The sequence below is a fragment of the Streptomyces sp. WM6372 genome (assembly GCF_001279655.1).
Taxonomy (GTDB): domain Bacteria; phylum Actinomycetota; class Actinomycetes; order Streptomycetales; family Streptomycetaceae; genus Streptomyces.
In genome coordinates this window covers 1-56,859 of record NZ_LGDB01000171.1, presented here as the reverse complement: position 1 = coordinate 56,859, position 56,859 = coordinate 1, and the positions used below count along the sequence as shown (strand labels likewise).

50 protein-coding genes (1 of these 50 only partly in view) are annotated in these 56,859 nt (G+C 72.5%); 25 read left to right on the top strand and 25 right to left on the bottom strand.

The genetic code is table 11. The annotated features are described in order from the left end of the window. Positions 1 to 315 carry the 5' portion of a hypothetical protein gene (locus tag ADK52_RS13785; protein WP_159045930.1) on the bottom strand. Its footprint begins 117 nt before the window's first position, so only the first 315 of its 432 coding nucleotides appear in the window; the start codon lies at positions 313 to 315; its stop codon lies beyond the left edge, outside the window. A gap of 143 nt (positions 316 to 458) precedes the next feature. On the opposite strand from ADK52_RS13785, the gene ADK52_RS13780 reads away from it, so the two are divergent. The 4 genes from ADK52_RS13780 to ADK52_RS13765 are packed head-to-tail and all read left to right on the top strand — an operon-like array spanning position 459 to position 4,995. Next, a complete protein-coding gene (locus tag ADK52_RS13780) occupies positions 459 to 1,538 on the top strand; it encodes a substrate-binding domain-containing protein (RefSeq protein WP_053690071.1) in 1,080 nt (359 codons plus the stop codon). 13 nt (positions 1,539 to 1,551) lie between these two features. Further along, on the top strand, positions 1,552 to 2,739 hold the full coding sequence (locus tag ADK52_RS13775; RefSeq protein WP_053690070.1) for a toxic anion resistance protein: 1,188 nt from the start codon (positions 1,552 to 1,554) through the stop codon (positions 2,737 to 2,739). After that, the gene (locus tag ADK52_RS13770) at positions 2,736 to 4,370 is read left to right on the top strand and encodes a substrate-binding and vWA domain-containing protein (protein ID WP_053690069.1); all 1,635 of its coding nucleotides are present in this window, start codon (positions 2,736 to 2,738) and stop codon (positions 4,368 to 4,370) included. The genes ADK52_RS13775 and ADK52_RS13770 overlap by 4 nt, the downstream gene beginning before the upstream one ends. Further along, a complete protein-coding gene (locus ADK52_RS13765; RefSeq protein ID WP_234343731.1) occupies positions 4,357 to 4,995 on the top strand; it encodes a hypothetical protein in 639 nt (212 codons plus the stop codon). The genes ADK52_RS13770 and ADK52_RS13765 overlap by 14 nt, the downstream gene beginning before the upstream one ends. An 87-nt stretch (positions 4,996 to 5,082) precedes the next feature. Here the strand turns inward: ADK52_RS13765 and ADK52_RS13760 are convergent, their stop codons facing one another. Next, positions 5,083 to 6,918 (bottom strand): phosphoenolpyruvate carboxykinase (GTP), encoded by a 1,836-nt coding sequence (locus ADK52_RS13760; protein WP_053690067.1) that lies wholly within the window; start codon positions 6,916 to 6,918, stop codon positions 5,083 to 5,085. A gap of 210 nt (positions 6,919 to 7,128) precedes the next feature. Here ADK52_RS13760 and trhA point away from each other — a divergent pair, with 210 nt between their 5' ends. Continuing rightward, a complete protein-coding gene (gene trhA, locus ADK52_RS13755; protein WP_420714859.1) occupies positions 7,129 to 7,839 on the top strand; it encodes a PAQR family membrane homeostasis protein TrhA in 711 nt (236 codons plus the stop codon). A 78-nt stretch (positions 7,840 to 7,917) separates the two neighbouring features. On the opposite strand, the gene ADK52_RS13750 is transcribed toward trhA, so the two are convergent. The 5 genes from ADK52_RS13750 to ADK52_RS13730 all read right to left on the bottom strand — a co-directional run bounded on the left by ADK52_RS13750 (position 7,918) and on the right by ADK52_RS13730 (position 16,944). Next, on the bottom strand, positions 7,918 to 10,341 hold the full coding sequence (locus ADK52_RS13750; protein WP_234343730.1) for a galactose oxidase-like domain-containing protein: 2,424 nt from the start codon (positions 10,339 to 10,341) through the stop codon (positions 7,918 to 7,920). 54 nt (positions 10,342 to 10,395) lie between these two features. After that, positions 10,396 to 11,601, bottom strand: coding sequence for a glycosyltransferase (locus ADK52_RS13745; RefSeq protein WP_078988299.1), 1,206 nt, complete (start codon positions 11,599 to 11,601; stop codon positions 10,396 to 10,398). Between the two features lie 6 nt (positions 11,602 to 11,607). Continuing rightward, the gene (locus tag ADK52_RS13740; RefSeq protein WP_053690066.1) at positions 11,608 to 13,314 is read right to left on the bottom strand and encodes a phospholipid carrier-dependent glycosyltransferase; all 1,707 of its coding nucleotides are present in this window, start codon (positions 13,312 to 13,314) and stop codon (positions 11,608 to 11,610) included. Continuing rightward, positions 13,311 to 14,594: a glycosyltransferase gene (locus ADK52_RS13735; protein WP_420714858.1), complete on the bottom strand. Its 1,284-nt coding sequence runs from the start codon at positions 14,592 to 14,594 to the stop codon at positions 13,311 to 13,313. Before ADK52_RS13735 ends, ADK52_RS13740 begins: the two co-directional genes overlap by 4 nt. 286 nt (positions 14,595 to 14,880) lie before the next feature. Continuing rightward, complete coding sequence (locus ADK52_RS13730; protein ID WP_053690064.1) at positions 14,881 to 16,944, bottom strand: thioredoxin domain-containing protein; 2,064 nt, start codon at positions 16,942 to 16,944, stop codon at positions 14,881 to 14,883. Positions 16,945 to 17,231: 287 nt separating this feature from the next. Between ADK52_RS13730 and ADK52_RS13725 the strand changes: the two genes are divergently transcribed. After that, the gene (locus ADK52_RS13725; RefSeq protein WP_199828496.1) at positions 17,232 to 20,471 is read left to right on the top strand and encodes a tetratricopeptide repeat protein; all 3,240 of its coding nucleotides are present in this window, start codon (positions 17,232 to 17,234) and stop codon (positions 20,469 to 20,471) included. Positions 20,472 to 20,684: 213 nt separating this feature from the next. On the opposite strand, the gene ADK52_RS13720 is transcribed toward ADK52_RS13725, so the two are convergent. Together ADK52_RS13720 and mca are read right to left on the bottom strand one after the other, a co-directional pair. Next, complete coding sequence (locus ADK52_RS13720) at positions 20,685 to 20,915, bottom strand: hypothetical protein (protein WP_053690062.1); 231 nt, start codon at positions 20,913 to 20,915, stop codon at positions 20,685 to 20,687. Between the two features lie 2 nt (positions 20,916 to 20,917). Then, positions 20,918 to 21,799 (bottom strand): mycothiol conjugate amidase Mca, encoded by an 882-nt coding sequence (gene mca / locus ADK52_RS13715; RefSeq protein ID WP_053690061.1) that lies wholly within the window; start codon positions 21,797 to 21,799, stop codon positions 20,918 to 20,920. Between the two features lie 133 nt (positions 21,800 to 21,932). Here mca and ADK52_RS13710 point away from each other — a divergent pair, with 133 nt between their 5' ends. Continuing rightward, positions 21,933 to 22,361, top strand: coding sequence for a DUF4307 domain-containing protein (locus ADK52_RS13710; RefSeq protein WP_053690060.1), 429 nt, complete (start codon positions 21,933 to 21,935; stop codon positions 22,359 to 22,361). A gap of 136 nt (positions 22,362 to 22,497) precedes the next feature. Then, positions 22,498 to 22,995 (top strand): transcription elongation factor GreA, encoded by a 498-nt coding sequence (gene greA, locus ADK52_RS13705; protein ID WP_053690059.1) that lies wholly within the window; start codon positions 22,498 to 22,500, stop codon positions 22,993 to 22,995. Positions 22,996 to 23,099: 104 nt separating this feature from the next. Here the strand turns inward: greA and ADK52_RS13700 are convergent, their stop codons facing one another. From ADK52_RS13700 to ilvA, 4 genes are all read right to left on the bottom strand, one after another. After that, a complete protein-coding gene (locus tag ADK52_RS13700) occupies positions 23,100 to 23,957 on the bottom strand; it encodes an ABC transporter permease (RefSeq protein ID WP_053690058.1) in 858 nt (285 codons plus the stop codon). Continuing rightward, entirely contained in the window at positions 23,954 to 24,919 is a 966-nt protein-coding gene (locus ADK52_RS13695) for an ATP-binding cassette domain-containing protein (RefSeq protein WP_053690057.1), read from the bottom strand. The genes ADK52_RS13700 and ADK52_RS13695 overlap by 4 nt, the downstream gene beginning before the upstream one ends. Positions 24,920 to 25,032: 113 nt before the next feature. Then, complete coding sequence (locus tag ADK52_RS13690) at positions 25,033 to 25,539, bottom strand: hypothetical protein (RefSeq protein ID WP_053690056.1); 507 nt, start codon at positions 25,537 to 25,539, stop codon at positions 25,033 to 25,035. A gap of 92 nt (positions 25,540 to 25,631) precedes the next feature. Beyond that, entirely contained in the window at positions 25,632 to 26,867 is a 1,236-nt protein-coding gene (gene ilvA, locus ADK52_RS13685) for a threonine ammonia-lyase (protein WP_053690055.1), read from the bottom strand. A 369-nt stretch (positions 26,868 to 27,236) separates the two neighbouring features. On the opposite strand from ilvA, the gene ADK52_RS13680 reads away from it, so the two are divergent. From ADK52_RS13680 to ADK52_RS41425, 3 genes are all read left to right on the top strand, one after another. Then, on the top strand, positions 27,237 to 27,758 hold the full coding sequence (locus ADK52_RS13680; protein ID WP_053690054.1) for a MarR family winged helix-turn-helix transcriptional regulator: 522 nt from the start codon (positions 27,237 to 27,239) through the stop codon (positions 27,756 to 27,758). A 70-nt stretch (positions 27,759 to 27,828) separates the two neighbouring features. Further along, on the top strand, positions 27,829 to 28,257 hold the full coding sequence (locus tag ADK52_RS41430) for a sigma factor-like helix-turn-helix DNA-binding protein (RefSeq protein WP_324615912.1): 429 nt from the start codon (positions 27,829 to 27,831) through the stop codon (positions 28,255 to 28,257). Next, on the top strand, positions 28,254 to 28,505 hold the full coding sequence (locus ADK52_RS41425; RefSeq protein WP_053690052.1) for a hypothetical protein: 252 nt from the start codon (positions 28,254 to 28,256) through the stop codon (positions 28,503 to 28,505). The genes ADK52_RS41430 and ADK52_RS41425 overlap by 4 nt, the downstream gene beginning before the upstream one ends. A 67-nt stretch (positions 28,506 to 28,572) precedes the next feature. Here the strand turns inward: ADK52_RS41425 and ADK52_RS13665 are convergent, their stop codons facing one another. Beyond that, positions 28,573 to 29,730: a cystathionine gamma-synthase gene (locus ADK52_RS13665; protein ID WP_053690051.1), complete on the bottom strand. Its 1,158-nt coding sequence runs from the start codon at positions 29,728 to 29,730 to the stop codon at positions 28,573 to 28,575. 82 nt (positions 29,731 to 29,812) lie between these two features. Here ADK52_RS13665 and ADK52_RS13660 point away from each other — a divergent pair, with 82 nt between their 5' ends. The 4 genes from ADK52_RS13660 to msrA all read left to right on the top strand — a co-directional run bounded on the left by ADK52_RS13660 (position 29,813) and on the right by msrA (position 34,551). Beyond that, complete coding sequence (locus tag ADK52_RS13660) at positions 29,813 to 30,919, top strand: hypothetical protein (RefSeq protein WP_053690050.1); 1,107 nt, start codon at positions 29,813 to 29,815, stop codon at positions 30,917 to 30,919. 191 nt (positions 30,920 to 31,110) lie between these two features. Then, complete coding sequence (locus ADK52_RS13655) at positions 31,111 to 32,706, top strand: M48 family metalloprotease (RefSeq protein ID WP_053690049.1); 1,596 nt, start codon at positions 31,111 to 31,113, stop codon at positions 32,704 to 32,706. Continuing rightward, positions 32,706 to 33,797 (top strand): hypothetical protein, encoded by a 1,092-nt coding sequence (locus ADK52_RS13650; RefSeq protein ID WP_053690048.1) that lies wholly within the window; start codon positions 32,706 to 32,708, stop codon positions 33,795 to 33,797. The genes ADK52_RS13655 and ADK52_RS13650 overlap by 1 nt, the downstream gene beginning before the upstream one ends. 88 nt (positions 33,798 to 33,885) lie before the next feature. Further along, positions 33,886 to 34,551, top strand: a complete 666-nt coding sequence (msrA, locus tag ADK52_RS13645) for a peptide-methionine (S)-S-oxide reductase MsrA (RefSeq protein ID WP_053690047.1) — start codon at positions 33,886 to 33,888, stop codon at positions 34,549 to 34,551. 84 nt (positions 34,552 to 34,635) lie between these two features. Here msrA and ADK52_RS13640 read toward each other — a convergent pair whose 3' ends face one another. Continuing rightward, complete coding sequence (locus ADK52_RS13640) at positions 34,636 to 35,691, bottom strand: NAD(P)-dependent alcohol dehydrogenase (RefSeq protein ID WP_053690046.1); 1,056 nt, start codon at positions 35,689 to 35,691, stop codon at positions 34,636 to 34,638. A 166-nt stretch (positions 35,692 to 35,857) separates the two neighbouring features. Here ADK52_RS13640 and ADK52_RS13635 point away from each other — a divergent pair, with 166 nt between their 5' ends. Beyond that, positions 35,858 to 36,802 carry a helix-turn-helix transcriptional regulator gene (locus ADK52_RS13635; RefSeq protein ID WP_053690045.1) on the top strand — a complete coding sequence of 315 codons (945 nt, stop codon included), beginning with the start codon at positions 35,858 to 35,860 and terminating at the stop codon, positions 36,800 to 36,802. Between the two features lie 75 nt (positions 36,803 to 36,877). Here the strand turns inward: ADK52_RS13635 and ADK52_RS13630 are convergent, their stop codons facing one another. Both ADK52_RS13630 and ADK52_RS43620 read right to left on the bottom strand, forming a co-directional pair. Beyond that, on the bottom strand, positions 36,878 to 38,152 hold the full coding sequence (locus ADK52_RS13630) for a L,D-transpeptidase (RefSeq protein WP_053690044.1): 1,275 nt from the start codon (positions 38,150 to 38,152) through the stop codon (positions 36,878 to 36,880). A 146-nt stretch (positions 38,153 to 38,298) separates the two neighbouring features. Beyond that, positions 38,299 to 38,595: a hypothetical protein gene (locus tag ADK52_RS43620; protein WP_234343729.1), complete on the bottom strand. Its 297-nt coding sequence runs from the start codon at positions 38,593 to 38,595 to the stop codon at positions 38,299 to 38,301. Between the two features lie 155 nt (positions 38,596 to 38,750). Here ADK52_RS43620 and ADK52_RS13620 point away from each other — a divergent pair, with 155 nt between their 5' ends. Further along, positions 38,751 to 39,125 (top strand): hypothetical protein, encoded by a 375-nt coding sequence (locus ADK52_RS13620; protein WP_053690042.1) that lies wholly within the window; start codon positions 38,751 to 38,753, stop codon positions 39,123 to 39,125. A 95-nt stretch (positions 39,126 to 39,220) separates the two neighbouring features. Here ADK52_RS13620 and hutH read toward each other — a convergent pair whose 3' ends face one another. The 5 genes from hutH to ADK52_RS13595 form a co-directional block, all read right to left on the bottom strand. Continuing rightward, positions 39,221 to 40,762, bottom strand: coding sequence for a histidine ammonia-lyase (gene hutH / locus ADK52_RS13615; protein WP_053690041.1), 1,542 nt, complete (start codon positions 40,760 to 40,762; stop codon positions 39,221 to 39,223). A gap of 138 nt (positions 40,763 to 40,900) precedes the next feature. Next, positions 40,901 to 42,016: a GGDEF domain-containing protein gene (locus ADK52_RS13610; protein WP_053690040.1), complete on the bottom strand. Its 1,116-nt coding sequence runs from the start codon at positions 42,014 to 42,016 to the stop codon at positions 40,901 to 40,903. 146 nt (positions 42,017 to 42,162) lie between these two features. Continuing rightward, positions 42,163 to 42,945 (bottom strand): enoyl-CoA hydratase/isomerase family protein, encoded by a 783-nt coding sequence (locus ADK52_RS13605; protein WP_420714856.1) that lies wholly within the window; start codon positions 42,943 to 42,945, stop codon positions 42,163 to 42,165. A 33-nt stretch (positions 42,946 to 42,978) separates the two neighbouring features. Then, positions 42,979 to 44,163, bottom strand: coding sequence for an adenylate/guanylate cyclase domain-containing protein (locus tag ADK52_RS13600; protein ID WP_053690038.1), 1,185 nt, complete (start codon positions 44,161 to 44,163; stop codon positions 42,979 to 42,981). A gap of 142 nt (positions 44,164 to 44,305) precedes the next feature. After that, positions 44,306 to 45,172, bottom strand: coding sequence for a biotin--[acetyl-CoA-carboxylase] ligase (locus ADK52_RS13595; protein ID WP_053690037.1), 867 nt, complete (start codon positions 45,170 to 45,172; stop codon positions 44,306 to 44,308). 131 nt (positions 45,173 to 45,303) lie between these two features. On the opposite strand from ADK52_RS13595, the gene ADK52_RS13590 reads away from it, so the two are divergent. The 4 genes from ADK52_RS13590 (at position 45,304) to ADK52_RS13580 (ending at position 48,045) form a co-directional block, all read left to right on the top strand. After that, a complete protein-coding gene (locus ADK52_RS13590; protein ID WP_053690036.1) occupies positions 45,304 to 46,899 on the top strand; it encodes an acyl-CoA carboxylase subunit beta in 1,596 nt (531 codons plus the stop codon). Between the two features lie 27 nt (positions 46,900 to 46,926). Beyond that, positions 46,927 to 47,136, top strand: a complete 210-nt coding sequence (locus tag ADK52_RS13585) for an acyl-CoA carboxylase epsilon subunit (protein WP_053690035.1) — start codon at positions 46,927 to 46,929, stop codon at positions 47,134 to 47,136. A 110-nt stretch (positions 47,137 to 47,246) separates the two neighbouring features. Continuing rightward, positions 47,247 to 47,378: a morphogenic membrane protein MmpB gene (mmpB, locus tag ADK52_RS44455; protein ID WP_099889787.1), complete on the top strand. Its 132-nt coding sequence runs from the start codon at positions 47,247 to 47,249 to the stop codon at positions 47,376 to 47,378. A gap of 49 nt (positions 47,379 to 47,427) precedes the next feature. Then, positions 47,428 to 48,045, top strand: coding sequence for a nucleoside triphosphate pyrophosphatase (locus tag ADK52_RS13580; protein WP_053690034.1), 618 nt, complete (start codon positions 47,428 to 47,430; stop codon positions 48,043 to 48,045). On the opposite strand, the gene ADK52_RS13575 is transcribed toward ADK52_RS13580, so the two are convergent. After that, entirely contained in the window at positions 48,026 to 48,514 is a 489-nt protein-coding gene (locus tag ADK52_RS13575; RefSeq protein WP_053690033.1) for a hypothetical protein, read from the bottom strand. The genes ADK52_RS13580 and ADK52_RS13575 overlap by 20 nt on opposite strands. Positions 48,515 to 48,895: 381 nt before the next feature. Between ADK52_RS13575 and ADK52_RS13570 the strand changes: the two genes are divergently transcribed. Then, positions 48,896 to 50,650 carry an acetyl/propionyl/methylcrotonyl-CoA carboxylase subunit alpha gene (locus ADK52_RS13570; RefSeq protein WP_053690032.1) on the top strand — a complete coding sequence of 585 codons (1,755 nt, stop codon included), beginning with the start codon at positions 48,896 to 48,898 and terminating at the stop codon, positions 50,648 to 50,650. 86 nt (positions 50,651 to 50,736) lie between these two features. Here ADK52_RS13570 and ADK52_RS13565 read toward each other — a convergent pair whose 3' ends face one another. Then, positions 50,737 to 51,693: a DeoR/GlpR family DNA-binding transcription regulator gene (locus ADK52_RS13565; RefSeq protein ID WP_078988298.1), complete on the bottom strand. Its 957-nt coding sequence runs from the start codon at positions 51,691 to 51,693 to the stop codon at positions 50,737 to 50,739. 174 nt (positions 51,694 to 51,867) lie between these two features. Beyond that, positions 51,868 to 53,307: an NAD(P)H-quinone dehydrogenase gene (locus ADK52_RS13560; RefSeq protein WP_053690030.1), complete on the bottom strand. Its 1,440-nt coding sequence runs from the start codon at positions 53,305 to 53,307 to the stop codon at positions 51,868 to 51,870. A 186-nt stretch (positions 53,308 to 53,493) separates the two neighbouring features. Here ADK52_RS13560 and ADK52_RS13555 point away from each other — a divergent pair, with 186 nt between their 5' ends. From ADK52_RS13555 to ADK52_RS13545, 3 genes are all read left to right on the top strand, one after another. Continuing rightward, positions 53,494 to 53,931, top strand: a complete 438-nt coding sequence (locus ADK52_RS13555; protein ID WP_030865395.1) for a gamma-glutamylcyclotransferase — start codon at positions 53,494 to 53,496, stop codon at positions 53,929 to 53,931. Positions 53,932 to 54,083: 152 nt separating this feature from the next. Continuing rightward, positions 54,084 to 54,890, top strand: a complete 807-nt coding sequence (locus tag ADK52_RS13550) for a purine-nucleoside phosphorylase (protein WP_030154976.1) — start codon at positions 54,084 to 54,086, stop codon at positions 54,888 to 54,890. A gap of 41 nt (positions 54,891 to 54,931) precedes the next feature. Then, a complete protein-coding gene (locus tag ADK52_RS13545) occupies positions 54,932 to 56,590 on the top strand; it encodes a phospho-sugar mutase (protein ID WP_053690029.1) in 1,659 nt (552 codons plus the stop codon). Positions 56,591 to 56,859: the final 269 nt, after the last annotated feature.

Genomic DNA, 56,859 nt, shown 5'->3' with positions numbered 1-56,859 from the left:
CACGCCGGGGAGTTTCACCAGGGCCTGGGCCGGTCGGTCCTGCGGGTCCGGGGTCGCGCTCTCGCGGAACTCGACCGTCACCACGTACGCGCCCGCGCCCTCGGGGCGGCCCGCGACCTCCACCGCCGCCACCACGCGGCGGCTGCCGGGGTCGATCCGGCAGCCGGTGACCCGTACGTCCTCCACCGCCGGCCGCGGCGGCGCCGCGCCCGGCTCGCCGCTGGCCCACACGTACAGGCCCAGCGGGGCGAACACCAGCAGGCCGGCCAGGACCGTCAGGCCGACCGCCCAGCCCTGCCACTTCAACGCGCTCACGCCCATGGGACGATCCTCCCGGCCTGCCGCCCCGCCTGCCAGCACCGGCCGATCCACACAGCATTTCGAAGTGGGACCGCCTGGACACCTGACGTTCATTCGACTTCACGCGGAATGTGGGTTTCCGCGAGCACGCTGCACCCGTGAGACGCATCCTAGGAATCGCCCTGGCGATCCTCCTCCTCGGCGGCGTGGCCGCCGTCGCGATCCTCGGAGGAGGGGATCCCCCGCCCACGGCACCGAAGACCGTGGTGAAAGGCGTCATCGGATCCGAGAAGTCCGAATACTTCCGCGACCCCGACGTCGTCAAAGCCCTGGCCGACAAGGGCTACACCGTGCGGACCGAAACGTCCGGCTCCTGGGCGATGGACCAACTTGCCCTCAAGGACTTCGACTTCGCCTTCCCCGGCAGCAGTGAGCCCGCCCCGGAGATCGAGGCCGCGGCCGGCGTCAAGGGCGCCCAGACCACCAAGCCCTTCTTCTCGCCGCTCGTGGTCATCGCCCGTGCCAACGCCGCCAAGGTGCTCGCCGACAACGGCCTCGCCAAGATGACCGGCAAGAACTCGGGGACCCTCCTCATGGGCCCCTACCTCAAGGCCGCCGCCGAGGACCGCAACTGGCAGGACCTGTCCGGCTCCGCCGCCTTCGCCGAGCTGACCGGCAGGGTGTACATCAAGACCACGGACCCGGCGACGTCCAACTCCGGGGCGCTCTTCCTGGCCGCCACCTCGAACGTCGCCAACGACAAGACGGTGGTCTCCGACCAGGCCGGGGTCGACCGCACCGCGCCCCTGATGCAGAAGCTGATCCGCGTCCAGGGCGCTCTGGAGCCGAGCACCGACGACCCGTTCCGGGCCTTCATCTCCGGCAGCGGCGAGCCGCTCATCCTGGCGTACGAGTCCCAGGTGGCCTCCTTGCTCCAGCAGAAGCAGGCTCCGGGTGACATGGTCGTGCTCTACCCGGACACCACCGTCAACTCCCCGCACACCTTCGTGCCGATCAGCGAGAAGGCCAAGGAGCTCGGCTCCCTCCTCGCCGATGACCCGAAGCTGCGCGAGCTGGCCGTCCGGCACGGGTTCCGGCCGCAGAACGGCGTGCCCGAGTTCACCGCGGCGACCGCCGCGCACGCCGCGTACCTCAACCCGGAGCTGACCGGCATCCGCCAGGTCAGCGCACCGACCGTCAAGATCCTCATGGCGCTTGCCGCGCGCGCCAAGGGCTAGGGGGAGCACGTACATGACGCTGACACCACCGCAGGACGGCCCGCTCGTCCTCACCGCCCCCGAGCCCGTCGCCCCCGTACGGCGGGAGCAGGCCTCGGGCCTGGTCCCGCTCCAGGACGGGGTGCGCGAGGAGATGGCCCGCCGGGCCGGGGAGTACGTCGGCTCGCTCGCCGGGATCGACACCCGCTCCCCCGAGTTCGCCGGCCGCATCGGGGAGATATCCGGGCTCGGCGCGGGCGAGATCCGCAGCGCCGCCCAGCAGTCCAACCGGATGCTGGAGCGGGCCGTACGGTCGCTGGGCTCCGACGGGGGCGGCGACGCCCAGGCCCGCGTCGCGGGCTCCCTCGTCGAACTGCGCCGCACCGTCGAGGACCTCGATCCGCGGGACACGCCCGCCAAGGGGGCCCGCAGGCTGCTCGCGAAGCTGCCCGGCGGCAACAGGTTCCGCGACCACGTGGCCAAGTACGCCTCCTCGCAGACCACGCTCAACGGCATCGTGGGCGCGCTGCGCAGCGGCCAGGACGAGCTGCGCCGCGACAACGCGGCCCTGCACACCGAACGGGCCCGCCTGTGGGAGACCATGGGCAAGCTCCAGGAGTACGCCGTCCTCACCGAGGCCCTCGACGCGGCCGTGGAGCAGCGGATCGCCGAGACCGGGCACACGGACCCGGCGTCGGCCGACGTGATGCGCGCCGACCTGCTCTTCCCGGTCCGGCAGAAGCACCAGGACCTGCTGACCCAGCTGGCGGTGTGCGCGCAGGGCTACCTGGCGATGGACGTGGTCCGGCGCAACAACGACGAGTTGATCAAGGGCGTCGACCGGGCCGCCACCACCACCGTGTCCGCGCTGCGGACCGCCGTGATGCTGGCCTCGGCCCTCGACAGCCAGCGCGCGGTGATCGAGCAGGTCAACGCCCTGAAGGGCACCACCGAGGAGCTGATCCGGGGCAACGCGGACATGCTGTCCACGCAGAGCGGCGAGATCCAGCGGATCGCGGCCGACCCGGCGGTGGGCGCGGAGACGCTGCGTTCGGCCTTCGCGCAGATCTACAAGACGCTGGACGCGATCGACACGTTCAAGGCGCAGGCCACGGAGAACATGGCCGCCACCGTCGAGTCCCTGACCGGGGAACTCCGGACCGCCTCGGCGTACCTGGCCCGTACGCGGACCTCCGGTGTCCTGGAAGGCGGTGCCCGATGAGCGACCGTGGCATCCGCAGAGTGCGCACCGCGTCGGTGCGCCGACGGCTCGCGGCGGCGGTCGCGCTCGCCGCGTCCCTGCTCGGGGCCTCGGCCTGCACCTCCGGTGGTCCGGATCCGGCGAAGCCGACCCAGTCGAAGTACCAGGAGGGCAAGCTGCGCGTGCTGGCCTCCAGCGAACTGGCCGACATGGAACCGGTGCTGAAGGCGGCGAAGGCGGCCACCGGGGTCAGTGTCGAGCTCACCTGGTCCGGCACCCTGGACGCGGCCGAACAGGTCGCCTCCGGGAAGGCCGACGGCACGTACGACGCCATCTGGCTGTCCTCCAACGACTATCTGCGGCTGCGCCCCGAGGCCGCCGGGAAGCTCAGCAGCGAGACGCCGGTGATGTCCTCGCCGGTCGCGCTGGGCGTACGGGCGGACGCGCTGGCCCGGCTCGGCTGGAAGCCGGAGGAGGTGACCTGGTCGGCGGTGCACGAGGCGGTCGCCGCCGGGAAGCTGACGTACGGGATGACCGATCCGGTGCGCTCCAACTCCGGCTTCTCAGCGCTGGTCTCGGTGGCCTCCGGGCTGTCGGGCGCGCAGGCGGCGCTGACCGACGCGGACGTGAAGACGGCGCAGCCCAAGCTGAAGGAGTTCTTCGCCGGGCAGAAGCTGACCTCGGGCTCCTCCGGGTGGCTGGCCACCGCGTACGCCAAGCGCGGGGACGTGGACGCGCTGGTGAACTACGAGTCCGTGCTGCTGTCCATGAACCGGGACGCGAAGACGGGCCTGACCGTGATCCGGCCGCGCGACGGGGTGGTCACCGCCCACTACCCGCTGACCCTGCTGACCTCGGCCCCGGCCGGGGCCCGCGAGTCGGGTCGGGCCCTGACCGACTATCTGAGCGGCGCCGAGGCGCAGAAGGAGATCACCGAGAAGACCTTCCGCCGGCCGGTCGCGGCCGGGGTGCAGCCCGCGGCCGGGCTGAACGCGGACAAGCGGCGCGAGCTGCCGTTCCCGGGCACCCGGTCGGTCGCGGACGGGCTGCTGGCCTCGTACGAGAACGAGCTGCGCCGGCCCTCGCGGACGGTGTACGTGCTGGACACCTCGGGCTCGATGGAGGAGGAGGACCGCATCGGGCGGCTGCGGTCGGCGCTCACCGAGCTGACGGGGACGGGTGCCTCGGGGACGGGGCAGCGGTTCCGGGACCGCGAGGAGGTGACGCTCCTGCCGTTCGGCGACAAGGTGAAGAAGGTGTTGACGCACGTCGTCGAGCCGGGCAATCCCGGGCCCGCGCTGGACGCGATCCGGGGCGATGTGAAGTCGCTCCGGCCGGAGGGGGGTACGGCGGTGTACGGCAGTCTGAAGGCCGCGTACGAGCACCTGGGCCAGGGCAACGCGGACGCGTTCACCTCGATCGTGCTGATGACGGACGGGCAGAGCGGCGACAAGGCGAAGGACTTCGACTCCTTCTACGCCGGGCTGCCGGAGGCGCAGAAGCACACGCCGGTCTTCGCGGTGCTGTTCGGTGACTCGGACCGCAAGGAGCTCGCCCACATCACCGAACTGACCGGCGGACGGCTCTTCGACGCCACCGGCGGCAACGGTTCGCTGGACGGAGCCTTCGAGGAGATCCGTGGCTACCAGTAGGTCCGCCGCCGGGAGGTTGCTCCGCACGCGTCTTCTCAACTACCTGGAGTCGAGGAAGAACCTGGCGGGCAGCGCCTGCGGGGTGGCCGGGCTGGGCCTGACCGTCACCGGTGCTGCGGGCACGTACTGGCCGGTGGTCGTGGCCGGGCTGTACGGCGCGGGCGCGCTGATCGCCCCGCCGGAGCGGCCGGCGCCGCCCGAGCCCCGGGGGCCCTCGCAGCAGCTGGACGACGTACGGGAGCGGTTCGGCCGGCTGCGGGAGTACGTGGCCGAGGTGGACCTGCCGGATCCGGCCGAGGGCCGGCTCGCGGAGCTGCTGGAGCGGTACGGGGCGCTGCTGGAGCCGGGCTGGGTGGCCGATGTCCTGGCCGCCGACCCGGAGTCGGTGCACGCGCTGTCGCGGGCGATCGAGCTGGACGTGCCGGAGTGCGTGGACACGTACAACCGGACGCGCTGGTGGACCCGGCTCACGCCCGGCGGGGAGTCGCCGGAGCGGCACCTGGAGCGGCAGCTGTCGCTGCTGTACGAGGAGGCGGAACGCCTGACGGCGGACCTCCGCGAAGCAGAGGTCCGCCGTCAGCAGACGCACACGACCTACCTGGAGGAGCGCGGACAACGCTCCTGACAGGGATTTCGGCCGGTGCTGCGGTGGGAACCGCTTGGTCGGGGGCTCCCACACTCAGGTGCCCGGAGTCTTTGCCGGGCAGGTCTTTCAGCCCAGGCGCTCGACGAGCGCGTGGTACTGGTCCCACAGCTCCTTGGGAGTGTGGTCGCCGTAGGTGTTCAGGTGCTCGGGGACCAGGGAGGCCTCGTCGCGCCAGACCTCCTTGTCGACGGTGAGCAGGAAGTCCAGGTCCGCCTCGGGGAGGTCCAGGCCGTCCAGGTCGAGGGAGTCCTTGGTCGGCAGGATGCCGATGGGGGTGTCGACGCCGGCGGCGTTGCCGTCGAGGCGCTCGACGATCCACTTCAGGACGCGGCTGTTCTCGCCGAAGCCGGGCCACACGAACTTGCCCGCGTCGTTCTTGCGGAACCAGTTCACGTAGTAGATCTTCGGGAGCTTGGACTGGTCCTTGCCCTTGGCCACGTCGACCCAGTGGCCCATGTAGTCGCCCATGTTGTAGCCGCAGAACGGCAGCATGGCGAACGGGTCGCGGCGCAGCTCGCCGACCTTGCCCTCGGCGGCGGCGGTCTTCTCGGAGGCGATGTTCGAGCCGATGAAGACGCCGTGGTTCCAGTCGAAGGACTCGGTGACCAGCGGGACGGCGGAGGCGCGGCGGCCGCCGAAGAGGATCGCGGAGATCGGGACGCCCTTGGGGTCCTCCCACTCGGGGGCGATCGTCGGGCACTGGGAGGCCGGGACGGCGAAGCGGGCGTTGGGGTGGGCCGCCGGGGTCTCGGACTCCGGGGTCCAGGCGTTGCCCTTCCAGTCGATGAGGTGCGCGGGCGCCTCTTCGGTCATGCCCTCCCACCAGACGTCGGAGCCGTCCGGGGTGAGCGCGACGTTGGTGAAGACGGTGTTCGCGTACATCGTCTTCATGGCGTTGGCGTTGGTGTGCGCGCCGGTGCCGGGGGCGACGCCGAAGAAGCCGGCCTCGGGGTTGATCGCGTACAGGCGACCGTCCTCGCCGAAGCGCATCCAGGCGATGTCGTCGCCGACCGTCTCGACCGTCCAGCCGGGGATCGTGGGCTCCAGCATGGCGAGGTTGGTCTTGCCGCAGGCGCTCGGGAACGCGGCGGCGATGTACTTCGCCTCACCCTGCGGCGGGGTGAGCTTGAGGATCAGCATGTGCTCCGCGAGCCAGCCCTCGTCGCGGGCCATGACGGACGCGATGCGCAGGGCGTAGCACTTCTTGCCGAGGAGGGCGTTGCCGCCGTAGCCGGATCCGTACGACCAGATCTCGCGGGTCTCCGGGAAGTGCGAGATGTACTTGGTGGTGTTGCAGGGCCACGGCACGTCGGCCTGGCCCTCGGCGAGCGGAGCGCCGAGGGTGTGGACGGCCTTGACGAAGAACCCGTCGGTGCCGAGCTCGTCGAGGACGGCCTTGCCCATGCGGGTCATGGTGCGCATGGCGACGGCGACGTAGGCGGAGTCGGTGATCTCGACGCCGATCGCGGAGAGCTCGGAGCCGAGGGGGCCCATGCAGAACGGGACGACGTACATCGTCCGGCCCTTCATGGAGCCGCGGAAGACGCCCTTGTCGCCGGTGAAGATGTCCTTCATCTCGGCCGGGGCCTTCCAGTGGTTGGTCGGGCCCGCGTCCTCCTCCTTCTCGGAGCAGATGAAGGTCCGGTCCTCGACGCGCGCGACGTCGGACGGGTCGGAGGCGGCGTAGTACGAGTTGGGTCGCTTGCCCTCGTCCAGCTTCTTGAACGTGCCCTTGGCGACGAGCTCCGCGCACAGGCGCTCGTACTCGGCCTCGGAGCCGTCGCACCACACGACCCGGTCGGGCTCGGTGATCGCTGCGATCTCGTCCACCCAGGAGATCAGCCCTGCGTGCTCGGTGGGGAATGTCGAACCAGAAACGGGAGCCGCGTTCTCGCGCGCCACGATTGCTCCTTGAAGAGGGGTTGTTTGGTGTTTGCCCCGTGGGGGCTGCGACCCGGATGCTTCGCGCTCCGCTCATCCGGTGCCGACCGCACTCATCTGATCATCCGGTGCGTGTGCGCATATGTCCAGGGGGCCTCTCACGTGAGCATCGCCACTCCCGTCAATCTTCCGTAAAGCGCACTAACGGAAACCTACGCACCCGTAGGTAGCATGGCGGCCATGACTTCTGACGCCGCCGCCGTGCCGGTCGACGCCGAGCCCGTCGCACCCGACGCCTCCGAGGCACCGGAAGCCAAGCCGCTGATGCGCGGCTGGCTGCACACCGGGATGTTCCCCGCCGTGGTCGTCGCGGGCCTGGTGCTGATGGCCTTCACCGAGTCGACGCGGGCGCGGGTGGCGTGCGGGGTGTACATCCTCACGGCCTGCCTGCTGTTCGGCGTCAGCGCGGTGTACCACCGCGGCACCTGGGGTCCGCGGGGTGAGGCCATCCTGCGGCGTCTGGACCACGCCAACATTTTTCTGATCATCGCAGGGACCTATACCCCGCTGACGGTGCTCCTGCTCCCGCCCTCCACCGGACGGACGCTCCTGTGGGCGGTGTGGATCGCCGCCGCGGCCGGCATCGCCTTCCGCGTCTTCTGGGTCGGCGCCCCGCGCTGGCTGTACACCCCCTGCTACATAGCGATGGGGTGGGCGGCGGTCTTCTTCCTGCCCGACTTCCTGCGCACCGGCGGCATCGCCGTCCTGGTCCTGGTCATCGTCGGCGGGCTCCTCTACAGCGCGGGCGGCGTGATCTACGGGATCAAGCGCCCGAACCCCTCCCCCCGCTTCTTCGGCTTCCACGAGGTCTTCCACTCCCTGACCCTGGCCGCCTTCGTGGCCCACTACGTCGGCATCTCGCTCGCCGCCTACCAGCACTAGCTCCAGCGCCAGCAGTACGAGCGGAGCCCCGTCGCGGTGTGCGGCGGGGCTCCGCTCTGCCGGTGCGGCCAAGTGCGGCTACGTGCAGGCGTAGCCGTCGCCGTCGGGGTCCAGGCGCAGCGGGTCACCGCCGTTGACCTTCATGCGCTTCGGGTACCGGTGGGAGGCCAGCCAGTCGCAGCGGGCCTTCGTGGTCTCCTTCACCTCCGCCGGGAACTTCGTCGGCACGCACAGGCCGGCCGTGCCGTAGTGCCGGTCGCAGCCGGCCACGCTCGGGGCAACCGGCACCGAGTCCCGCTTCCCGGGGTTCTGCTTGGGGGCCGCCTGCGGCGCGTCCGCGAAGTCGTGGACGTGCGGGGACGGGGCCTCCTCGGTGGCCGCGAGCGCCGACGCGCCGCCCAGGTGCACCCAGGTCGCCACCGACGGGATGCCGTTCGCGTCGACCCCGAAGAGCATGTACCAGCCGGGCGGCGCCAGGTTCGGGTTGCTGGTGACGTTGAGGTCGACGGTCGTGTTGTTCACCACCGACAACGGCAGGTCCACGTACCGCTGGTTCGGGTCCGAGGAGTGCGTGACCGCCGCCGGGCGGATCAGCTCCGCCTTGGCGATCGGACGGTCGACGGTGATCCGCTGCGTGTCCCCGTACACCCACTGCGTGTCGATCACCGAGGTGAGCTTCGGGCGCGCGCCCTTGAAGAGGTACGGCGGGGTGTAGATCGACACGTTGTTGTTGTAGGTGCCGTTGCCCGGGTTGTCGCCGACCGTCATGACCCGCCCGTCGGGCAGCAGGAAGGCGCCCGAGTGGTACGTCCGCGGGATCGGGTCGGCCGGCAGTCCGGCCTTGTAGGTGTTGGTCACCGGGTCGAAGAACGAGGCCTCGTAGACGGGATCGGCCCGGTCGTGCAGCCCGCCGCCCGTCTCCAGCACCTTGCCGTCCGGCAGCAGTACGGCCGACACGTACATCTTGCCCTCGGCCCCGGTCTGCGCCCTCTTGACCCCGCCCACGTCGACCAGGCCCTGCGGCAGGTCCGGTCCGGCGGTGTACGCGGGGCTCGCCGCCTTGAGGTCGATCAGCTCGGTGAGCCGGTTCGCCGCCGGGTTGGACTCGTTGTTGCCGCCGCCGATCGTCAGGACCCGCTGGTCCTGGGCGGGCGGCAGCAGCACGCTCGCCGACTCGTCGCGCTCGTCCTTCTTGCGCAGGCCGGGCACGTCCGTGATCGTGTTCGCGTTGTAGTCGTAGATCGACGCGCCGCTGCCCTGCGTGCCGTTGCCGAAGGTGTGGCTGCCGGAGTAGAAGAGCCGCCCGTCCTGCATCAGGATCATCGACGGGTACAGGCCCCAGTACGACCAGGTCTGGTTGACCTCGTTCATCGGGAGCCACTTGCCCTGCGCCGCCGAGAACCTCTCCGCGGTGACGTTGCCCGTCGAGTCCTCCTTCAGACCGCCGAAGGTGATCACGTCGCCGTTGCCGAGGACCGTCGCCGACGGGTACCAGTGCCCGCCGTTCAGGTCGTTGGTCTTCGTGTACGCCTCGGTCGCCGGGTCGAAGACGTAACTGTCCTTCAGCCCCTGGTAGCCGACCTTGCCGTCGGCGGACGGGTACCCCTTGTTGCCGCTCATGACCAGCACCCGGCCGTCCGACAGCTGCACGTGCCCCGAGCAGAACATGTCCACCGGTGTGGGGATCGTCTTGAAGGACCCGTTCGCCGGGTCGTACACGGCCGAGGTGAACGTGCCCGCGTTGAACTGGGCGATGTCGTTGCCCGAGCCCGCGATCAGCAGCACCTTCCCGTTCTTCAGCACCACCGCGTGCATCGAGCGCACCGGGTTCTTGGCGGGGATCACCTCCCACTTGCCCTTGGCGCACTCGTCGGGCGTGCCCGTGCAGGTGGGCTGCGGCGGGGCCGCGCCCACCTCCTCCAGTGCGTAGTCGTCGGTGGTGAGCGTGCCCACCCCGTAGACCGAGAGCCCCCACGTGATCTTGTCGGTACCGGGCGGGACGGTGGGCGTACGGACCTGCGTGCGCGCCCATCCGGCGCTGACCGGCGGATTCTGCAGGTCGGTCCAGTACTGCCAGCCCGCGGTGGTGTCGTGGCGGAAGACGGTCACCGACACGTCCGGGGTGTTCGACTTGTACCAGGCGGACAGGTCGTACTGCTTGCCCGGTACGACGGTGGGCGCGCAGGTGGTGTTCTCGGTGACGAGCGCCTTGCGGTCGCCGCTGAGGCGGCGGGTGAGCGAGACCTTCATGGCCTTGCTGCCGCTGTGCGCGTCGGCGACGGTGGCGTAGGTGAAGTCGTTGTCGCCCCAGCCGGACTTCTCCCAGCAGGACGGCATGTCCTCGCCGGGTGCGCCGGCGGTCTCGAAACCGGAATTGGTGAGCAGATTGGGCGGTCCGGCCGTGGCCTGCTGCGGTGCGGTGAGCAGCAGGCCCGCGGTCATCGCCCCGACGGCGGCCAGGGCGGCGCGCCGCCCGGCCTTCCGCCGGATGTTCGCTGGCATGGACGAGTTCCCTTCTGTTCTGTGCGGCGGCTCTGTACGGCGGCTCTGTTCGGCTCAACTCCTGGTGGTGCGTGCGGTACGGGCCTTGCGCGGCAGGTAGACGAGGGCCTCGGTGGCCGCGAACCGCAGGACGAAGGTGGTGACCAGGGCCAGGGCCGTGGCGGGCAGCACCTCCATGGCGAACCTGCCGACGAACAGGGCGATCAGCGGGATGCGCAGCAGCAGGTCGGCGTTGGCCAGCAGGGCGAAGCGGCCGATCCGGTCCGCCCAGTGGCGGTGGCGGCGCCGGTCGCGGAAGAGCAGGGTCTCGATGAGGACGAAGTTCCAGAGCACCCCGGCCTGGTTGGCGGCGATCTCGGCCGGCAGGTAGTGCACCCCGGCGTGCGTGAGCAGCCACAGCGCGAACAGGTTGGGGACGAAGCCGGAGAGCCCGATCAGCCCGAAGCCGATCATCCGGGCCAGCGGGGTCGCGGAGCGCAGCGCGGCGAGGTGGGCGAGGAAGCGCAGCCCCTCGCGGGCGCCGGACTTGGACTCCCCCGAGTAGCGGTCCTGGAAGACGAAGGGCACCTCGGCGACCTTGGCGGGCCGGCTGCGGACCGCCAGCTCCAGCAGGATCTTGTAGCCGAGGGGTTTGAGGGCGTCCGTGGTGACCAACGGGCGGCGCATGGCGAAGAAGCCGCTCATCGGATCGCTGATCCCGCGCAGGGCGCGCGGGAAGAGCCCCTTGGTGAGCCAGGTCGCGCCGCGCGAGACGGCGACGCGGTAGTTCCCGGCGAGTCCGGCCCGGCTGCCGCCGGGGATGTAGCGGGAGGCGACGACGAGGTCGGCGCCGGTGCGCTCGCCCTCGCCGACGAGTTCGGGCACGAGGTGGGGCGGGTGCTGGAGGTCGGCGTCCATGACGACGATCCAGTCGGTGTCCGCCCGCTTCAGGCCTTCGACGACGGCGCCGCCGAGGCCGCCGACCGCCCGTTCGCGGTGCAGGACGGACACCGGGAAGGGCAGGTCGAGGGCTGCCTTCTCGATGACGGCCGGGGTGTCGTCCGTGGAGTCGTCCACGAACAGCACCTGGCAGGGCAGTCGGGCGGGGAGCGAGCCGGCGAGCCGGCTCAGCAACTCGCCGATGTTCCCCGCCTCGTTGAAGGTCGGGACGATGAGGGTGACGCTGCCCGCCGCCACGCCGCCCGCCGCCGGCTCCCCCTCCTGCGGAATGGAGACTTCCGGATCGATCGGGGCATGCGGGGTCCACAGGTCCTCGCTCATGGCGGATCAGCTCCCGTCGGCTCGGTCGGTCCTGCGGATCTCGATGCGGTCCTCGCCGGAGCCGAAGACGGCGACCGCCGTCGAATGCTCCAGCGCGGCCTTCACGTTGGGCAGGTCCACCGCGTCCCGGCGGACGGTGGGCGAGGAGACGACGTAGTCGATGTCGCGCCAGCCGCGCGGCAGGGTCTTGGTGACGGCGGGGTCGAGGTCCGCCTTGTAGAACCAGATGGCGCCGGGCCCGGGTTCGAAGCCGTGGTGCACGGCGTCCAGCCACAGCGCGTCGTCGACCAGGACCCGGGTGCGCCCGGGGTCGGGGACCTCCCGGCCGAGCCAGGCGGCGGCCTGCCGGTAGGGGGCGTTCGCGTCGGCGGTGAGCGCGGTGCGGTCGCCCTCGTACCAGCGCGGCAGGACGTACACCGCGGCGGCCGCGGCGAGCACGCCGATCAGCACCCGGCGCCCGTACGTCAGCGCCCGGCGCTCCCCCGGAGCGCGGCGGCGGCGCAGCACGGCGTGCGTGACGCTGGCCGCGCCCCCGGCGAGGACCAGCGCGAGGAACGGCAGCGCCTGGATCACGTACATCGCCGGCAGGTAGCCGGAGGGCCGCATCGCGACGGCCGCGAGGAGGACCGCGGCGAGCGCCGGGCCGGCGAGCGCGCGGGCGGTGACCGACCACCGCAGGGTGGCGAGCAGCAGGAGCGCGCCGGCCAGCCCGCCGAGCGGCAGGACGGTGTCGTAGTACAGCCAGGACCGGAACACGCCGTTCGAACCGGAGCCGGGGGCGAGGATGAAGCCCGAGCCCGGCCGGCTCATCTGGTACGTGATGCCGTCGATCAGCGAGACGTGTCCGGCGCCGGGCAGCAGCTCGCTGTTGAGCAGCGCGTACAAGGGGTACGAGAGCCCGATGAGCGCGCAGGCGGTGACGGCCCCGGTGACGGCGAACTTGCGGGTGTCGCGGTGGCTGTGGCGCCACATGGTCACCAGCAGCGCCGGGAGCACCACCAGCATCGTCTCCTTGGTCAGGACGGCAGTGGCGGCCGCGAGTCCCGACCCGAAGTGGTGCCACAGGTGGCGGCTGGGGGACGCGGCCAGGCAGAAGGCCAGCAGCATCCACATCACGGCGAGGTTGTCGAGGAAGATCTCCCGCTGGAGCACGACGGAGAGCGGGGAGAGCCCGAAGAGGGCCATCGCGAGTCCGGCCGCCCAGCGCGGCAGCCAGAGCCGGCGGGCGAGGACGTAGAGCAGCACGGAGCTTGCGGCGGAGACCGCGAGCATCGAGAAGCGCATCGGCGCGACGGTCATCCAGTCGGGCACGAGCAGGGAGGGCAGGTAGGTCAGGCCCGCTATCTGTATCCAGCCGAGCGGCGGATGGTCGTACCAGTACGTGTAGTGGGCGAGGCCGTCGCCCTGCTGGACGGCCCACGCCTGGGCGAGGTACGTGCCCTCGTCGTCGCTCAGGGTCGGGAAGTGCGTGATGTTCCAGCCCTGGACGAGGACGATCGCGAGCAGGACCGCCCCGCAGAGCAGCAGGTCGGGGCGGGAGGAGCGGAAGCGGACGAGGGGGTGGGCCGGGGCGGGCGGCCGGACCCCGAGGCCGCCGCGGCTGCCGGGGCCGCCGGGGCCGCTCGGGCCGCGCTGGGCGGGGACGCGCGGTTCGACGAGGGCCGTGGCGGCGCCGGGCTGGGGATCAGTGGCCGTGGGCAGGGTGGCGGTCACCGGTGGCTGTCCTCTCGGATCGCGGTGGACGCACCGGCGGTGGACACGCCGGCGGTGGCGCTGATCGGAGCGAGGTGGGCGCCGGTGTGGCTGGTGAGCTCCCACTCGTTGCGGCCGCGCTGCTCGCGCCAGACCGCCCGGATCGCGGCGCCCGCCAGCATCACCTGGTAGAACGGGCCGCCGACGACGAGCTTGAGGTAGTGCACGAAGCGGACGCGCAGGCCGTATTGGCGGCCGAAGTCGTGCAGGCCGACGATCTCGAAGACGAACGTCACCATCGCCGTGATCATGGGGAGGAAGGTGATGATCGCGATGCCGACGGGCACGTCGAGCAGGACCGCGACGGCGAAGTTGAGCGGGATGATCACCCCGGAGGCGGCCTGCATGAACGGGGTCATCAGCGTGTAGCGGGCCAGCCAGCGCTGGCCGCGGCCGGGCAGCTGCTGCCAGTCCTTCTTCCGGTAGACCTGGAGGAAGCCCTGGTTCCAGCGGGTGCGCTGCTTGAGCAGGCTCATCAGCGATCCGGGCGTCTCCTCGCGGGTGACCATGTCGCTGTCGTAGGCGACGACCACCTTCTTGCCGACCGAGGAGAGGCGTACGCCCAGGTCGCAGTCCTCGGCGAGGCAGTTCTGGTCCCAGCCACCGGCCTCGCGGAGCACCTCGGTGCGCACGAAGACGGTGTTGCCGCCGAGCGGGATGAACCCCTTCTCCGCGTGCAGGTGCAGCCGGGAGCGGAACCAGAAGAAGTACTCCAGGCAGTTGCGCAGGCTGTACCAGGAGGAGTGGAAGTTGATGAGCTGGACCCCGCCCTGGACCACGTCGGCGGCGGTGGAGCGGAAGGCGTGGTCGACGTGCGCGAGCAGCTCGGGGTGGACCTGGTCCTCGGCGTCGAAGACCCCGACGATGTCACCCCGGCAGTGCGGGAGGGCGGTGTTGAGGGCCTTCGGCTTGTTCTTGGCCTCGTGGTGGTCGACGACGACCCGTACCCGGTCGGGCGCCCGCGCGGCGGCGGCCTCGGCGACGGCGGCGGTCTCCGGGTCGTCGTGCCCGACGATGACGATGATCTCGTAGTCGCCGTGGCTCGATTCGAGCAGCCGCTCGATCGTGTGGCGCAGGACCGCCTGCTCGTGCCGGGCCGGCAGGAGCAGCGAGAACGCCAGCCGGCCCTCGCCGTCGGGGCGGTCGAACCGGGTGGAGGCGAGCGTCTCGGGCGTGCGCCACGCGTGCATCTGCCACCACAGCGTGAAGGCGGCCATCCAGAAGAGCGCAAACGAAATCATGGATATGACGACAGAGGTGTACAAAACGTCCCCCACAGACATGCCGCGACGCCAGGCGGCGATCGGCAAACCCCCCAGGGGATCAAGGCGGGCCCCCCGGCCCCCCCGCCCCTGCTTCCCCCAGCTCCCCCTCGGACGCACCCCCCAGTGCGCCTGCTCCGCGGCTCCAGTGACGTCCGCAGACACGAGAGTAGGCAGCGAATATGAAACTCAGGAGCCGCGAGGATAAAAACCAGGTTTCCGAACTGTCGGACAGGCAACCGGAATTGACGGTACTCCGGCGGATTCAGGGATGAAGCACACCCAACTGATCAGCCAGCTCGACCGGGTCCGTCGTAGGCCGCGCGCAGACGAAATGTCGACACACATACGCCGTCGGAAGGTCGCGTACGAGAGTGCGCTCGGCCAGGAGGGGGAACTCGCCCCCGCTGCCGTCGGCCGCCCGCGGCAGCCCGACCGCCACCACGGCCCCGGGAGCCGTCCCCAGCAACGCCGTCCGGTGCAGCCCCGCCAGCGCCGGATCCTCCGGATGACCCACCACGGCCACCTCGCGCGGACCGTCGAGCAGCGCCTCGGCGACCGCGAGCCCGTGCCCGATGAAGCGCGGGACGCGCGGACCCAGCGCGTGCACCACGCCGAGGGCCCGCTCGGCCGCCGTGCGGTGCGCCTCGGAACCGGTGTGCGCGGCGTACGACAGGAGCGCGCCGGCCGCGGCCGTCCAGCCGGAGGGGGCCGCGGTGTCGGTCGGGTCCTGGGGGCGGCGGATGAGCTGCTCGGCGTCGTGCGCGGTGTCGTAGAGGGAGCCGTCCTCGGCGGTGAACAGGTCCAGGACCAGGTCGACGAGGAACCCGGCGAACTCCAGCCAGACGCCCTCGCCGGTCACGGCCGCCAGCGCGAGGAAGCCCTCGGCGACGTCGGCGTAGTCCTCCAGGACCCCGGCGTTGGCGCCGACGCGGCCGTCCTTGCTGGTCCGGGCCAGCCGGGCGCGGCCGGCCGCCGCGTCGAAGTGGACCCGCACCAGGAGGTCCGCGGCCTCCGTCGCCCGCTCGACCAGGTCCGGCCGGTCGAAGTACGCCCCGCACTCGGCCAGCGCGGCGATGGCCAGGCCGTTCCAGGCGGCGACGATCTTGTCGTCCCGGCCGGGCGCGGGCCGCTCGGCGCGCGCCGCGAGCAGCCGCTGCCGGATCCCGGCGACCGCCCCGGCGTCCACGACCGGCCCGTCCTGCGGCAGCTGGAGTACGGACGCACCGTGCTCGAAGGTGCCCTCGTCCGTCACCCCGAAGTACGCGGCGGCCAGCGCCGCGTCGTCCGCGCCGAGCACCTCGGCGAGCTGGGCGGGGGTCCAGGCGTAGTACGCGCCCTCCACGTGCTCGCCGGTCCGCGGGTCCTCGCTGTCGGCGTCGAGCGCGGAGGCGAAACCGCCCTCGGCGGTGCGCAGCTCGCGCACCATGAAGTCGGCGGTCTCCAGGGCGACGCGGCGCGCGAGGTCCGACCCGGTGGCCCGCCAGAGGTGCGCGTACACGCGGCACAGCAGCGCGTTGTCGTACAACATCTTCTCGAAGTGCGGAACGACCCATTCCCGGTCGACGGAGTACCGGGCGAACCCGCCGCCCAGCTGGTCGTAGATCCCGCCGCGGGCCATCGCCTCGCAGGTGTCGGCGGCCATCTGCAGGGCCCCCTCCGCCCCGGTGCGCGCGTGGTGGCGCAGCAGGAACTCCAGCACCATGGACGGCGGGAACTTCGGCGCCCCGCCGAAGCCGCCGCGGGCGGCGTCGTACTCCCGCGTCAGCCCGAGCAGCGCCTGGGCCAGCTCCTCGGGGCCGGGCGTACCGGCCTTCCCGTAGTCCAACTGCCGTCCGGCGAGGTCCCGTACGATCCGCTGCGCGACCTCGGCGACCTCCTCGGGCCGCCCCACCCAGGCGGTCCGCACGCCTTCGAGGACCTCCATGAAGGAAGGCATCCCGTGCCGGGGCTCGGGCGGGAAGTACGTCCCGAAGTAGAAGGGCTCGGCGTCGGGGGTCATGAACACGGTCATGGGCCAGCCGCCCTGCCCGGTGGCGGCCTGCACGGCCTCCATGTAGACGGCGTCGACATCGGGCCGCTCCTCGCGGTCCACCTTGATGTTGACGAAGTGCTCGTTCATGTAGGCGGCGGCCGACTCGTCCTCGAAGGACTCGTGCGCCATGACATGGCACCAGTGGCAGCTGCTGTACCCGACGCTGAGCAAGACGGGCACCCCCCGCTCCCGCGCCTGCGCGAACGCCTCCGGCGACCACGGCCACCAGTCGACGGGATTGTCCGCATGCTGCAGCAGATACGGCGAGGTCTCATGAGCGAGGCGGTTCGACATGGTCCCATCCTCGCGCACCGGGCCGGACGCGGCCGGGACCGGACGACGGCGTGCCACCCGGCGCCGGTCGCGGCCCGCGCCTGCCGGTCCGGCCGCCCCGCACCTGCCGGTCCGGCCGCCCCGCGTCGGGCGGAGGCCGCATCCGCGAGGTGGAACGTACATATATGCGCGTGAGCGCGGGGAGTTGGGGCAACTCCCTCTGATCTAGCTCAGATTCCCTCGCGCTCACGGCGGTCCCGGCGGACACTTGGGGCCACGTTGCCGGAGCTCTCTTGAGGGGGATGCGGATGCGGGACAGCCATCGCGATGAGGCCGAGCGACTGCTGGAGCGGGCCGTGGACGAGGAGGCCCGGCGGGGCGCCGGGGCCGGCGCGCCGGTCGACAAGGCGGCGCTGATGGCGCGCGGCCTGGAGGCGCTGGACGCGCTCGCGGCGAGCGCCGGCGAGGAGTACGAGGCGTACGTACGGGCCCTGGACGAGGCGGCGGCCGGGGACGAGTCCCTCGGCGAGGCCTTCCGGCGCGGCAACACCTCAACGGCACTGCTCGTGACGGCGGTCGCGGCGGCCGCGGCCGTCGGGGCCGACCTGTCGCTCGGAGTGGCGGCGGGTACCGCGCTGGCGGCCGGCGCCGTCACCGGCATCGCCGGGGCGGCGGCCACGGTCGCCAAGGTGACCGCCCTGCACCTGCCCGCCGCGAACCGCCGGGCCGGGGTGCGCGGCCGGCCCGGCGGGCCGGAACAGCTGCGACTCCAGTGGCTGACGGCGCTGGAGGTGCGCGGGATACGCCCGTTCCTGGAGCAGCAGCGCGCGGTGGCCGCCGCGGCGCGGGCGCCCCGGCAGCCTTCCCGGCCCGCCGCTCCCCAGCTGCGCGGGACCGACCGCAGCGCGGAGGCCCGGCGGCGCAGCGTACTGGAGCAGTCCTTCGGCCAACTCCCGCAGACCGCGGCCGCGTTCGCGGGCCGGCGGGCGGAGCTGACCCGGATCGCGCAGTGGGTGCAGGCGGCCCGGGCCAGTACGGAGACCCGCCCGGTGGTCGTGGTGCTGCACGGCGAGCCCGGCGTGGGCCGCACGGCCCTGGCGCTGCGGGCGGCGGACGCACTGCGCGACCAGTTCCGCGGGGCCTGCGTGGTGGACCTGCGGGGCGGCTCGCTCAGCGGGGAGGCGCCGCTGCCGATCCGGGAGGCGCTGCTGCACCTGCTGAACCGGCTCGGCGCCCCGCGCGAGCAGCTGCTGTTCCGCGAGGGGTCCTCGGCGGAGCAGCAGGTACGGCGCCTGGGCGAGCTGTACCACCAGCACCTCCAAGGGCTGCCGGTGACGGTGCTGCTGGACGACGCGGTGGACGCGGAGCAGGTCCGGCTGCTGGTGCCGGAGCGGTCGGAGAGCCTGGTGCTCGTGACCGCCCGGGAGCCGCTGGAGCTGCCCGGCCTCTCGGCCTGGGTGCACCAGCTCCCCGTGGAGCGGCTGGCGCAGGCGGAGGGAGCGGAGCTGGTCCACGCCGGGGCCGAGGCGGCCGGTACGGCCCCGTACGAGGAGGAGGCCCTGCGGGGTCTGCTCGCGCTCGGCGGCGGGCTCCCGCTGGCCTTGCGCGTACTGGCCCCGCTCGGACCGGCCGGGGAGGAGGGCTCCGGCGCCGCGGGCGACGCCGCCGATGCGCTGGAGGGGGCGCTCGCCCTGGCCTACGTACGGCTCCCCGAGGAGCGCCGGCGGCTGCTGCGGCGGCTCACGCTCGCCGGGCGGGCCTCGCTCGGCCCGTCGGCCGCGGCGGCGCTGATCGACGCGGACCGGGCGGCGGCCGGGCTGCTGCTGCGCGAGCTGGCGCAGGCGGGCCTGCTGGACCACGTACGCGGGGAGCGGTACCGGATGCACGACGCGGTGCGCTCGTACGCGGCGGCGCGGCTCACGGCGGACGAGGACCGGGCCGAGTCCTCGGCGGCGCACGGCCGCCTGATCCGCAACTACGCGCAGCTCGCCGACGCGGTGATCCGCATGGTCGACGGGAAGATGTCGACCCGCGCGAACCACTTCGGCGGGCACGGCTTCGCCTCGCTCGACGCGGCGCTGCGCTGGCTGGACGACGAGTCGAGCTTCATCACGGCCGCGCTGCGGCACTCGGAGGACGTGGACCAGCAAGCCGTACTGGACCTGCTCGGCGCGCTCTGCGACTTCTGCCTGCTGCGCGGGGACCTGTACCGGCTCGGCGAGATCAACGAGCTCACGCTGGCGGTGGAGGCCGCGCGCCGGGGCGAGCCCGGCCAGGGGCGGCTGGTCCGCTCCGTGCAGTGGCGCACCGGCATCGCCGCCCGCCAGCTCGGCGAGCTGGACAAGGCCCGGACCACGCTGACCTCGGTGGTCGACCAGTACCGGGAGGCCCACCAGGACGCCGGGGCGGGCATGGCCCTCATCTCGCTCGGCATCACCCTGCACCACCAGGGCCAGCTCCCGGAGGCCGCCGCCCGGATCCGCGAGGCGCTGGTGCTCCAGGAGCCGGACGAGCTGGCCGGCGACCGCGCGTGGGCCCTGCACGCCCTGGCGGCGGTGGAGCGGGACCGGGCGCACCTGGCCGAGGCGGTGCAGCTGCTGGAGCGATCCCTGGCCCTGCACCGGGAGAGCGAGAGCGTGCACGGCGAGGCGTGGGCGCACTTCCAGCTGGGGCAGGTGTACCTGCGGCTCGGCGACGTCCCCGGAGCGGAGGCGGAGCTGAAGCTGGCCCTCGACCTGTACGGGCGCACGCGCGACGAGCGCGGCCAGGCCTGGGCGCTGACCCAGCTGGGCCGCGCCCGGGTCGTCGACGGGGACCCGGGGCCGGCGGTGGAGCGGCTGCGCGAGGCGCTGGCCGAGCACCGGGAGCAGGAGGACGCGCGCGGCGAGGCCTGGACGCTGTACTACCTCGGGCAGGCGCTGGAGGAGGGCGGCGAGCGCGACCAGGCGGTACGGGAGCTGGAGCGGGCCCGCACGATGTTCTCGCGGATGCGGGACGTGTACGGGCTGGCGCACGCCCGGCACCACTCGGGCCGGGTCACGCGCGACCAGCGGGCGGCTCAGACGGGGAACCTGCGCAACTCCGGGTTCGCGCGGCAGCTGCTGATGGACGCGCGGGCGGACTTCCGGCGGATCGGGCTGGCGCACGGGGAGGCGTGGACCTGCCTGGAGCTGGCGGTGGTGGACGCGGGCAACGGGCGGGTGTCCCAGGCCCTGGGGCTGTGCGAGGAGGCGGCCCGGCTGTTCATCTCGTACGGGGACCGGCGCGGGGAGGACTGGGCCCGCTTCCTGCGCTGCACCCTGCTTCCGTACGCGCTCCCGGGCGCGGGCGTGGAGGAGGCCCGGGCGGAGCTGGCCCGGCTGGCCGCGGCGCCGCACGCGATGCGGGACGGGCGGCTGGACGACGGCCTGGACACCTACGCGGTGGTGCTGGGGCGCGGGGTGGACCCGGCGGAGGGCTGGCAGGCGTGGCGGCTCGGGCTGGTCCCGAACCTGCACTCGCGGGAGATCATGGGCGTCCCGATGCCGCCCGCCCCGCCGGCGGCATGACCGGTGGGCCGTACGGCCACGCGGGCCGAAGGCGGCCGACCGCGGTACGGCCCCGCCCGTCGCGGATCCGCCCGGCGCTCGCGGGGCCCGCGCGGGCGGCGCGCTGTCGCCGCCCCACCCGTGGCACGGGAGGGCGGCGGCTCACCACCCGGAGGCAGGTACGGGAGCGGCTCCGCTACGGGCCGGTCCGCGGCAGGAGCGGCGCAACGGCTCCTACGGGGCCCGGTCCGCCGCCGGGGCGGCGGGCGCCGCTCCGGCCTCGGGGGCCTCCTGGAAGTCGACCCGGCCCATGTGCCGGCTCATCGACTTCATCAGGCCCCACACCGCCAGGGCGAGGGCCGCGAACACGATGAAGCCCAGGACTCCGGGGGTCACCTTGTTCTTGTCGAAGGTGTCACCCGCCAGCGGAAGGAGCTCGGTCAGTGCTGCCTGCGTAGCGTTCATGGCTACGCATTCTCCCGGATGCCCTCGAAGAGGTCGGACTCGGGGAGGGAAGTGTCGACGAGCGACTTCGCGAGCTCGTACTCCTCCGTGGGCCAGACCTCCTTCTGGATCTCCATCGGCACGCGGAACCAGCCGCCGTCCGGATCGATCTGCGTGGCGTGCGCGATGAGCGCCTTGTCGCGGATCTCGAAGAACTCCGCGCACGGCACGTGCGTGGTCAGGGTCCGCTCGGAGCGCTCGAACTCCTTCCAGCGCTCCAGCCACTCCCCGTACGGGGACTCCATGCCGCGCGAGAGCAGCGCCTCGTGCAGGGCGACGGTGCGCGGCTTGTTGAAGCCCTGGTTGTAGTAGAGCTTCTGCGGCTGGTACGCCGGGCCGAACTCGGCCTCCGGGTACTTCTCGGTGTCCGCGGCGCCCTCGAAGGCCACCATCGAGATCTTGTGGGTCATGATGTGGTCGGGGTGCGGGTAGCCGCCGTTCTCGTCGTACGTGGTGATGACCTGCGGCCGGAAGGCGCGGATCTTCTTCACCAGGCGGCCGGCCGCCTCGTCCACGTCCTCCAGGGCGAAGCAGCCCTCGGGGAGCGGGGGCAGCGGGTCGCCCTCCGGCAGGCCGGAGTCGACGTAGCCCAGCCACTCCTGCTCGATGCCGAGGATCTGGCGCGCCTCGTCCATCTCCTTGGCGCGGACCTCGTGGATGTTCTCCTCGATGTACTTGTCACCCTGGAGCTTGGGGTTGAGGATCGAGCCGCGCTCGCCCCCCGTGCAGGTCACCACCAGCACCGGAACCCCCTCGGACACGTACTTGGCCATGGTGGCCGCGCCCTTGCTCGACTCGTCGTCGGGGTGGGCATGGACGGCCATCAGTCGAAGCTGCTCGGTCAAGACAGGATCCTCTTTGAGTCGTCAGGGCGTTCGCCTCCTATAGTGACCGAATCGGGGGGTGGAAAAATTCCGGGGCTGCCCCCGGGATCGACCGGAGTCGACGACCTACACGCCCTCCCGAAAGGAACGATCAATGAGCGCGCTGCGCGAGGGGCTGCCCGAGGGCCGGTACGGCCGGTCGGCGGACGAGCGTGCGGACCGCAAGCTCAAGATCGTCGGGTCGGTGCTGGGCGTCGGGCTGCTGGGCCTGGTCGGCTGGATCGGCTGGGACTACGTCGCAGGCCAGAGCGTCAGCGCCGAGGTGATCAAGTTCCAGGTGGTCTCCGACACCGAGGTGAAGGTGCACCTGGAGGTGCGCAAGGACGCCGGTGTCACCGGGGTGTGCACCCTCAGCTCCCAGAACGAGGACCACGCCGAGGTGGGCCGCGCGGACTTCACCTTCGGGCAGAAGGACACGCGCGTGGACGAGATGCTCTCGCTGAAGACCACCGGCCGGGCCACGATGATCGAACTCGTGGGCTGCCAGGCGGCGGGCCAGGGCACCACGCCGACGTCTGGCTGAGCTCTTTCCTGCTCACGGGCCCGATGACACACTTCATACACATGGTGTCCTCCCCCTTTTCTTCCCGAATTGTTAGGCTCGTGGTTTCGCCCGCCGCTGGCGGACAAGTAGTCCCCTGTACCGACGAGGAGCACCCGTGACCCAGACGAGCGAGAGCGTCACCTGGCTGACCCAGGCGGCGTACGACCAGCTGAAGGCCGAGCTGGACTACCTCTCTGGTCCCGCACGCACGGAGATCGCCACCAAGATCGCAGCCGCCCGCGAGGAGGGCGACCTGCGCGAGAACGGCGGTTACCACGCGGCCAAGGAGGAGCAGGGCAAGCAGGAGCTCCGCGTCCGCCAGCTGACGCAGCTCCTGGAGAACGCCAAGGTCGGCACCGCACCCGCCTCCGACGGCGAGGTCGCGCCCGGCACGGTCGTCACCATCGCCTTCGACGGCGACGAGGACGACACCATGTCCTTCCTGCTCGCCTCGCGCGAGTACGCGTCGTCCGACTTCGAGACCTACTCCCCGCAGTCCCCGCTGGGCACCGGTGTGATGGGCAAGAAGATCGGCGAGAACGCCGAGTACGAGCTGCCGAACGGCAAGAAGGCCACCGTCAAGATCCTCGACGTCAAGCCCTTCACCGGCTGATCACCCCACGCGTACGAGGAAGCCCCCGCCGGACCGGTCCGGCGGGGGCTTTCCCGTGTTCCCGCGTTCCCGTGCTCCCGTGCGGGCCTCGGCGGGCCCGGGGGCTACGCGGTCGCCGAGCGGTACTTGCGGACCGAAAGGGTCCGGAAGACCACGATGATCAGCACCGACCACAGGACCGACGCGAGCGCCGGGTGCTGCATCGGCCAGGCCGCGGGGGCCTCGTACCCCGGCGGGAGGTTGCCGAACAGCTGCCGGGACGCCTGGACGGTGGCGCTGAACGGGTTCCACTCCGCGATGTGCCGCAGGAAGGGCGGCATGTTGTCGGAGGGGACGAAGGCGATCGAGATGAACGTCAGCGGGAAGAGCCAGATCAGCCCGCCCGAGGTGGCCGCCTCCGGGGTGCGCACCGACAGGCCGATCAGCGCCCCGATCCAGGAGAAGGCGTACCCGAGCAGGAGCAGCAGGGCGAAGCCGCCGAGCACCTCGCCGACGCTCGTGTGGGTGCGCCAGCCGACGAGTACGGCGACGACGGCCAGGACGACCAGGGTGAGGGTGGTCTGGACGAGGTCGGCCAGCGTGCGGCCGGTCAGGACCGCGCCGCGGGCCATGGGCAGCGAGCGGAAGCGGTCGATCAGGCCCTTGTGCATGTCGTCCGCGATGCCCGCGCCCGCGCCGGCCGTGGCGAAGGTGACGGTCTGGGCGAAGATTCCGGCCATCAGGAACTCGCGGTAGGCGGCGGGCGAGGTGCTGCCGCCGACGCTGATCGAGCCGCCGAAGACGTAGCTGAAGAGCACGACGAACATGACCGGCTGGATGACCCCGAAGATGATCATCTCGGGGATCCGGGACATCCGGATCAGGTTCCGCTTGGCCATGACCAGGGAGTCGCTGACGCCCTGGACGATGCCGCCGCGGGGGCGGGGCGCCGCGAGCTCGGGGGGCGGGGAGGTGCCGGTCACTTCTCCGCCTCCTCGTCGTTCAGGGCGGCCGCGTGGCCGGTGAGGGAGATGAACACGTCGTCGAGGGTCGGCCGGCGCAGGGCGATGTCGTCGATCTCGATGCCGCGGCGGTCCAGCTCGCGGATGACCTCGGCGAGCAGCTTGGCGCCGCCGCTGACCGGGACGGTCAGCTTGCGGGTGTGCTGTTCGACGGTGGTCCCGCCCTTGCCGAAACCGGCGAGCACCGCGCGGGCCTCGGCGATGTGGTCGCGCTCGTGGACGACGACCTCGACGCGCTCGCCGCCGGTCTGGGCCTTGAGCTGGTCGGAGGTGCCGCGGGCGATGACCTTGCCCTGGTCGACCACGCAGATGTCGTGCGCGAGGTGGTCGGCCTCCTCCAGGTACTGGGTGGTGAGCAGGAGGGTGGTGCCGCCGGCCACGAGCTCCTGGATGACGTCCCAGAGCTGCTGGCGGTTGCGCGGGTCGAGACCGGTGGTCGGCTCGTCCATGAACATCACCGGCGGGCGGACGACCAGTGCGGCCGCGAGGTCCAGGCGCCGGCGCATGCCGCCGGAGTACGTCTTCGCGGTGCGGTCGGCGGCGTCGGCGAGGTGGAACCGCTCCAGCAGTTCGCCGGCCCGGGCCTTGGCCGCCTTGCCCGTCATCTGGTAGAGCCGGCCGACCATCTGGAGGTTCTCGCGGCCGGTCAGGTACTCGTCGACGGCCGCGAACTGACCGGAGAGGCCGATGGAGCGGCGGACTTCGTCGGGGTGCTTGAGGACGTCGATGCCGGCGACCACGGCCTTGCCGCTGTCGGGCCGCAGGAGGGTGGTCAGGACGCGCACGGCCGTGGTCTTGCCGGCGCCGTTGGGGCCGAGCAGCCCCAGCACGGTGCCTTCGGGGACGTCGAGGTCCACGCCGTCCAGTGCCCGTACCTCGCCGAAGGTCTTGACCAGGCCTTCGGCGTAGATGGCGCCTGGCATAGGGATTCCCCCTGGGTGCATCGGGCCAGAAAACCGGTACTTTCCTAGGCAAATCTTATGGGCGCGGGTCAAGCGTCGCCCGGGCGTCGACTACGGGCGTCGGCCCGCGGGCGTCAACCCGCCCCGAGGTAGGTGCCGTTCACGGTGATCTGGCTCTCGCCCGGTTTCAGGTTCACCGTGCTCGACTGCTTCGTGCTGCCGATGAGCAGCACCCAGTCCGTCTTCTCGTAGCTCTGCGGCGCCGTCTCCCGCCAGCCGAGACGCTTGAGCTGCTCGTCGAGCCGCGGCAGGGCCGCCTCCGCCCGCTGCGTGGTCGTGACCGCGGTCCAGTCGACCACGCTCTCGTTCTTCGTCTTGCTCGTGTCGCCCGAGCCCTTGCCCTGATCGGGGTCCAGCCCCGCCAGGCGCAGCGCGGCCTTGACCTGGTCGTCCACGGCGTGGCGGCCGATCGGCTCCCCGGTGCCCTTCGGGGAGGGCTTGGCCGACCGGGACGCGGCGGCCTCGGGGTTCGACGCCGACGTGCCGGAGCCGTCGGAGGACGAGCAGCCCGCGAGCGCGAGGGCCGCCGCGGCGGCCAGAGCGATGACTGCCGCCGTTTGCGGTCTGACGCCTATGTGCACCGAGAGACTCCCACCCCTTGTCAACGTGGCCGGGAGTCTCACACAAACGGACGGGTTCCGCACGTCCGTGTGACCGGCGAAGGGGACAAGAGCTAGCTCATCACCGTGTATCCGGCGGCGTGGAGGGAGCGCGCGACCTCGGCGCAGTGCTCCTGGCCCTTGGTTTCCAGGTGCAGTTCCACCTCCACCTCCGTGAGCCCCAGCCGCGGGTCGGTCCGTACGTGGCTCACGTCCAGCACGTTCGCGTCCACGGCCGACAGCACCGCCAGGAGCCCGGCCAGCGCCCCCGGCCGGTCCGCCACGCGCAGCCGCAGCGAGAGGTAGCGGCCCGCCGCCGCCATGCCGTGCCGCAGGATCCGCTGGAGCAGCAGCGGGTCGATGTTCCCGCCGGACAGGACCGCCACCACCGGGCCGCCGCCCCCGTACAGCTCGGGCCGGCTCAGCAGGGCGGCCACGGGGCTGCACCCGGCCGGTTCGACGACGAGCTTGGCGCGCTCCAGGCAGAGCAGCAGGGCGCTGGAGAGGGCGTCCTCGGAGACGGTGCGGACGCCGTCGAGGAGGTCCCCGATGATGTGGAAGGGGATGTCGCCGGGGCGGCCGACCTTGATCCCGTCGGCCATCGTGACCGGGTTGTCGATCGAGACCGGGTGCCCGACCCGCAGCGAGGGCGGGTAGGCGGCGGCGCCCTCCGCCTGGACGCCGATCACCTTCACGTCCGGCCGCAGCGCCTTCACCGCGACCGCGATGCCCGCCGCGAGGCCGCCGCCCCCGACGCCGACGAGGATCGTCCGCACCTCCGGGCACTGCTCCAGGATCTCCAGGCCGACCGTGCCCTGGCCCGCGATGACGTCGCGGTGGTCGAACGGGTGGATGAACACCGCCCCGGTGCGGTCCGCGTACTCCTGGGCCGCCGCCAGGGTCTCGTCGACGACCTGCCCGTGCATCCGCACCTCGGCCCCGTACTCCTGCGTCGCCGCCACCTTCGGCAGCGGCGCCCCGACCGGCATGAACACCGTCGAGCGGACGCCGAGGAGGGAGGAGGCCAGGGCCACGCCCTGGGCGTGGTTGCCGGCGCTGGCCGCGACCACGCCGGCGGCCCGCTGCTCGGGGCGCAGGCCGGAGATGCGCACGTACGCGCCGCGCAGCTTGAAGGAGCCGGTCCGCTGGAGGTTCTCGCACTTGAAGTGGACCGGGGAGCCGGTGAGGGCGGTCAGGTGCCGGCTGCCTTCCATCGGCGTGACCCGGGCGACGCCCGAGAGCATCTTCTGGGCCCCCCGGACGTCGTCGAGGATGACCTGCGGAACGGGCACGGGCACGCGGTAGTTCATGCCGCCAGTCTCGCAGCCCCCGGCGATCACGGCTCCGGGCAGCGGACCGGGGCGGCGGAGCCGGCGGCGGGACCGGCGGGACCGGCAGCGGAACCGGCGGCGGAACCGGCGGCGGAACCGGCAGCGGAACCGGCGGCGGGACCGCGCAGCGGAGCCGGACCTTCCGGACCGTTCACCTGTGCGGGCCGACCGGCGCCGGAGGGCAGGACTCCGGGGCCCACAGGGGGCGAAATCAGGCCATCGGGGACGGGCTCGCAGCCTCGGTCCGCACTGCCCGTATCAGTTCTCGTACGAGGCGTACGGGCCGCCCCACGGCCGCGTACTCTGTCCCCCAACCTTGTCGGACCCACGCGAAGAGAGCTCACGGCCATGCCCTCCAACCCGGCCAATTCCGACCTGCCCACGGCGGCCGAGGCGTCCGCCGAAGCCGGGCTCCTCGACGCGCTCCAGCACCAGGTGGCCGTCTTCGCCCGTCGCGCCGAGCAGACCCGCCTGGGCGGGGTCGGCCAGGCCCGCAACTCGATGGACCGCGCCGCGTACCTGCTGCTGAACCGGCTCGACCTGGAGGGCCCGATGGGCGTCAAGGCGCTCGCCGGCGGCATGGGCATCGACTCCTCGACCGTCACCCGCCAGGTCGCGCCGCTCGTCGACAGCGGCCTGGTCAAGCGCACCTCGCACCCCGAGGACGGGCGGGCCGTGGTCCTCGCGCTCTCCCCGCGCGGGCTCGCTCGGCTGGAGGAGGTCCGCTCCTCGCGGCGCGAGCTGATGGCCCGGGTGACGGACGGCTGGTCCGAGGAGGAGCGCGAGTCGTTCACCGGGCTGCTGACCCGGTTCAACGGCTCGCTGTCGGAGCTGATGGGCGCCGCGTCGGAGGCGGGCCCCGCCTCCTGATCCGCCGGCTCGATCCGGAGTCCGTCCGACCTCTTGGCCGGGCGGTCCCGCTGCCCGCACTATGTGGCCTGTGGACGACCACGGGCCGGGCACCTACGCGGAGTTCGAGGCCTTCGTCGCAGGTGCGGCGGGGCGGCTCCTGCACGTCGCCCTCCTGCTGACCGCCGAGCCGGAGGCCGAGCCCGCCGCCGCCCGCCGGCTGCTCGCGGGCGCACTGGCCCGTACGTACGCGCAGTGGCACCGGGTGCGCGGCGACGACCCGTACGACCGCACCCGCCAGGAACTGTGCGCCGCCTTCGCCCGCACCGGCCGGCGCCACCACGGCGGTACGGGGGTCCTCGCGCCGCTCGGCCCGCTGGAGCGGCTCGTCCTGGTGCTGCGCGTGTACGAGGGCGTCGCCGAGGAGGTCACGGCCGCCCAGCTGGGGCTGCCGGTCGAGCGGGTGCGGTCCCTGTGCGCCCGGGCCGTGGCCGCCCTGCGCTCCCAGGAGGCGGCATGAGCGCCCGCGAGCGCAAGGAGGACCAGGTCAGGCGGCTGCTGGAGGGCCCCCGCCCGGTGGTTCCGGCCGGGCTGGCGGCGCATGCCGCGGCCCGCGGGGGCCGGCTGCTGCGCCGCCGGCGGGCACTGCGCCGGTGCGGCTGGACGCTGCTCGCCGCGGCGGCCGTGGCCTTCGCGGTGTGGGCCTCGCTGACCCGCCCGTGGGAGGTGCCGCCGAGCGGTGTCTCCCCGCCCCTCCAGGGCTGGTAGCCACCGCCCGGCGGCCCTCGTCGTACCGCACTCGTACCGAAGTGACCGGCCGAGGACTGGCCGAGGACTAGCCGAGGGCCTGGGTCAGGTCCGCGATCAGGTCGTCGGCGTTCTCGATGCCCACCGAGACGCGGATCAGGTCCGCCGGGACCTCCAGGGCCGAGCCGGCCACCGAGGCGTGGGTCATGCGGCCCGGGTGCTCGATGAGGGACTCGACGCCGCCGAGGGACTCGGCCAGGGTGAAGATCTTGGTGCGCCCGCAGACCGCGACGGCCTCCTCCTCGCCGCCGGCGACCTGGAAGGAGACCATTCCGCCGAAGTTGCGCATCTGCTTGGCGGCGATCTCGTGGCCCGGGTGCTCGGCCAGGCCCGGGTAGAGGACCTTGGTGACCTTCGGGTGGCGCTTCAGCACCTCCACGATCTTCTCCGCGTTCTCCGCGTGCCGGTCCATGCGCACCGCGAGGGTCTTGATGCCGCGCAGCACGACCCAGGAGTCGAAGGGGCCGGCCACGGCGCCCATCGCGTTCTGGTGGTACGCCAGCTCCTCGCCCAGCGCCGCGTCCGCGGCCACCAGGGCGCCGCCGACCACGTCGGAGTGGCCGCCCATGTACTTGGTCAGCGAGTGCACGACCACGTCCGCGCCGAGCGCGAGGGGCTGCTGGAGGTAGGGCGAGGCGAAGGTGTTGTCCACGACCAGCTTGGCGCCGGCCGACCGCGCGATGTCGGCGACGACGGCGATGTCGGTGATGCCGAGCAGCGGGTTGGAGGGGGTCTCGACCCAGATGACCTTGGTCTTCGGGGTCAGGGCGGCCCGTACGGACTCCGCGTCGGAGGTGTCGGCCACCGACCACTCCACGCCCCAGCGGGAGACGACCTTCGCGAAGAGGCGGAAGGTGCCGCCGTAGGCGTCGTTCGGGATGACCACGTGGTCGCCCGGGGAGAGCAGCGTGCGCAGCAGGCAGTCCTCGGCGGCGAGGCCGGAGGCGAAGGCCAGGCCGCGGGCCCCGCCCTCCAGCGCCGCGAGGTTCTCCTCCAGCGCGGTGCGGGTCGGGTTGCCGCTGCGGCTGTACTCGTAGCCGCCGCGGAGTCCGCCGACGCCGTCCTGCTTGTACGTGGACACCTGGTAGATCGGGGGCACGACCGCGCCGGTCTGCGGGTCCGCGGTGTTGCCCGCGTGGATCGCGCGGGTCTCGAAGCTCTGGTGCTCGTGGCTGTCGTCGCTCATGGGCAGAGCTTATGGGGTGCCGGGCCGGACGGCGGGGTGGGGCATTGGCCTTCGCTCGGGTGCGTCTGGTTCGCTGGGGGGCATGGAGATTCTGTGGTTCCTGATCGCGCTCGGCCTGCTCGTGGCCGCCTTCAGCCCGTACGTACGGCGCAGGCGGGGCGGCAACCTGCGCCTGGTCGCGCCGGACAGCCCGGACGCGGCCGACCCCGAGAACTACGGTTTCGCCCGCCAGGAGCGCCTGGACATCCGGGTCCCGGGCGCCGACGAGGACCTGATGGACGCCCTGGACGCCGTGCAGCGCACCGGGCAGTGGCAGGCGGCGTCCCAGCTGCTGGCCGGGACCCCGAAGCAGGGTGAGCTGCGCTGGCAGCGGGTCCAGGCCTTCGGTGGGGCGGCGGCGCTGGAGCTGGTCGCGGAGCCCGGGGTCGGCGCGCGCTGGCTGAAGGCCTGGCGGCTGGAGGCGGAGAAGGACCCGGGCGGCGCGCAGGTGCACGCGGAGCTGCTGGTGCAGCAGGCGTGGCGGCATTCGGGCGGCGTGGGCTCCACGGACCACCGGATCATCCTGGAGGAGGCCCGGGAGGCGTGCCGCAAGGCGGCGCTGCTGGCGCCGGGCGACCCGGTCCCGTACATCACGGAGCTGGCGGTGGCGCGGGCCCTGGGGTACTCGGAGGCGGAGTTCGACGCGCTCTGGGCGAAGGTCATCGACGTGGCGCCGGCGCACATGGGCGCGCACCTGGCGGCGCTGCACTACTGGTGCGAGAAGTGGCACGGCTCGCGGGAGAAGGCGGACGCCTTCGCGCACGCGGCGGCCGCCCGCGCCCCGCGGGGCTCGCTGCTGGCGGCGCTGCCGCTGTTCGCGGTGTACGAGCACGTGCCCGACGTCGTCCTGACGAACTTCTGGCAGGGCTCGGTGGTGACCCGGGCCGTGGAGGGCGCGCTGTACGCGGTGCACTCCGCCCGCCAGGACGACCCGATGCTGGCGCACGTACGGCACATGCTGCTGTCGTTCCTCGTGCCGATGGAGCGCTGGGCGGAGGCGATGGAGCAGGTCCGCCACATCGACGGCTACGTCGGCGCCCTCCCGTGGTCGGCCTCCGCGGACCCGGCGGCCCAGTACGCGGTGTTCCGCGCCCTCGCGGTCGCCGGCTACGAGGCCAACGGCGGCTCCCCGGCGACGCTGCCCCACTGACCCGGCGCCTCCCGCGGGTGGGAGCTCTCCCCCTGGCTTCCACCTGCGGAAACCCGGCACATAAGGTTGCCGTAAAGGCCTGCGGGCCGTACGGCGTCCCGGCATGACCGCCCGGAGCGGCAGGCCTGCGCCCGCCCGCAGCAACTGCACGTGCACCTGCACCACTTCATCCCGTGGGGGGATCTGTCCATATGGGCGCTTCACTGCGCGCGCTGCGCGCCCTCGTCCTGCTCGCAGGCTTCTACCTGCTCGGCTTCATCCTGCTGGCCGTGCTCGCGGCCGCCGACTGGGCCACCGTCACCTGGCTGCACGGCGGCGTCGCGTTCAAGATCCTCATCGTCTCGGTGGTCCTCGCGGTCCCGATCGTGCGCGGCATGCTCATGCTCCGCACCCCCAAGGGCGAGCCGCCGCACGGCGTCCCCGTGACGGACCGGCAGGAACCCGTCCTGTGGCAGACGGTCCGCGAGATCGCCGACCAGGTCGGCACCCGCGCCCCCGACGAGATCGTGCTGATCGACGAGGTCAACGCGGCCGTCGGCGAGGACGCCCGGCTGCTGGGCCTGATGTCCGGCACCCGCCGCCTCTACCTCGGTCTGCCCCTGATGACGGGCCTGGACGAGATGCAGCTGCGCGCCGTGCTCGCCCACGAGATGGGCCACTACGCCAACCTCGACACCCGCCTCACCCCGCTGATCGCCCGCGGCCGCGCCCAGCTGATCCGCACCATCCGGCACTTCCACGAGCGCGCCGACACCAAGGTCGCGGGCGAGCGCGCCCGCCAGGAGAAGGCCGCCGAGAAGCGGCTCGCCAAGGGCAAGAAGGCCAAGGAAGTCGACACCACGGGCCAGGGCGCGATGTACCGGGCCATGGCGAAGATCTACACCGGGTACGCGCACCTCTACATGCGGGCCACCCTCTCCGGCAGCCGCCGCCAGGAGCTCGCCGCCGACCTGGCCTCGGTCCGCGTCGCCGGCCGCGACGCCGCCGCCTCCGCGCTGCGCGAGCTCAACGCCATCGGCCCCGCGCACGGCTTCTACATGGACTCGTACGCCACCCTCGGCGTCGGCGCCGGCCTGCTGCCGCGCCCCGGCCAGGTCTTCGGCGGGTTCCGGCAGCTGCTCGACGCCCGCTCGCAGGAGCTGGAGGAGCTGCGCCGGGACCTGTCCACCGAGCCCACCTCCCCGTACGACTCCCACCCCGCGCTCGCCGAGCGCGTGGCCCGCATCGAGGCCCTGCCCGACGACGGCCGCGGCGCGCAGGCGGCCCGCCCGGCGCTGGAGCTCCTCGCCTCCCCGGAGGCGGCTCTGGCCGCGCTGGAACAGGCGGTCCTGACCCCGGAGGCGCTCGCGCTGACGCGCATGGACTGGGCGGACCTCGTCCACGAGAGCATGACCCGCTACGTCGGCAACGGCGCGCAGGAGGTCCGCGAGGCCATCGCCGCCGAGGGCGCGGCCCCGGAGCCGGCGGCCCTGCTCGACGCGATCGACGCCGACCCGGCCCTGCGCTGGCGGATCGCCGACCGCTTCCCGAAGTCCGAGGAGGCGGCGGCCGCCACCGGCCGCGCCGCCCGCGAGTTCAGCCGGCCCGCCCTGCGGAGCGCCCTGAGCCGGCTGGTCACCGCCGAGCTCACGGCCCGCGGCGCCGCCCGCTGGCAGCTGTCCTGGTCCGACTCGGCCGCCCTGCGGTTCACCACCGACGGCTTCGAGGAGCAGCTGGAGCTCGCCCTGGACGCCCTCGTCGCCGACCAGGCCGACACCGAACCCCTTCGAAAGCTGGTGCTCGTCTGATGCTCGGCCTGATCATCCTCGGAATCCTGCTGATCAGCGGCGCGTACAAGATGCTGCGCGCCCGCAAGGGCGGCGGCGCCGGGAAGCGCCGCCGGGCGAGCCGGGCAGACGGCCTGGCCGCGGTGGCGCTGGGCTTCCTGCCGGCCGAGCGGCTCGACGCCGACCGCGGCTCCCCGCTCGCGCCCGCCGACACGGCCGCCCTGGACGCCGTACGGGCGGGCGACTGGCAGGCCGGCGCGGCCTGGGCGGACGCGGCCGGGCAGGACTGGGACGAGCGCATCCGGCGCGTACGGGAACTGGCCGAGCTGGCCGCCGAGGAAGACGCCTGGCTGCTGGCCTGGCGCGCGGCGCGGCCGCAGGACCCGACGGCGGCGGCGGTGCACGCGGACGCGTCGGTGCTGGTGGCGTGGAACGTGCGCGGCTCGCTGACCGCGGACCGCACGACGCAGGAGCAGTTCCGCAACTTCCACCGGCTGATCGCCGCCTCGCAGGAGGCGATGCACGAGGCCCAGCGGCTCGCCGACCCGGCGGACCCGGTGCCGTACATGCTGGAGCAGCCGGTCGCCATGGCGCTGGGGTACTCCCACGAGCGGTACGGGCAGCTGTGGGCGGAGATCGTGGGGCGCGGCCCGAAGGTGCTGGCGGCGCACACGGGCGCGCTGCAGTACTGGTGCCGCAAGTGGCGCGGCTCGCACGAGGAGGCGGAGGACTTCGCGCGGCGGGCGGCGGCGTCGGGCGCCCCGGGCGAGCTGCTGTCGCTGCTGCCGCTCTACGCGTACCTGGAGTACGAGATGTCGGAGTCGGAGCTCGACCCGAGCGTCTACTACAAGCGGCCGGAGATCGTGGCCGCCACGGACGCGGCGCTCGCGGACGTGGCGGCGGCGGACCCGGCGGACCGGCGGGTGGCGCGGGTACGGCACATGCTGGCGTGGAACCTGTACTGGCAGGACCGGTGGGCGGAGGCCGTGGAGCAGTTCCGCGCCGTCGACGGGTTCGTCCGGGCGACGCCGTGGACGTACTCGGCGGACGCCAAGGACCGGTACGTGCAGGCGAGGGACTTCAGCGTGCGCCGGGCGGTCGCGCAGAAATGACGGAAGTGTGACGCGGCGGCCGGGGGCGGGTCCGGGGGAATCCCGGTCCGCCCCCGTCCGTTGAAGGGAGCACCACTAGGAGGGAATCATGTTCTCGTACCGCCGCACGCCCGAGCTCCCCACCCGCGAGGAGGCCCTCCAGGGCCGCGCGACCCCGCAGTTCTCGCTCCCGGACCGGCACACCGTCCTCGGCAACCCGCTCGCCGGCCCGTACCCGGCCGGGCTCGAGGTGGCCGACTTCGGCCTGGGCTGCTTCTGGGGCGCGGAGCGCAAGTTCTGGCAGACCCCGGGGGTGTGGACCACGCTGGCCGGCTACCAGGGCGGGTTCACCGAGAACCCGACGTACGACGAGGTGTGCTCGGGCCAGACGGGCCACACCGAGGTCGTGCGCGTGGTCTTCGACCCGGCGCAGGTTTCCTACGCCACCCTCCTGAAGCTCTTCTGGGAGTCGCACAACCCCACCCAGGGCTTCCGCCAGGGCAACGACGTCGGCACCCAGTACCGCTCGGCGATCTACACCCACTCCGAGGCCCAGCAGGCGGAGGCCGAGGCCTCCCGCACCGCGTACCAGCAGGTCCTGGCGTCGTCCGGGTACGGAGAGATCACGACGGCGGTCCTCCCGGCGGCGGAGCGCCCCTTCTGGCCGGCGGAGCCCTACCACCAGCAGTACCTGGACAAGAACCCGGACGGCTACTGCGGCATCGGCGGCACGGGCGTCAGCTGCCCGATCGGCGTGGCCCGGGCCGACGGCTGACCCTCCCCGAGGGGACCCGTCCCGAAGCCCCGTCCCGGAGCCCCGGCGCGATCGCGCCGGGGCTCCGGGCATTCGCGCCGGAGGTCAGATCGTCGAGGCGTCGATCACGAAGCGGTAGCGGACGTCGCTGGCCAGGACCCGGTCGTAGGCGGCGTTGATCTCGGCCGCGGGGATCAGTTCGATCTCCGAGCCCAGGCCGTGCTCGGCGCAGAAGTCCAGCATCTCCTGGGTCTCGGCGATTCCGCCGATCATCGAGCCGGCCAGGGTCTTGCGGCCCTGGATGACGGAGAACAGGTTCAGCTCGACCGGCTCCTCCGGGGCGCCGACGTTCACCAGCGCGCCGTCGACCTTCAGCAGGCCGAGGTACGCGTCGAGGCCGAGCGGGGCCGAGACCGTCGAGATGACCAGGTCGAAGCTGCCGGCCAGCTTCTCGAAGGTGGTCTCGTCGCTCGTGGCGTAGTAGTGCGAGGCGCCCAGCCGCAGGCCGTCCTCCTGCTTGCGCAGCGACTGCGAGAGGACGGTGACCTCGGCGCCCAGGGCCGCCGCGATCTTCACGCCCATGTGGCCGAGCCCGCCGAGGCCGACGATCGCGACCTTCTTGCCGGGGCCCGCCTGCCAGTGCTTCAGCGGGGAGTACAGGGTGATCCCGGCGCACAGCAGCGGGGCCGCGACGTCGAGGGACAGGCCGTCGGGGATGCGGACGGTGTAGTTCTCGTCGACGACGAGGTGCGTGGAGTAGCCGCCGTACGTGGGCTCGCCACGCTTGTCGCGGGCGTTGTACGTCCCGGTCATGCCCTCGACGCAGTACTGCTCCTGCCCGCGCAGGCAGTACTCGCACTCCCGGCAGGAGTCCACGAAGCAGCCGACGCCGACGTGGTCGCCGGCCGCGAACTTCGTGACGCCCGGGCCGACTTCGGCGACGACGCCGGCGATCTCGTGCCCCGGGACCATCGGATAGATGCCCTCGCCCCAGCCGTCGCGGACCTGGTGGATGTCGGAGTGGCAGATGCCCGCGTACTTGATCTCGATGAGGACGTCGTGCTCGCCGACGGGGCGGCGCGGCACGGTGGTGCGCTCCAGCGGGGCCTTCGCGGCGGGGGCGGCGTAGGCGGCGACCTGGGCGACCTGGGTGACGGACATGGTGAAGGCTCCTCGAACGCTGCTTCTGACGGTCTGCGTGCACCGAACGATCCCCGCCGTGGCCGCCGGCAGCCACGCCCCTGTCCTGCCTAGGACCGGCGGTCCTACCCCTGGCGGGGTCAGGAACACGGCCCCGGCGCGCCCGCCGCCCGGCGATACTGGCGTCATGGACCAGCTTGATCAGGGTGCCGAACTGGGCGAGTTCCTCCGTTCCCGCCGGGCGCGGCTGCGCCCCTCGGACGTCGGCCTGCCGGACTACGGGCGCCACCGCCGGGTACCCGGGCTGCGCCGCGAGGAGCTGGCGCAGCTGGCGGGCGTCTCGGTGGCGTACTACACGCGGCTCGAACAGGGCCACGGGCAGAACGTGTCCGCGGAGGTGCTCGACGCGATCGCCCGGGCGCTGCGCCTGGACGGCACGGAGACGGCCCACCTGACCCACCTGGCCCGCCCCAGGCCCCGCAGGCAGCGCGCGAAGCAGTACCGGGCGGAGCACGTGCGTCCCGAGCTGCGCACGCTGATGGACGCGATGGACGGCGTCCCGGCGTACCTCCTGGGGCGGCGGCAGGACGTCATCGGGTGGAACCGGCTGGCCGCGGCGGTGTTCGGGGACTTCGGCGAGCTGCCGCCCCAGCAGCGGAACCTGGTGCGGCTGGTGTTCCTGGACCCGGCGGCGGCCGAGCTCTACGAGGAGTGGGACTGCCTGGCCTGCCGGGTCGTGAGCAGTCTGCGCATGTACGCGGGCGAGCACCCGGACGACGAACAGCTGTCGGCGCTGGTCGGTGAGCTGTCGGTGAAGAACGAGGAGTTCCGCCGGCTGTGGGCGGCGCACACGCTGGCGGACAACAAGACGCACGGGGTGAAGAAGCTGCGGCACCCCTTGGTCGGCGAACTGTCCCTGTCCTTCGAGACGCTCGCCCTGCCGGGCGACTCGGCGCAGGTCCTGGTCACCTACCACGCGGCGCCGGGGTCCCCCTCGCAGGACGCGCTGCGGATGCTGGCCTCCTGGTCGGCGCCTGCCGCAGCGCCGGCTCCTGCCGCCCCTTCCTCCCCTTCTTCTTCCCCTTCCTCCTCTTCCCCGTCCGCCTCGTCCCCCGACGGGGCCACGGCCTGAGGAACGACGGATGGCGGGGAGCCCGCCGTTTCCGGGGGCTCCCCGCCATCCGCGGGGTTCGGTCGGGACCGGAGGTCAGGAGGCCGTGCCGGCCTTCCAGTCCGCCCAGCTCATGTTCCAGCCGTTGAGGCCGTTCTCCGGCTTGATGGTCTTGTCCGGCGAGTTGACCACCGTGACCACGTCACCGATGAGCGAGTTGTCGTAGAACCAGGCCGCGGGCTGGCTGGGGTCGTTGGCGCCCTGGGCGTCGTTCAGACCGACACAGCCGTGGCTCGTGTTCGCGCTGCCGAAGACCGAGTCCGGTCCCCAGTAGTTGCCGTGGATGAACGTGCCGGACTGGGACAGCCGCATCGCGTGCGGGACGTCCTTGATGTCGTACTCGCCCTTGCCCTCGCTGTTCTTGAAGCCGACGGTGGAGCCGTCCATCCGGGTCTCCTTGAACTTCTCGGAGATCACCATCTGGCCGTTGTACGTCGGGTTCTCCGGCGAGCCCGCCGAGATCGGGATGGTCTTGAGGACCGCGCCGTCCCGGGTGACGGTCATCTTCTTCGTCTTCGCGTCGACCGTCGAGACCTGGCTGCGGCCGATCTTGAAGGTGGCGGTCCGGTTCTGCACGCCCTGGACGCCGGGGGCGCCCTGCACCCCTTCCAGCGCCAGCTTCAGCGTGACGGTGGAGCCGGCCTGCCAGTACTGCTCGGGGCGGAAGTCCAGGCGCTGCGCGCTGAACCAGTGCCCGACGACCTCCTGGCCGCTGCTGGAGGTGACGTTGATCGCCGCCTGGACCGCCTTCTGGTCCTTGATCGGCTTGTTGAACGTGATCGAGACCGGCATGCCCACGCCGACCGTCTGGCCGTCGTCCGGTATGAACGAGCCGACGAAGCTGTTCTCCGGGGAGACGGTGGTGAAGGACGCGTTCTCGTGCGCCTCCTTGCCGGCCTCGTCCTTGGCGGTCGCGGACAAGACGTACTTCGTGGAGCGCTTCAGCGCGGCGTCCGGCTTCCAGCTCTTGCCGTCGGCGGCTATCTTGCCGGCCACGGCCGCGCCCTCGGAGGTCTTCAGCTCGACCGCCGTGAGGGTGCCGTCGGCGACGGCGACGTTGGTCGCGTCGTTCAGGCCCACATTGGTCGCGCCGTCCTTCGGCGTGATCGTCATCTTGGCCTTGGAGGCGTCCTTGGCCGCGGCCGCGTCCACGTCCGACTGGGACTTGCCGCTGCTCGCGTCGCCGCCCTTGGCCTTGCCTTCGTCGCCCCCACCGCAGGCCGAGAGCATCAGCACGCCACCGAGTACGGCGGATATGGCCACCAGGGACCTTCTCCGCCGCGTCTTGTCCGTCCTCACACGCCACTCCATCGTTGCCAGAACCCCCGAGCTTCCCCCGGCGACCGCCGGTGGTGCCCCGATCAAGGCAGGGAGACACGCCCCCTGCCCCGCACCAGTCAACGCGTTGAAGGGCCGGATCGGTTCCACATCCCGTTTGAATGTGGGCAACCACACGGTCAGGCGTTGTCGGTCGTCTCTTCGTCGTACTCCCCATCTTCCTCGCCCAGGTCCCACTCCATGGACTCGGGGTCGTATTCGACGGGCTCGCTGCTCCAGGAGGCCTGCGCCAGCTCCACCCCGGGGATGTCCGCGACCAGGTCAGTGGGGTCGACGAGGTACGCGAGCGCCTCCGATTCGTCTTCCCGTACCGCCGATTCGGCGTGGCCGCGCTCCTCGTCCGGCATGAACTCGTCGGCTTCGATGTGCGCGAGCGCGGCGCCGGTGAGCGCATCGGCGTCGGGCACTTCCAGCACCAAATCCACTCGAAGACGGACGTATCGTGATGTGTCAGAAGGGTTCATACGACGGAGCGTAAGCCCGCGACAGCCCCGACTTTCCCACGACCCGCCCTTGTCCGTAGCATCACCGCACACGGCCAATTCGCTGCGTCCGCAAGGGGGATCGCACCGTGTCCGCACGTCGACCGCTGCTCACCGCTCTCGGGGCGACCAGCCTCCTCGCCGCCCTCTGGTTCGTGCCCTCGGCGAACGCCACCGCACCGGGGTCCACGGGGTCAGAGTCCTCCATGCCCTCCGGTTCCGGTTCTGGTTCCGGTTCCGACGCGCCGGAGTCCGCGAACACGGCGGGTACCGGCTCGGTGACCACACTGGCACCGGATACCTCGGACGCTTCCGGCGACGCCGCCCAGAGCGCCGGCCAGGTTCCGCTGGGGCTCGCCGACACCGGCGGCATCGACACCGCCCCGTACCTGCTGGGCGGCACGCTCTGCCTGGGCCTCGGGGCCGGGTTCGTCACCTACTCCGTACGCCGCTCGCAGGCGTAGGGCCGGTACGAGGACACGCCGAAGACACGCCGAAGACACGCCGAAGGGCCGCCCCCGGGACTTCCGGGGGCGGCCCTTCGCGGTACGCGTACGACTCAGGCGAGCGGGCCCGTCACCGGCTCCACCGCCGCGACGAGACCGCCGCTGCGGACGAACGCGTCGGCCGCGGCCAGGTCGGGGGCGAGGAAACGATCCGGCCCGGGACCCTCCACACCGGCCGCACGAGCGGCCGCGATGGCCGCCCGGCTCGCCGGGGCCGGGGTGAGCCCGTGCCGCAGCTCGATGGCCCGGGTGGCCGCGTACATCTCGATCGCGATGATCCGGGTCAGGTTGTCGACGGCGGTACGGAGCTTGCGCGCGGCCGACCATCCCATCGAGACGTGGTCCTCCTGCATGGCGGAGGACGGGATCGAGTCGGCGGAGGCCGGCACGGCCAGCCGCTTCATCTCGCTGACCAGGGCGGCCTGCGTGTACTGGGCGATCATCAGGCCGGAGTCGACACCGGCATCGTCCGCCAGGAACGGCGGCAGCCCGTGCGAGCGGTTCTTGTCGAGCAGCCGGTCGGTGCGGCGCTCCGCGATGGAGCCGAGGTCGGCCGCCGCGATCGCCAGGAAGTCCAGGACGTACGCCACCGGCGCGCCGTGGAAGTTGCCGTTGGACTCCACGCGCCCGTCGGGCAGCACCACCGGGTTGTCGACGGCCGAGGCCAGCTCGCGCGAGGCGACGAGGGCGGCGTGCGCCATGGTGTCGCGGCCGGCGCCGGCGACCTGCGGGGCGCAGCGCACCGAGTACGCGTCCTGCACGCGCGGGGCGGACTCCTCCTGGAAGTGCCCGGTGAGCCCGGAGCCGTTCAGGACGGCGGCCATGTTCGCGGCGGAGGCGCCCTGGCCCGGGTGCGGGCGGATGGCGTGCAGCTCGGGCGCGAGCACCTTCTCGGTGCCGAGCAGCGCTTCGAGGGTCAGCGCGGCGGTGATGTCGGCGGACTTGTAGAGCTTGTCGAGGTCGGCGAGGGCCATGACCAGCATGCCGAGCATGCCGTCGGTGCCGTTGAGGAGGGCGAGGCCCTCCTTCTCCTTGAGTTCGACCGGCTGGATCCCGGCCTCGGCGAGCAGCTCGCCCGCGGGGCGCACGACCCCGTCCGGACCCTCCGCGTCGCCTTCGCCCATCAGGGTGAGCGCGCAGTGCGAGAGCGGCGCGAGGTCGCCGGAGCAGCCGAGCGAGCCGTACTCGTGGACGACGGGCGTGATGCCGGCGTTGAGTACGTCGGCCATCGTCTGGGCGACGGACGGCCGGACGCCGGTGTGGCCGGAGGCGACGGTCTTCAGGCGCAGGAACATCAGGGCGCGCACGACCTCCCGCTCGACGCGCGGGCCCATGCCGGCGGCGTGCGAGCGGACGATGTTGCGCTGGAGCTGGGCGCGCAGCTCGGGGCTGATGTGCCGGGAGGCGAGGGCGCCGAAGCCGGTGGACACCCCGTAGACGGGTTCGGGCTTGGCGGCGAGGGCGTCGACGATCTCGCGGGCGCGGGCGAGGGCGGCGAGCGCCTCGCCGGACAGCTCGATCCGCGCGTTGCCGCGGGCGACGGCGATGACGTCCTCGGCGGTGGTCCCGGAGGTCCCCACCACGACAGTGTGCATATCCATATTCAGCACCCTACGGACTGAATCGCTTCATGTCACTAGCGACTTTCGGGAGGGACCCTTACGCCCCGCCACCCGGCCCACCCGAGGCCTCCGCCCGGCCCACGCCCGGCCCACGTCCAGCCCGCCCCCGGCCTACGCCCGGCCGCGGAAGCGGCGGCGTTCGCCGGCCGCCTCCTGCTGGGCCGCGTCGGCCAGCCGGACGACGGCGGTGTCGCGGCCGGCGACCACGGGCTTCGGGGAGCGGGCGGCCTTGGCCTTGTACTGGGCGGCGTCGGCCAGCCGGAACAGCCGCCGGGAGGACTTCACGGGCCCGATCGGGTCCCCGGTGGACGCCACCCCGCAGGCCACGCCCTCCCCGAGCTCCAGCTCGGCGGCGCGCAGGCACAGCTCCTCGGCGACCCGCACCACCTCGTCGGCCGGGGGACCCACGCTGACCAGGCAGAACTCGTCGCCGCCGAGCCGGGCGACGAGCGCGCCGGGCAGTATGGCCCCGCAGAGGCTGAGCACCGACCCGAACCGCTCCAGCAGCCGGTCTCCCATGGCGTGCCCGAGGGTGTCGTTGACCTTCTTGAGCCCGTTCAGGTCGCATACGACGAGGCTGACCACGGCGGCGCTGCGCCGGTGCTCCTCCAGGGCCTCGTCGAGCCGCATGTCGACGGCGCGCCGGTTGGCGAGGCCGGTCAGGGGATCGGTGAAGGCGAGGCGACGGGCCTCTTCCAGCCGCTCGTTCTGCGCGAGGCCGGCGGCGACGACGGCGGCCAGGACGGTCGCGAACTCGGCGTCGTCCGCGTCGAAGTCGGGCAGGCCGGCGTCGCGGGCGACGTACAGCTCGCCCCAGGCGCGGCCGCTGAGCACGATGGGCGCGACCACGCAGGTCCCGCGGCCGCGGCGGCGCAGGGCCTCGCCGCGCCGCCCGGGGCGGCCGCCGGCGGCCCCTTCCACCCAGGCGTGCGGCCCACCGCCCCCGGCCCACCGCTCGTGCAGGAACTCGGTGATCTCGGGAAAGTCGTGGACGGGATAGGACTCGTCCTTGGGGAACTCCTCCTCCCCGCCCCGCAGCCCGCCCTCGTTCACGAGCACGCGGAGCCGGCCGCGCTCGCGCTCCCAGGCGGAGATCGCGGCGAAGGAGCCGTCCATCGCGAGCCGGGCCCCGCGGGCCGCGGCCCGGACGCTGTCCCGCGGTGCGCAAGCGGCGGCCATGGCCTGCGCCAGCCCCACGACGGCTCGCAGCCGCCCGTCGACTCCCATCACCCCAGGTTAGGGAGTTTTGTCAGATTTGCCGACAATCGCCGCGATCTTCGACGAGCGGCCGGCGGCCGCCCGCCGACTTCACGCCGCGGCGGGTGCCGTGGCCTTTCCGGTCACCGCACCAGTGCCCCGGTCCGGCCACAGCACTAGTGCCCCGGCCAGTTGGGGCGGCGCTTCTCGTTGAACGCCGCCACGCCCTCCGCGCGGTCCCCCGAGAAGGCCACCGTCCGCCAGGCCGCGTCCTCGATCTCCAGGCCGGACACCAGGTCCATCCCGTGGCCCAGCCGCAGGGCGCGCTTCGCCGCCCGCAGGCCCACCGGGGAGTTCGCCGCCATACGGGCCGCCAGGGCGAGCGCCTCGGCCCGGACCGTGCCCGCCGGGACCACGGAGTCGACCAGACCCAGCGACAGCGCCTCGGCCGCCTCCACCCGCCGCGCCGTGAAGATCAGCTCGGCCGCCCGCGCCGCGCCCACGCGCCGCGGCAGCAGCTGCGTACCGCCGCCGCCCGGGATCACGCCCACGGAGACCTCCGGGAGCCCGACCACCGCGGTCTCGTCCGCCACGATCACGTCGCAGGCCAGCGCCAGCTCGAAGCCGCCGCCCAGCGCGAACCCGTGCACCGCCGCGATCGTCGGCACCGGCAGCTCCAGCACGCCCCCGTACGCGCCCCGCGTGGTCGGCCGCTGCCGCACCAGCTCCGCGTCCGAGAGCGAGTTGCGCTCCTTGAGGTCGGCCCCGACGCAGAACGCCCGCTCCACCGCCGACGACAGCACGACCACCCGTACCGACACGTCCGACGCGAGCTCCGCGCACGCGTCGCCGATGGCCCGCGCCATCTCCGTCGACACCGCGTTCATCGCCTTCGGCCGGTCCAGGACCAGCTCCGCGACTCCGTCCTCATGACGGCGCACAGCCACGAACTCAGACACAGCGACCACCGCGACCCTCCCGGTTAACGAACGTTACCCGGGGATCTTAGGCTTCCGCCGCGTCAGCGACCAGGGCTCCACGACCCCCAGACCGCGCACCGGCCGCTGCCACATCGGCTGGAGCGCGAAGCGGTAGGTACCGCCGCCCTCCTCCGCCTCGGCCTCCTTCTCGGAGACCGGCGCCGCGCCCGTCCGCCCCAGCTCCTCCGCCATCGCCCCGTCGACCAGCACCGCGTCCTTCGGCGCTATCGACGTCAGCCGCGAGGCCAGGTTCACGGTGGTCCCGAAGACGTCGCCCATCCGGGTCGTCACGGTCCCGAACGCCATGCCGACGCGCAGCTCCGGCATCTGGGCGTCCGCTTCCATCGTCTCGATCAGCCGCAGCGCGATCTCGGCGGCCGTCGCCGCGTCGTCGGCGCAGTACAGCACCTCGTCGCCCAGCGTCTTGATCAGCCGGCCGCCGTGCGCGGCCACCAGGTCCGCCGAGGTCGTCTCGAAGGACTCGACGAGCTCGCCGAGCTCCTCCTCCTCCAGCCGCCGCGTCAAACGGGTGAAGCCGACCAGGTCCGCGAAGCCCACCGCGAGCCGCCGGTCGACCATCTCCTCGTCGTCCGCCACCTGGACCACCCGCCCGGTGGCCGCCGCCAGCTGGCGGCGCCACACGTAGACGAGGAACTCCTCCAGCTCCGGCAGCAGCAGCTCGACCAGCGGGTACGTGACCTCCGTACGGGTCATTCCCGGCTCCGGCGGCTCCGTCAGGCCCTCCAGGAAGGAGTCGATCTGCCATTCCGCCAGCCGGGCGGTGGTCTGGCCCGTGGACCGCGCCACCTGCACGGCCATCGGCTCGCTCAGCAGCCCGGCCTCGACCAGGCCCGCGAGCCTGCGCAGGGCCAGTACGTCGGCCTCCGTCAGCGCCTTGGCCTGGCCGATGTCCGCGAAGCCCATGGCCCGCCAGAAGCGGGAGGCGAGCTCCATCGAGACCCCGGCGCTGCGGGCCGCCTGGAACGGGGTGTACCGGCGCTCCGCACCCAGGATCAGCTGCTCCAGCCGGATGGCGAGCGGGTCCGCCGTCGGCTGCGCGGTGTGGTCGACCTCGTGGTGGGGAGTGTGCTGGTCCCGCCCGATCGGCGTGCCCGGACCGGTGGCCCCGGGGCCGGCCGGCCCCGGACCACCCGTCCGTGAGGCGGACGCGCCGGACGTAGGGTCGTCGACGGTCAAGGGCCGCCTCCTGTCCATTCCGTGCGCACTGCCCTGCCGAACCGGGTGATCACCGGGAGGACCGGGATCGCCTAAACCATACGGCAGGTGTGCCGTAGCTCACTCCCCACTCCCCGCAGCCGCGGCCGGACCGCCGGGCCGGCTACCGCACCGACCGCAGGTGGACGACGTCCCCGGCCCCCACGGCCTCGTGCTCGTCCTCGGCCGTACGGATCACGAGCCGCCCGTCCGCGTCGACCGCTTCCGCCGTCCCGGTGAGTGTGCGCCCGCCGGGCAGGTCCGCCCGTACGTGCCGGCCGAGGGTCACGCAGTCCGCCGCGTAGGCCTCCTGGAGGCCGCTGGCGGCCGGGTCCCCGCCCGCCGCGCGCCAGTCCCCGTACCACTGCTCCAGGGAGCGCAGTACGGCCTTCAGCAGGGGCTCGCGGTCCGTCACGGCGGCCTTGGCCAGGATCAGCGACCCGGCTTCCGGCACCGGCAGCTCGTCCTCGGTCAGGGTGACGTTGAGCCCGATCCCGATCACGACCCCCTCGCCGACCCGCTCGGCGAGGATGCCGCCGGTCTTGCGCTCCTCGCCGTTCACGGTGACGAGCAGGTCGTTGGGCCACTTGAGGGCCGTGTCCACGCCGGCGGCGCGGGACAGCCCGGTCGCGGCGGCCACCCCGGCCAGCAGGGTCAGCCACCCCCACCGCTCCTGCGGTACGGACTCGCCCGGCTTGAGCAGGACGGAGAAGAACAGCCCGGACCGCGGCGGCGCGACCCAGCTGCGGTCGAGCCGTCCGCGCCCGGCGGTCTGCTCCTCGGCGACGAGCACGGATCCCTCGGGCAGCCGCGCGGCCCGGGCGGCGAGATCGGTGTTGGTGGACCCGGTGGCGGAGACCACCTCGACCGAGCTCCACAGCCCCCCGTCGGCGACGAGGGCCCGCTCCAGCGCGGCGGCGCTCAAAGGCGGCCGCTCAAGGCTCGACCAGCGGCCGGTGGAAGCCGCACCTGATGCATCTGATGGCGTCATGCAACCCACAGTAGGTGTGTCAAACGCCGCACTGCCGAGCGCCATGCCCGCCGATACGCTACGCACCAGTAGCCAGCAGTAGTCAATCAATTGACCAGGCAGTTGACACCACACAGGGAGCCGCGACCCCGATGTCACAACCCTCAGAGCCGATCGACATGCACACGACCGCGGGCAAGATCGCGGACCTGCAGCGCCGCATCGACGAAGCCACTCACGCCGGGTCCGCGCGCGCGGTGGAGAAGCAGCACGCCAAGGGGAAGCTGACGGCGCGTGAGCGGGTCGCCCTGCTGCTGGACGAGGGGTCCTTCGTCGAGCTGGACGAGTTCGCCCGGCACCGGTCGACCGCCTTCGGGCTGGAGAAGACCCGCCCCTACGGCGACGGCGTCGTCACCGGCTACGGCACGGTGGACGGCCGCCCGGTGGCCGTGTTCTCCCAGGACTTCACGGTGTTCGGCGGGGCCCTCGGCGAGGTCTACGGGCAGAAGATCATGAAGGTCATGGACTTCGCGCTGAAGACCGGCTGCCCGCTCGTCGGCATCAACGACTCCGGCGGCGCCCGCATCCAGGAGGGCGTCAGCGCGCTGGGCATGTACGGCGAGATCTTCCGCCGCAACGTCCACGCCTCCGGGGTGATCCCGCAGATCAGCCTGATCGTCGGGCCCTGCGCCGGCGGCGCCGTGTACTCCCCCGCCATCACCGACTTCACCGTGATGGTCGACCAGACCTCGCACATGTTCATCACCGGCCCGGACGTCATCAAGACGGTCACCGGCGAGGACGTGGGCTTCGAGGAGCTCGGCGGCGCGCGCACCCACAACTCCACCTCCGGCGTGGCCCACCACATGGCCGGGGACGAGAAGGACGCCATCGAGTACGTCAAGTCCCTGCTGGCGTACCTGCCGTCGAACAACCTCTCCGAGCCGCCCGCCTTCCCCGAGGAGGCGGACACCGAGGTCACCGACACCGACCGCGAGCTCGACGTACTGATCCCGGACAGCGCGAACCAGCCGTACGACATGCACACCGTGATCGAGCACGTGCTCGACGACGCGGAGTTCCTGGAGACGCAGTCGCTGTTCGCGCCGAACATCCTCACCGGCTTCGGCCGGGTCGAGGGGCACCCGGTGGGCATCGTCGCCAACCAGCCGATGCAGTTCGCCGGCTGCCTGGACATCAACGCCTCCGAGAAGGCCGCCCGCTTCGTGCGGACCTGCGACGCCTTCAACGTCCCGGTGCTGACGTTCGTGGACGTCCCGGGCTTCCTGCCGGGCACGGACCAGGAGTACAACGGAATCATCCGGCGCGGCGCGAAGCTGATCTACGCCTACGCCGAGGCCACCGTCCCCCTGATCACCGTCATCACCCGCAAGGCCTTCGGCGGCGCGTACGACGTCATGGGCTCCAAGCACCTCGGCGCGGACCTGAACCTGGCCTGGCCGACCGCGCAGATCGCCGTCATGGGCGCGCAGGGCGCGGTCAACATCCTGCACCGGCGCGCCATCGCCGAGGCGGAGGAGGCGGGCACCGCCGAGGAGACGCGGGCCCGGCTCATCGCCGAGTACGAGGACACGCTGCTGAACCCGTACACGGCCGCCGAGCGCGGTTACATCGACGCGGTGACCATGCCGTCGGAGACCCGGGCCCACGTGGTCAAGGGGCTGCGGCAGCTGCGCACCAAGCGGGAGTCCCTGCCCCCGAAGAAGCACGGCAACATCCCCCTCTAGGACGCTAGGACACTAGGAGGCAGTCCCGTGGTGATCAAGGTCGTCAAGGGGAACCCGACGCCCGAGGAGCTGGCCGCCGCACTGGCGGTGGTCCAAGCGCGCGCGGCGGTGCTGGCGTCGGCACCGCCGGGCGCCGCACGGGTGGCGGACGAGTGGTCGGCGCCGGCCCGGGTGGCCCGGCGGACGCTGCCGCAGCCGGGGCCGCGCGCGTGGGCCCGTACGTACTGGCCCGGATAGGCGGGGTCCGGACGGGCCCCCGGCCGGTCGTGAAGATGGTGTGAACGGACCGTGGCGCCTGAGTACCCGTACTCAGGCGCCACGCCGTTGCGCGGGGCCAGTATCGGGGCATGCTCTGGTCAGACCCGAAGAACGAGCCGCCCAAGGACATGCGCGACGCGCAGGCGATGGTCCGGCGGATGACCGTGGTGGTCGTCCTCGCGATGCTGGTGGTCGTGTACGTGCTGGGCGTGGGCTTCTAGGGACGTCCGGCGGGTCGGGGGCGTGCGGGCCGCGCCTACGATGACGGGCATGACTGCTGCTGCCCAGGGCCCGGCCCACGCCCTCGTCCTCGCCTCCGCCTCGCCCGCCCGGCTCAACCTGCTGCGGCAGGCCGGGCTGGCCCCGCACGTGATCGTCAGCCACTTCGACGAGGACGCGCTCAGCGCGGAGACCCCGGCCGAGCTGGCGCTGGCGCTGGCCGAGGCCAAGGCGGGCGTCGTGGCGGCCCTGGACGAGGCCGCGGGCGCCCTGGTGATCGGCTGCGACTCCGTGCTGGAGCTGGACGGCGAGGCGCTCGGCAAGCCGGCGGACGCCGAGGAGGCCACGGCCCGCTGGAAGTCGATGCGCGGGCGGGCCGGGATGCTGCGCACCGGGCACTGCGTGATCGACACGGCGACGGGGCGTCAGGTATCGGCCACGGCTTCGACGACGGTCCGGTTCGGCGAGCCGACGGACGCCGAGGTGGCCGCGTACGTGGCGAGCGGCGAGCCGCTGCACGTGGCCGGGGCCTTCACCCTGGACGGGCTGTCGGCCCCGTTCATCGAGGGCATCGACGGCGACCCCGGGAACGTCATCGGGCTGTCGCTGCCGCTGCTGCGCTCCCTGCTGGGCGAACTGGGCGTGTCGATCACGGATTTGTGGGCTTGAGCTCCCCGAACGGCGCGGGCGGGGCGTCACGGCCGTCAGGGGCACCCCCTGAGGCCGCCCCGGCCGCGCCCTGGGCCGCGTAGAGCATCAGGGCCAGGACCAGCAGGCACAGGATCAGCATCATCACCGCGAAGGCGCCCCAGCCGACGAGCCCCACGGCGAGGGCGCCGAGCACCCCGTGGGTGACGGCGGCGGTGACGAGCACGACGCGCGCGAAGGTGCCGGGCGCGCGGTCGCGTACGGCCGCCACGGCGAGGAGCACGGCGCACAGGAGCAGGAAGGCGCCGATGCCCGCCCCCATCGCGTACGTCGCCGTAGACATGACATCAGGGTCCATGCCCGCGATGGACATCGACTGGTTGTGGGTGGTCCTGCCCAGCACGATGTGGACCAGGACCAGTACCGCCGCCTCGGCGACGAGCACGACCGCGGCCAGTCCGGCCACGAGCCTGCGCAGCACGACGCCCACGACGAACCCACCCCCCACAGCGACGCACAAGCCTGTTCGACGCCCTGGAGGCTACTAACGGGTAAACGTACGGACAAGGGGGCCGGGCAGCTTCGTTACACGGGGCGCCCTCGCCGGCGATCACGCAAAGAATGTGTGGGCCGTTCGTAGGGACTCGACAAAGAATCACCGGGGCCCGCTGACCGGGCGAACAGAGACCTCGGATGGGTGACGGGGTTACTGTGCAGTCGGGGATCCCCCTGACCTGGGGCGCCACAAGGGCTTTCCTCACTCGAGGCGGACTCGAATCACACTCCGTGTGGGCAAGGTCACCTCTAGGGAAGGGTCGAAACGCCGTGTGGGCTGTCCCTAAACTCAGCTTGTTTCAAGGAGGGAGCCATCGTGCGCAAGGTGCTCATCGCCAACCGTGGCGAAATCGCTGTCCGCGTTGCTCGGGCCTGCCGGGATGCCGGAATCGCAAGCGTAGCCGTCTACGCCGATCCGGACCGGGACGCTCTGCATGTCCGCGCGGCCGACGAAGCTTTCGCGTTGGGCGGTGACACCCCGGCCGCCAGCTACCTGGACATCTCCAAGGTCCTCCAGGCCGCAGCCGATTCCGGCGCGGACGCCATCCATCCCGGATACGGCTTCCTCTCCGAGAACGCCGAATTCGCGCAGGCCGTGCTCGACGCCGGCCTGACCTGGATCGGCCCGCCCCCGCAGGCCATCCGCGACCTGGGTGACAAGGTCGCCGCCCGCCACATCGCCCAGCGCGCCGGCGCCCCGCTCGTCGCGGGCACCCCGGACCCGGTCTCCGGGGCCGACGAGGTCGTCGCGTTCGCCGAGCAGCACGGCCTGCCGATCGCGATCAAGGCCGCCTTCGGCGGCGGCGGCCGCGGCCTGAAGGTCGCCCGCACGCTCGAAGAGGTCCCCGAGCTCTACGACTCGGCCGTCCGCGAGGCCGTCGCGGCCTTCGGCCGCGGCGAGTGCTTCGTCGAGCGCTACCTCGACAAGCCGCGCCACGTCGAGACGCAGTGCCTGGCCGACTCCCACGGCAACGTGGTCGTCGTCTCCACCCGTGACTGCTCCCTCCAGCGCCGCCACCAGAAGCTGGTCGAGGAAGCCCCCGCGCCGTTCCTGTCGGAGGCTCAGAACGCCGAGCTGTACGCGGCGTCGAAGGCGATCCTGAAGGAGGCCGGCTACGTCGGCGCCGGCACGGTCGAGTTCCTGGTCGGCACGGACGGGACGATCTCCTTCCTGGAGGTCAACACCCGTCTGCAGGTCGAGCACCCGGTCACCGAAGAGGTCACCGGCATCGACCTGGTCCGCGAGATGTTCCGCATCGCCGACGGCGAGGAGCTCGGCTACGGCGACCCGGTCCTGCGCGGGCACTCCTTCGAGTTCCGCATCAACGGCGAGGACCCGGGCCGCGGCTTCCTGCCGGCCCCCGGCACCGTCACCAAGTTCAACGCCCCCTCCGGCCCCGGTGTCCGCCTGGACGCGGGCGTGGAGTCCGGCTCGGTCATCGGCCCGGCCTGGGACTCCCTCCTCGCCAAGCTCATCGTCACGGGCGCCACGCGCGAGCAGGCCCTGCAGCGGGCGGCGCGCGCGCTGGCGGAGTTCGACGTGGAGGGCATGGCCACGGCCATCCCGTTCCACCGCGCGGTCGTCGCCGACCCGGCGTTCACCTCGAACCCCTTCCGGGTCCACACCCGCTGGATCGAGACCGAGTTCGTCAACGACATCCCCGCGTTCGTCGCCCCGGCGGCGGAGGACACGGAGGACGAGCCGGGCCGCGAGACGGTCGTCGTCGAGGTCGGCGGCAAGCGCCTGGAGGTCTCCCTCCCGTCCTCGCTGGGCATGACGCTGGCCCGCACGGCCGCGGCGGGCGGCGCGAAGCCGAAGCGCCGCGCGGCGAAGAAGTCCGGCCCGGCCGCCTCCGGCGACACGCTGGCGTCCCCGATGCAGGGCACGATCGTCAAGGTCGCGGTCGAGGAGGGCCAGCAGGTCAACGAGGGCGACCTGGTCGTCGTCCTGGAGGCCATGAAGATGGAGCAGCCGCTGAACGCGCACCGCTCCGGCACGATCGTCGGCCTCACCGCCGAAGTCGGCGCCAGCCTCACCTCCGGCGCCACCATCTGCGAGATCAAGGACTGACGTCCTTGAACCGCTGAGGCCCGGAATCCCCGCGGGGGTTCCGGGCCTCACGCGTTTCGGGGCGCCATACCGCCACCGGGCGCCCCCTAGCGGCGCCGCATGTCCGCGACGCGGGGGCGGTCCCCCGCGGACTGCTGCTCCAGCATCGACGCGGGGGCGCTGCGCAGCTGGGCCGTCGGCCCCCCGCGCCGCTGCACCGGCAGCGGGGACTCGCGGCGCGGGCGGCGGCCCGCCATGCCCTCGCCCGTACCGCCGGAGGCCACGGCCCCGGCGATGGTGATCTGGACCCCCTGGTCGGCCAGTGCCTGGAGTTCCGTCGCCGCGCGGTCGTCGTGCGGCGGGGGCTCGTCGGTGACCAGACGGGTCATCACATCGGTGGGCACCGTCTGGAACATGGTGTCGGTGCCCAGCTTCGTGTGGTCCGCGAGGACCACCACCTCCGCCGCCGCCTGGACCAGGGCCCGGTCCACGCTCGCCGACAGCATGTTGGACGTGGACAGACCGCGTTCCGCGGTCAGACCGCTGCCGGACAGGAAGGCCCGGGAGACCCGCAGCCCCTGGAGGGACTGCTCCGCCCCGCTGCCGACCAGCGCGTAGTTGGAGCCGCGCAGGGTGCCGCCCGTCATGACGACCTCGACCCGGTTGGCGTGGGCCAGCGCCTGGGCGACGAGGAGGGAGTTGGTCACGACGGTCAGGCCGGGCACCCGGGCGAGCCGGCGGGCCAGCTCCTGGGTCGTGGTGCCCGCGCCGACGACGACGGCCTCGCCCTCTTCGACGAGGGAGGCCGCGACATCGGCGATGGCGGTCTTCTCCGCCGTCGCGAGATGGGACTTTTGCGGGAAGCCGGATTCACGGGTGAAACCGCCCGGCAGCACCGCACCGCCGTGTCGGCGGTCGAGGAGTCCTTCTGCCTCCAGCGCCCGCACGTCCCGCCGTACGGTCACTTCGGAGGTCTGGACGACGCGGGCGAGCTCCCGGAGCGATACCGCTCCGTTGGCCCGCACCATTTCGAGAATCAATTGGCGACGTTCTGCAGCGAACACGAAACTGACAGTAACCCCAACGACCGTCTTGTTTCAGCTCCTTGCGCCGGAATACCGAAGTTGTCCATAAAACAGGGCGACTAGTGGTATACGCGGCGAGGCGGTTGAGTGAACGTCACTCCACCCTCCGAAGGCCCGCCCCAAGTCCCCCCTGACGTGGGGCGGTTACCGCCCTCAGGCCTCGCCGGCGGCCTTCCGCGTGTGCAGCTGGCGCGCCACCTCGGCGATCGAACCCGACAGCGAGGGGTACACCGTGAACGCGTTTGCGATCTGCTCGACGGTCAGGTTGTTGTCGACCGCGATCGAGATGGGGTGGATCAGCTCGCTCGCCCGCGGGGAGACCACCACGCCGCCGACCACGATTCCGGTGCCCGGGCGGCAGAACAGCTTCACGAACCCGTCCCGGATGCCCTGCATCTTGGCGCGCGCGTTGCGCAGCAGGGGCAGCTTCACGACACGGGCGTCGATCTTCCCGGAGTCCACATCGGCCTGGGTGTAACCGACAGTGGCGATCTCCGGGTCGGTGAAGACGTTCGACGAGACCGTCTTGAGGTTCAGCGGGGCCACCGCGTCGCCGAGGAAGTGGTACATCGCGATGCGGCCCTGCATGGCCGCGACGGAGGCCAGCGCGAAGATCCCGGTCACGTCGCCAGCCGCGTACACGCCGGGCGCGGACGTACGGGAGACCTTGTCGGTCCAGATGTGCCCGGACTCCTTGAGCCGGACCCCGGACTCCTCCAGGTTCATGTCCTTGGTGTTCGGGATCGCGCCGACCGCCATCAGGCAGTGCGTGCCGGTGATGACCCGGCCGTCGGAGAGCGTGACCTCGACGCGGTCGCCGACGCGCTTGGCGGACTCGGCGCGGGAGCGGCCCACGACGTTCATGCCGCGGCGCCGGAAGACGTCCTCCAGTACGGCCGCCGCGTCCGGGTCCTCGCCGGGCAGCACGCGGTCGCGCGAGGAGATCAGCGTGACCCGGGAGCCGAGGGCCTGGTACGCGCCGGCGAACTCGGCGCCGGTGACGCCGGAGCCGACCACGATGAGCTCCTCGGGGAGCTCGTCGAGGTCGTAGACCTGGGTCCAGTTCAGGATCCGCTCGCCGTCGGGCATGGCGTCGGGGATCTCGCGGGGGTGGCCGCCGGTCGCGATCAGCACGGCGTCGGCCGTCAGGATCGTCTCGGTGCCGTCGGCGGCGGTGACGATGACGTCGCGCGTGCCGTCGATGCCCTGCGGGCCGCCGAGCTTGCCGCGGCCCCGTACGACGCGGGCGCCGGCCCGGGTGACGGACGCGGTGATGTCGTGCGACTGGGCGAGCGCGAGGCGCTTGACGCGCCGGTTCACCTTGCCGAGGTCCACGCCGACGACGCGCGCGGCCTGCTCGATGTGCGGGGTGTCGTCGGCGACGACGATGCCGAGTTCCTCGTACGACGAGTCGAAGGTCGTCATGACCTCTGCGGTCGCGATGAGGGTCTTGGAGGGTACGCAGTCGGTGAGGACGGACGCGCCACCGAGGCCGTCGCAGTCGACGACGGTCACCTCCGCGCCGAGCTGGGCCCCCACGAGGGCCGCCTCATACCCGCCGGGTCCGCCGCCGATGATCACGATCCGGGTCACGAAAACTCCGCCTCACGTCTACCCGGCCGGCTGCCGCCCCGGCCGGGGCTTCCGGGGGGACTCCCCGGGGGATGCATTCCGTGCCCCATTGTCCCGCACGCTTCAAGGTGCTTCTCCCCCGGTCCGGCCATCCGTGAGGACGGCCGGGCACGCGGCCCGCCCCGCCCCTCCCGTACCCTCGACCTCATGTCGCTCTACGCCGCGTACGCCGGCAACCTCGACCCGCGGCTGATGACGCGCCGCGCTCCGCATTCGCCGCTGCGCGGCACGGGCTGGATCAACGACTGGCGGCTGACCTTCGGCGGTGAGCAGATGGGGTGGGAGGGCGCCCTGGCCACGATCGTCGAGGCCCCGCGCCACCAGGTGTTCGTCGCCCTGTACGACATCGCGCCGCTGGACGAGGACTCCATGGACCGGTGGGAGGGCGTCGGGCTCGACATCTACCGCCGGATGCGGATCCGCGTCCACACGCTGGACGGCGAGGAGCCGGCGTGGTGCTACGTGCTGAACGGCTACGAGGGCGGCCTGCCCTCGGCGCGCTACCTCGGCGAGATCGCCGACGCGGCCGAATCGGCGGGGGCCCCGCACGACTACGTGATGGAACTGCGCAAGCGCCCCTGCTAGAGCCGTCCGGCGCGCGCCCCCTGGGTGAGCGGGCGGGTGACGCGGGCCGGCGAAGCGCCGGGGCATTTCGGCGGAAACGACAAGGCAACGATCCGAACACCGTGAGCTGCGCCATCTACGCGCGTAGGCAATGCTCGGCTACGCTCGTCTGCGTGAACGCATCTGTTACCGACCCCTTCGCCGACGCCACCGCCGCAGCCGCCCGCCTGCGTGAGCTGACCGGCGCCGAAACCCACGATGTCGCCCTCGTCATGGGCTCCGGCTGGGCCCCCGCCGCAGAGGCGCTGGGCGCGCCCGAGGCCGAGTTCCCCGTCACCGAGCTGCCGGGCTTCCCGCCCGCCGCCGTCGAGGGCCACGGCGGCAAGATCCGCTCGTACAAGATCGGCGACAAGCGCGCGCTGGTCTTCCTCGGCCGGACCCACTACTACGAGGGCCGCGGCGTCGCCGCCGTCGCCCACGGCGTGCGCACCGCCGTCGCCGCCGGCTGCAAGACCGTCGTCCTGACCAACGGCTGCGGCGGCCTGCGCGAGGGCATGAAGCCCGGCCAGCCCGTCCTGATCAGCGACCACCTCAACCTGACGGCCACCTCGCCGATCGTCGGCGCGAACTTCGTGGACCTGACCGACCTGTACTCGCCGCGCCTGCGCGCGATGTGCAAGGAGATCGACGAGACCCTCGAAGAGGGCGTCTACGTCCAGTTCCCCGGCCCGCACTACGAGACCCCGGCCGAGATCAACATGATCCGCGTCATGGGAGCCGACCTGGTCGGCATGTCCACCGTGCTGGAGGCCATCGCCGCCCGCGAGGCCGGCGCCGAGGTGCTCGGCATCTCCCTGGTCACCAACCTGGCGGCGGGCATCTCCGGCGAGCCGCTGAACCACGAAGAGGTGCTCCAGGCCGGCCGCGACTCGGCCGCGCGCATGGGCAAGCTGCTGACGCAGGTCCTCGCCCGCATCTGAGGCATCGGCACCGTACGAGAGACAAGGCGGAAGCAGTGGCAGTGCAGGAACAGGACGACCTGATCACCCGGGCGCGGGCCTGGCTGGCGGAGGACCCGGACCCGGAGACGGCGGCCGAGCTGGCCGAGCTCGTCGACGCGTCGGACGACGCCGCGGTCGCGGCGGAGCTCGCGGACCGGTTCTCCGGCACCCTGCAGTTCGGCACGGCCGGACTGCGCGGCGAGATCGGCGCGGGCCCGATGCGGATGAACCGCTCCGTGGTCATCCGGGCCGCGGCGGGCCTCGCGGCCTACCTCAAGGCCCAGGGTCACGCCGGCGGCCTGGTCGTCGTCGGCTACGACGCGCGGTACAAGTCCGCGGACTTCGCCCGCGACACCGCCGCCGTGATGACCGGCGCGGGCCTGCGCGCGGCCGTCCTGCCCCGCCCGCTGCCGACGCCCGTCCTCGCGTACGCCATACGGCACCTGGGTGCCGTCGCCGGCGTCGAGGTGACCGCGAGCCACAACCCGCCCCGGGACAACGGCTACAAGGTCTACCTCGGCGACGGCTCGCAGATCGTGTCCCCCGCGGACGTCGAGATCGCGGCGGAGATCGAGCGCGTGGACACCCTCGCCTCGGTCCCCCGCCCGGAGTCCGGCTGGGAGAACCTCGGCGACGAGGTCCTGGAGGCCTATCTGGCCCGTACGGACGCCGTCCTGACCCCCGGCTCCCCCCGGGGCGTGCGGACCGTCTACACGGCCATGCACGGCGTCGGCAAGGACGTCGTCCTGGCGGCCTTCGCCCGGGCCGGCTTTCCGGAGCCGGTCCTGGTCGCCGAGCAGGCGGAGCCGGACCCGGCGTTCCCGACGGTGGCCTTCCCGAACCCGGAGGAGCCGGGCGCGATGGACCTGTCGTTCGCGACGGCCGCCGAGGCCCAGCCCGACATCGTGATCGCCAACGACCCGGACGCGGACCGCTGCGCCGTGGCCGTACCCACCGCGGACGGCTGGCGGATGCTCCGCGGCGACGAGGTCGGCGCGCTGCTGGCCGCCCACCTGGTCCACAAGGGCGCCCGCGGCGTCTTCGCCGAGTCCATCGTCTCGTCGTCCCTCCTGGGCCGGATCGCGGAGGCGGCGGGCGTCGGCTACGAGGAGACCCTCACGGGCTTCAAGTGGATCGCCCGCGTCGAGGGCCTGCGGTACGGCTACGAGGAGGCGCTCGGCTACTGCGTCGACCCCGAGGGCGTCCGCGACAAGGACGGCATCACGGCCGCCCTGCTGGTGGCGGAGCTGGCCTCGGAGCTCAAGGAGCAGGGCCGCACGCTGACCGACCTGCTGGACGACCTGGCGATGGCCCACGGCCTGCACCACACCGACCAGCTGTCGGTTCGCGTCGAGGACCTCTCGATCATCGCCAACGCCATGGCGCGGCTGCGCGCGGAGCCCCCGACGGCCCTGGCGGGCCTGCGGGTGGTCTCGGCGGAGGACCTGAACCGGGGCACGGACAAGCTCCCGCCCACGGACGGCCTGCGCTACCACCTGGAGGGCGACTACAAGGCCCGGGTGATCTGCCGCCCCTCCGGCACCGAGCCCAAGCTCAAGTGCTACCTGGAGGTCGTGGTCCCGGTCTCCGAGGCCTCCGACCTGGAGCCGGCCCGCGTCCGCGGCCAGGAAGTCCTGGACGGGATCAAGAAGGACCTCGCGGCGGCCATGGGCATCTGATGGCGTGGCGGTGACGGAACGCGTGGCGTTGCGTCGCGGGTGACGTCGGGCCCGTTGCGTCGCGCGATGCGTCGCCGGCCGTTGCGTCGCGCCCGTTGCGTCGCGTGATGCGTCGCGCGCCGCCCACGCGGCTCGCCTCCGGCGGGCCCCACCGGCTTCGCGCCACTGCGCCGGACCCGTCCGTCCGGTGCAGTCCCAAGGGCGTCAGCCCTCGCCCGGCCCCCTCGGCTCCCCCTGAGGGGGCCGTCGGCGTTGGGGGGGGCGGGGGT

Bases quoted from the DNA above. Each gene is read 5' to 3' on its own strand.
- ADK52_RS13720 (WP_053690062.1), bottom strand. From the start codon at position 20,915: ATGAACGCTACGCAGGCAGCACTGACCGAGCTCCTTCCGCTGGCGGGT.
- hutH (WP_053690041.1), bottom strand. From the start codon at position 40,762: ATGCACACTGTCGTGGTGGGGACCTCCGGGACCACCGCCGAGGACGTC.
- ADK52_RS13725 (WP_199828496.1), top strand. From the start codon at position 17,232: ATGCGGGACAGCCATCGCGATGAGGCCGAGCGACTGCTGGAGCGGGCC.
- ADK52_RS13750 (WP_234343730.1), bottom strand. From the start codon at position 10,341: ATGCCAGCGAACATCCGGCGGAAGGCCGGGCGGCGCGCCGCCCTGGCC.
- ADK52_RS41425 (WP_053690052.1), top strand. From the start codon at position 28,254: ATGAGCGCCCGCGAGCGCAAGGAGGACCAGGTCAGGCGGCTGCTGGAG.
- ADK52_RS13695 (WP_053690057.1), bottom strand. From the start codon at position 24,919: ATGCCAGGCGCCATCTACGCCGAAGGCCTGGTCAAGACCTTCGGCGAG.
- ADK52_RS13735 (WP_420714858.1), bottom strand. From the start codon at position 14,594: ATGATTTCGTTTGCGCTCTTCTGGATGGCCGCCTTCACGCTGTGGTGG.
- mmpB (WP_099889787.1), top strand. From the start codon at position 47,247: ATGCTCTGGTCAGACCCGAAGAACGAGCCGCCCAAGGACATGCGCGAC.
- ADK52_RS13650 (WP_053690048.1), top strand. From the start codon at position 32,706: ATGCTCGGCCTGATCATCCTCGGAATCCTGCTGATCAGCGGCGCGTAC.
- ADK52_RS13635 (WP_053690045.1), top strand. From the start codon at position 35,858: ATGGACCAGCTTGATCAGGGTGCCGAACTGGGCGAGTTCCTCCGTTCC.
- ADK52_RS13640 (WP_053690046.1), bottom strand. From the start codon at position 35,691: ATGTCCGTCACCCAGGTCGCCCAGGTCGCCGCCTACGCCGCCCCCGCC.
- ADK52_RS13680 (WP_053690054.1), top strand. From the start codon at position 27,237: ATGCCCTCCAACCCGGCCAATTCCGACCTGCCCACGGCGGCCGAGGCG.
- ADK52_RS13730 (WP_053690064.1), bottom strand. From the start codon at position 16,944: ATGTCGAACCGCCTCGCTCATGAGACCTCGCCGTATCTGCTGCAGCAT.
- ilvA (WP_053690055.1), bottom strand. From the start codon at position 26,867: ATGAACTACCGCGTGCCCGTGCCCGTTCCGCAGGTCATCCTCGACGAC.
- trhA (WP_420714859.1), top strand. From the start codon at position 7,129: ATGGCGGCCATGACTTCTGACGCCGCCGCCGTGCCGGTCGACGCCGAG.
- ADK52_RS13595 (WP_053690037.1), bottom strand. From the start codon at position 45,172: ATGACGCCATCAGATGCATCAGGTGCGGCTTCCACCGGCCGCTGGTCG.
- ADK52_RS13660 (WP_053690050.1), top strand. From the start codon at position 29,813: ATGGAGATTCTGTGGTTCCTGATCGCGCTCGGCCTGCTCGTGGCCGCC.
- ADK52_RS13630 (WP_053690044.1), bottom strand. From the start codon at position 38,152: ATGGAGTGGCGTGTGAGGACGGACAAGACGCGGCGGAGAAGGTCCCTG.
- ADK52_RS13710 (WP_053690060.1), top strand. From the start codon at position 21,933: ATGAGCGCGCTGCGCGAGGGGCTGCCCGAGGGCCGGTACGGCCGGTCG.
- ADK52_RS13655 (WP_053690049.1), top strand. From the start codon at position 31,111: ATGGGCGCTTCACTGCGCGCGCTGCGCGCCCTCGTCCTGCTCGCAGGC.
- ADK52_RS13775 (WP_053690070.1), top strand. From the start codon at position 1,552: ATGACGCTGACACCACCGCAGGACGGCCCGCTCGTCCTCACCGCCCCC.
- ADK52_RS13770 (WP_053690069.1), top strand. From the start codon at position 2,736: ATGAGCGACCGTGGCATCCGCAGAGTGCGCACCGCGTCGGTGCGCCGA.
- msrA (WP_053690047.1), top strand. From the start codon at position 33,886: ATGTTCTCGTACCGCCGCACGCCCGAGCTCCCCACCCGCGAGGAGGCC.
- ADK52_RS13610 (WP_053690040.1), bottom strand. From the start codon at position 42,016: ATGGGAGTCGACGGGCGGCTGCGAGCCGTCGTGGGGCTGGCGCAGGCC.
- ADK52_RS13665 (WP_053690051.1), bottom strand. From the start codon at position 29,730: ATGAGCGACGACAGCCACGAGCACCAGAGCTTCGAGACCCGCGCGATC.
- ADK52_RS13580 (WP_053690034.1), top strand. From the start codon at position 47,428: ATGACTGCTGCTGCCCAGGGCCCGGCCCACGCCCTCGTCCTCGCCTCC.
- ADK52_RS13555 (WP_030865395.1), top strand. From the start codon at position 53,494: ATGTCGCTCTACGCCGCGTACGCCGGCAACCTCGACCCGCGGCTGATG.
- ADK52_RS13745 (WP_078988299.1), bottom strand. From the start codon at position 11,601: ATGAGCGAGGACCTGTGGACCCCGCATGCCCCGATCGATCCGGAAGTC.
- ADK52_RS13590 (WP_053690036.1), top strand. From the start codon at position 45,304: ATGTCACAACCCTCAGAGCCGATCGACATGCACACGACCGCGGGCAAG.